This is a genomic window from Luteibacter sp. dw_328, from assembly GCF_018449605.1.
Classification (GTDB): domain Bacteria; phylum Pseudomonadota; class Gammaproteobacteria; order Xanthomonadales; family Rhodanobacteraceae; genus Luteibacter.
Window position 1 is genome coordinate 171,437 of the sequence record NZ_JAAVUW010000009.1, and the last position, 40,697, is coordinate 212,133.

39 protein-coding genes (1 of these 39 cut by a window edge) are annotated in these 40,697 nt (G+C 66.0%); 13 read left to right on the forward strand and 26 right to left on the reverse strand.

The features are described from left to right. Positions 1-125, reverse strand: partial view of a LysR family transcriptional regulator gene (locus tag HB634_RS20645; RefSeq protein ID WP_213949960.1) — the 5' portion only. 778 nt of this gene lie to the left of the window's left edge; 125 of the gene's 903 nt are visible here — the first part of the coding sequence; its start codon is at positions 123-125; its stop codon lies beyond the left edge, outside the window. Positions 126-235: 110 nt separating this feature from the next. Between HB634_RS20645 and HB634_RS20650 the strand changes: the two genes are divergently transcribed. Continuing rightward, positions 236-1,012 (forward strand): SDR family oxidoreductase, encoded by a 777-nt coding sequence (locus HB634_RS20650; protein WP_063570585.1) that lies wholly within the window; start codon positions 236-238, stop codon positions 1,010-1,012. 42 nt (positions 1,013-1,054) lie between these two features. Here the strand turns inward: HB634_RS20650 and HB634_RS20655 are convergent, their stop codons facing one another. Continuing rightward, a complete protein-coding gene (locus tag HB634_RS20655) occupies positions 1,055-1,831 on the reverse strand; it encodes a class III extradiol ring-cleavage dioxygenase (protein ID WP_063570586.1) in 777 nt (258 codons plus the stop codon). A gap of 134 nt (positions 1,832-1,965) precedes the next feature. After that, the gene (locus tag HB634_RS20660) at positions 1,966-4,554 is read right to left on the reverse strand and encodes an EAL domain-containing protein (RefSeq protein WP_213949961.1); all 2,589 of its coding nucleotides are present in this window, start codon (positions 4,552-4,554) and stop codon (positions 1,966-1,968) included. A 265-nt stretch (positions 4,555-4,819) separates the two neighbouring features. Here HB634_RS20660 and HB634_RS20665 point away from each other — a divergent pair, with 265 nt between their 5' ends. Next, complete coding sequence (locus HB634_RS20665) at positions 4,820-5,353, forward strand: acyloxyacyl hydrolase (RefSeq protein WP_063570588.1); 534 nt, start codon at positions 4,820-4,822, stop codon at positions 5,351-5,353. 77 nt (positions 5,354-5,430) lie between these two features. Here the strand turns inward: HB634_RS20665 and HB634_RS20670 are convergent, their stop codons facing one another. From HB634_RS20670 to HB634_RS20690, 5 genes are all read right to left on the reverse strand, one after another. Further along, positions 5,431-6,957 (reverse strand): DHA2 family efflux MFS transporter permease subunit, encoded by a 1,527-nt coding sequence (locus HB634_RS20670; RefSeq protein WP_213949962.1) that lies wholly within the window; start codon positions 6,955-6,957, stop codon positions 5,431-5,433. Between the two features lie 12 nt (positions 6,958-6,969). After that, the gene (locus tag HB634_RS20675; protein ID WP_063570590.1) at positions 6,970-8,181 is read right to left on the reverse strand and encodes an HlyD family efflux transporter periplasmic adaptor subunit; all 1,212 of its coding nucleotides are present in this window, start codon (positions 8,179-8,181) and stop codon (positions 6,970-6,972) included. Positions 8,182-8,204: 23 nt separating this feature from the next. Beyond that, a complete protein-coding gene (locus HB634_RS20680) occupies positions 8,205-9,665 on the reverse strand; it encodes an efflux transporter outer membrane subunit (RefSeq protein ID WP_213949963.1) in 1,461 nt (486 codons plus the stop codon). 23 nt (positions 9,666-9,688) lie between these two features. Further along, the gene (locus HB634_RS20685) at positions 9,689-10,147 is read right to left on the reverse strand and encodes a MarR family transcriptional regulator (RefSeq protein ID WP_063574111.1); all 459 of its coding nucleotides are present in this window, start codon (positions 10,145-10,147) and stop codon (positions 9,689-9,691) included. 78 nt (positions 10,148-10,225) lie between these two features. After that, positions 10,226-10,468, reverse strand: coding sequence for a hypothetical protein (locus HB634_RS20690; protein ID WP_213949964.1), 243 nt, complete (start codon positions 10,466-10,468; stop codon positions 10,226-10,228). A 142-nt stretch (positions 10,469-10,610) separates the two neighbouring features. On the opposite strand from HB634_RS20690, the gene HB634_RS20695 reads away from it, so the two are divergent. Beyond that, the gene (locus tag HB634_RS20695; protein WP_213949965.1) at positions 10,611-11,411 is read left to right on the forward strand and encodes a helix-turn-helix transcriptional regulator; all 801 of its coding nucleotides are present in this window, start codon (positions 10,611-10,613) and stop codon (positions 11,409-11,411) included. A 54-nt stretch (positions 11,412-11,465) separates the two neighbouring features. On the opposite strand, the gene HB634_RS20700 is transcribed toward HB634_RS20695, so the two are convergent. The 10 genes from HB634_RS20700 to HB634_RS20745 all read right to left on the reverse strand — a co-directional run bounded on the left by HB634_RS20700 (position 11,466) and on the right by HB634_RS20745 (position 24,467). After that, a complete protein-coding gene (locus tag HB634_RS20700; protein WP_213949966.1) occupies positions 11,466-11,858 on the reverse strand; it encodes a hypothetical protein in 393 nt (130 codons plus the stop codon). A gap of 244 nt (positions 11,859-12,102) precedes the next feature. Beyond that, the gene (locus HB634_RS20705; RefSeq protein WP_213949967.1) at positions 12,103-12,801 is read right to left on the reverse strand and encodes a response regulator transcription factor; all 699 of its coding nucleotides are present in this window, start codon (positions 12,799-12,801) and stop codon (positions 12,103-12,105) included. Beyond that, positions 12,798-15,458, reverse strand: a complete 2,661-nt coding sequence (locus HB634_RS20710; protein WP_213949968.1) for a sensor histidine kinase KdpD — start codon at positions 15,456-15,458, stop codon at positions 12,798-12,800. The genes HB634_RS20705 and HB634_RS20710 overlap by 4 nt, the downstream gene beginning before the upstream one ends. 136 nt (positions 15,459-15,594) lie before the next feature. Next, positions 15,595-16,170 carry a potassium-transporting ATPase subunit KdpC gene (gene kdpC, locus HB634_RS20715; protein ID WP_213949969.1) on the reverse strand — a complete coding sequence of 192 codons (576 nt, stop codon included), beginning with the start codon at positions 16,168-16,170 and terminating at the stop codon, positions 15,595-15,597. 9 nt (positions 16,171-16,179) lie between these two features. After that, positions 16,180-17,598 (reverse strand): outer membrane beta-barrel protein, encoded by a 1,419-nt coding sequence (locus tag HB634_RS20720; RefSeq protein WP_063571505.1) that lies wholly within the window; start codon positions 17,596-17,598, stop codon positions 16,180-16,182. 74 nt (positions 17,599-17,672) lie between these two features. Continuing rightward, entirely contained in the window at positions 17,673-17,861 is a 189-nt protein-coding gene (locus HB634_RS20725; protein WP_213949970.1) for a hypothetical protein, read from the reverse strand. Between the two features lie 13 nt (positions 17,862-17,874). Then, the gene (kdpB, locus tag HB634_RS20730; protein WP_213949971.1) at positions 17,875-19,953 is read right to left on the reverse strand and encodes a potassium-transporting ATPase subunit KdpB; all 2,079 of its coding nucleotides are present in this window, start codon (positions 19,951-19,953) and stop codon (positions 17,875-17,877) included. A 3-nt stretch (positions 19,954-19,956) separates the two neighbouring features. Then, a complete protein-coding gene (kdpA, locus tag HB634_RS20735; protein WP_063571508.1) occupies positions 19,957-21,678 on the reverse strand; it encodes a potassium-transporting ATPase subunit KdpA in 1,722 nt (573 codons plus the stop codon). Continuing rightward, the gene (gene kdpF, locus HB634_RS20740; RefSeq protein WP_063571509.1) at positions 21,675-21,767 is read right to left on the reverse strand and encodes a K(+)-transporting ATPase subunit F; all 93 of its coding nucleotides are present in this window, start codon (positions 21,765-21,767) and stop codon (positions 21,675-21,677) included. Before kdpF ends, kdpA begins: the two co-directional genes overlap by 4 nt. A gap of 297 nt (positions 21,768-22,064) precedes the next feature. Further along, positions 22,065-24,467: a prolyl oligopeptidase family serine peptidase gene (locus HB634_RS20745; protein ID WP_213949972.1), complete on the reverse strand. Its 2,403-nt coding sequence runs from the start codon at positions 24,465-24,467 to the stop codon at positions 22,065-22,067. Positions 24,468-24,550: 83 nt separating this feature from the next. Between HB634_RS20745 and HB634_RS20750 the strand changes: the two genes are divergently transcribed. The 4 genes from HB634_RS20750 (at position 24,551) to HB634_RS20765 (ending at position 28,760) form a co-directional block, all read left to right on the forward strand. Next, positions 24,551-26,653: a prolyl oligopeptidase family serine peptidase gene (locus HB634_RS20750; RefSeq protein WP_213949973.1), complete on the forward strand. Its 2,103-nt coding sequence runs from the start codon at positions 24,551-24,553 to the stop codon at positions 26,651-26,653. 109 nt (positions 26,654-26,762) lie between these two features. Then, complete coding sequence (locus HB634_RS20755) at positions 26,763-27,167, forward strand: DUF350 domain-containing protein (protein WP_213949974.1); 405 nt, start codon at positions 26,763-26,765, stop codon at positions 27,165-27,167. Positions 27,168-27,177: 10 nt separating this feature from the next. After that, a complete protein-coding gene (locus HB634_RS20760) occupies positions 27,178-27,660 on the forward strand; it encodes a hypothetical protein (protein ID WP_063572830.1) in 483 nt (160 codons plus the stop codon). Then, complete coding sequence (locus HB634_RS20765; RefSeq protein ID WP_213949975.1) at positions 27,660-28,760, forward strand: glutathionylspermidine synthase family protein; 1,101 nt, start codon at positions 27,660-27,662, stop codon at positions 28,758-28,760. The genes HB634_RS20760 and HB634_RS20765 overlap by 1 nt, the downstream gene beginning before the upstream one ends. A 6-nt stretch (positions 28,761-28,766) precedes the next feature. On the opposite strand, the gene HB634_RS20770 is transcribed toward HB634_RS20765, so the two are convergent. After that, complete coding sequence (locus HB634_RS20770) at positions 28,767-28,967, reverse strand: hypothetical protein (RefSeq protein WP_213949976.1); 201 nt, start codon at positions 28,965-28,967, stop codon at positions 28,767-28,769. A gap of 79 nt (positions 28,968-29,046) precedes the next feature. Between HB634_RS20770 and HB634_RS20775 the strand changes: the two genes are divergently transcribed. From HB634_RS20775 to hemC, 4 genes are all read left to right on the forward strand, one after another. Next, positions 29,047-29,715, forward strand: coding sequence for an alpha/beta hydrolase (locus tag HB634_RS20775; protein ID WP_213949977.1), 669 nt, complete (start codon positions 29,047-29,049; stop codon positions 29,713-29,715). A gap of 44 nt (positions 29,716-29,759) precedes the next feature. Next, the gene (locus HB634_RS20780) at positions 29,760-30,827 is read left to right on the forward strand and encodes a histidine kinase (RefSeq protein WP_213949978.1); all 1,068 of its coding nucleotides are present in this window, start codon (positions 29,760-29,762) and stop codon (positions 30,825-30,827) included. Then, positions 30,805-31,518, forward strand: a complete 714-nt coding sequence (locus HB634_RS20785) for a LytTR family DNA-binding domain-containing protein (protein ID WP_063574079.1) — start codon at positions 30,805-30,807, stop codon at positions 31,516-31,518. The genes HB634_RS20780 and HB634_RS20785 overlap by 23 nt, the downstream gene beginning before the upstream one ends. Positions 31,519-31,582: 64 nt before the next feature. Then, positions 31,583-32,503: a hydroxymethylbilane synthase gene (hemC, locus tag HB634_RS20790; RefSeq protein ID WP_213949979.1), complete on the forward strand. Its 921-nt coding sequence runs from the start codon at positions 31,583-31,585 to the stop codon at positions 32,501-32,503. A gap of 19 nt (positions 32,504-32,522) precedes the next feature. Here hemC and HB634_RS20795 read toward each other — a convergent pair whose 3' ends face one another. Both HB634_RS20795 and HB634_RS20800 read right to left on the reverse strand, forming a co-directional pair. Continuing rightward, positions 32,523-33,572, reverse strand: coding sequence for a DUF481 domain-containing protein (locus HB634_RS20795; protein WP_082879361.1), 1,050 nt, complete (start codon positions 33,570-33,572; stop codon positions 32,523-32,525). A gap of 33 nt (positions 33,573-33,605) precedes the next feature. Next, positions 33,606-34,502, reverse strand: a complete 897-nt coding sequence (locus tag HB634_RS20800) for a hypothetical protein (RefSeq protein ID WP_213949980.1) — start codon at positions 34,500-34,502, stop codon at positions 33,606-33,608. A 242-nt stretch (positions 34,503-34,744) separates the two neighbouring features. Between HB634_RS20800 and HB634_RS20805 the strand changes: the two genes are divergently transcribed. Continuing rightward, complete coding sequence (locus HB634_RS20805; protein WP_213949981.1) at positions 34,745-35,737, forward strand: YafY family protein; 993 nt, start codon at positions 34,745-34,747, stop codon at positions 35,735-35,737. Between the two features lie 13 nt (positions 35,738-35,750). Next, entirely contained in the window at positions 35,751-36,698 is a 948-nt protein-coding gene (locus HB634_RS20810) for a patatin-like phospholipase family protein (protein ID WP_063573756.1), read from the forward strand. Positions 36,699-36,780: 82 nt separating this feature from the next. On the opposite strand, the gene HB634_RS20815 is transcribed toward HB634_RS20810, so the two are convergent. The 5 genes from HB634_RS20815 to HB634_RS20835 all read right to left on the reverse strand — a co-directional run bounded on the left by HB634_RS20815 (position 36,781) and on the right by HB634_RS20835 (position 40,602). Then, a complete protein-coding gene (locus tag HB634_RS20815) occupies positions 36,781-37,500 on the reverse strand; it encodes a glycosyltransferase (RefSeq protein WP_213949993.1) in 720 nt (239 codons plus the stop codon). A 73-nt stretch (positions 37,501-37,573) separates the two neighbouring features. Beyond that, on the reverse strand, positions 37,574-38,311 hold the full coding sequence (locus HB634_RS20820) for a DUF3379 family protein (protein ID WP_213949982.1): 738 nt from the start codon (positions 38,309-38,311) through the stop codon (positions 37,574-37,576). Next, complete coding sequence (locus HB634_RS20825; protein ID WP_159890234.1) at positions 38,308-38,841, reverse strand: sigma-70 family RNA polymerase sigma factor; 534 nt, start codon at positions 38,839-38,841, stop codon at positions 38,308-38,310. Before HB634_RS20825 ends, HB634_RS20820 begins: the two co-directional genes overlap by 4 nt. A 24-nt stretch (positions 38,842-38,865) precedes the next feature. Beyond that, positions 38,866-39,738: a ParB/RepB/Spo0J family partition protein gene (locus tag HB634_RS20830; RefSeq protein WP_063573624.1), complete on the reverse strand. Its 873-nt coding sequence runs from the start codon at positions 39,736-39,738 to the stop codon at positions 38,866-38,868. A gap of 12 nt (positions 39,739-39,750) precedes the next feature. Further along, on the reverse strand, positions 39,751-40,602 hold the full coding sequence (locus HB634_RS20835; RefSeq protein WP_213949983.1) for a ParA family protein: 852 nt from the start codon (positions 40,600-40,602) through the stop codon (positions 39,751-39,753). Positions 40,603-40,697: the final 95 nt, after the last annotated feature.

Genomic DNA, 40,697 nt, shown 5'->3' on the forward strand with positions numbered 1-40,697 from the left:
CCCTCGAGGCCCTGGATCAGCTTGGTCACCGTGGACTTCGGCATGCGCAGGGCGTCGGCCGCGCGACCGAAACCACCGGTCTCCACCAGTCGGCCGAAGACCCGGATGGCAAGAAGATGATCCATGGCTGTTTCCCCGCAGGAATAATGAAATCGCGATTCCATTATTTATCCGCGAACGGGGAATAACCATCTTGGGTGAATCGACCGCGCCGCGGTTATCGGAGCCGAAGATCATGCATACCCTCGCCACCAGCAACGTCCACACCACTCGCCATGCCGGCAAGATCGTCCTCGTCACCGGCGGCAGCTCGGGCCTCGGCCTCGCCACGGCCGAGCGCTTCGTCCGCGAAGGCGCCACCGTCTATATCACCGGCCGTCGTCAGGCCGAGCTCGATACGGCCGCCGCGTCCCTCGGCGTCACCGCCATCCAGGGCGACATCGCCAAGGCAGCCGACCTCGATCGCATCTTCGCCACCATTCGCGACAAGAGCGGACGCCTCGACATCCTGTTCGCCAACGCAGGTGGCGGTGAATTCGCGCCTCTCGGCCAGATCAGCGAGGCGCAGTTCGACAAATACTTCGGCATCAACGTGAAGGGCACGCTGTTTACCGTGCAGAAAGCGCTGGAGCTGATGGGCCCGGGCTCGGCCATCGTCCTCAACGGTTCCATGGTGTCGATCAAGGGCGCCCCGGCGTTCGGCGTTTACGCGGCCACGAAGGCGGCGCTGCGCTCGTTCGCCCGCACCTGGGCCAGCGACCTGAAGGGTCGCGACATCCGCGTCAACGTCGTCGCGCCGGGCACCGTGGTCACCCCTGCGTACACGTCGGAACTCGGCATGAGCGAACAGCAGATCGCCGAGTACAGCGCCTACGTCGAGAGCATCACGCCGCTCGGCCGCACCGGCACCCCGGACGAAATCGCCAAGGCCGTCTCCTTCCTCGCGTCAGACGAAGCCAGCTACATCACCGGCATTGAGTTGTTCGTCGACGGGGGTCAGGCGCAGATCTGACGGGGGTCTTCATGGGGGCGGGCTCGCGATGACGACTAACCCTTAATTCAGGCCCCAGGCATATGAGTCCATGGAGAGGACGCCATACGTGATGCCTCCATCGATCGCCGTCGGAACATCGCTCCCGGCGGCACCGGCGGCGACGAGGAGTGGCAGGTAGTGCTCCTCGGTCGGATGCGCGCGAATGGCGCTGGGCGCAAGGCGGCGGTAGTCGCGCAGGGCGTCCGTGTTGCCCTCGAGAACGGCCTTGCGGCTCCAGGCGGCGAACTCGCTGGCGTACGCGGCGTTCTCCCCCGAGCGACGCACCTCGTACAGGTTGTGCGTAAGGCTGCCCGAGCCGACGATGACCACGCCCCGGTCACGCAAAGGCGCCAGCGCCTTGCCCAGGCGCAGTGCACCGGCCGCGTCCAGATTATGTGGCATCGACACCTGGATCACCGGCACGTCCGCATCCGGTCGCAAATAGCGCAGCGGCACCCATGCACCGTGGTCGTAACCGCGCTCCGGGTCGACGATCGCGACGAAACCCGCGTCGATCAACAACGACGCGGTCTCGCATGCCAGCCCGGGCGAGCCCGGCGAGGGATAGGTAAGCGTGTAGAGCGGCGGCGGAAAGCCTCCGAAGTCGTGGATCGTCCCCGGCATGGCCGCGCCGGTCACCCGTATACCGCCCGTCTGCCAGTGCGGTGAGACGACGACGATCGCCATCGCGTTAGCGAGACGCTCACCGATGTCGGTCAGGCGCGGACCGAGCAAACCCGGCTCGAGCGCGAAGGTCGGGGCACCGTGGGAGATGAACAGGGCGGGGGCGCGGAGCATGGCGGACACCTGATGACATGGAGGCGGATGCCTCCCCCTAGCAATGTAGGGGGTGTCACGCGGGGGATAAATCGCCGTGGGAAGAACACATTGGCGCACCCGGGGAACAACCTCCCCTTGCCGGCCGGCCAGCCTCAGGTCAAACGAACCTCGCGTGCGCCCTCGCCGAGCTCATCGATGGACACCGGGCGCGAGAAGAAAAAGCCCTGCATCGACGTGCACTCTTCGTCGAGCAGCCAGCGCCGCTGGCGGTCGGTCTCGACGCCTTCGGCGACGACCTCGAGGTTGAGGCTGCGCGCGAGGAAGACGATCGAACGACAGATCGATGCGTCGACGTCGTCCTGCAGCAGCGCGCTGGTGAAATGCCGGTCGATCTTGATCTTGTCCAGCGGAAGCCGCGACAGATAGGTCAGGTTCGAATAGCCCGTGCCGAAGTCGTCCAGCGCGATGCTGACGCCCATCGCACGCAGCTCGTGCAGCGTGCGAATAGCGCGTGCCGGCTCGTTCATGAAGGCGCTTTCGGTCAGCTCCAGCTCCAGCGACGAAGCGCTCGCCCCCGTTTCGGCCAGTGCCTGGCGCACTTCGGCCACGAGGTCGACGTGTACCAGTTGCTGCGCCGAGATGTTCACGGCGATCCGGCAGCCGGGACCCAGCAAGGCGGCGATGCGTCGTTGCTGCCGGCACGCCTCGCGCAACACCCACTGGCCGATCTGCACGATGGCGCCGGTCTCTTCCAGCAAGGGCACCAGCTTGTCGGGCGTACCCAGGTCTCCCGGCGCGGACGGCCAGCGCAATAGCGCTTCCACACCGATGACGCGGCCGTCGTCGCCCGCGTGCTGCGTCTGCCAGGCGAGCGCAAGCTCGTTGTCGAGGTTAGCGCCGGACAACCGCGAGAGCACGGTCAGACGCGCCATGGCGGTAGCGTGCATGTCGGCGGAATACCGCTTCCACGTGTGACGCCCCGAACGCTTTGCGTCGTACATCGCCGTATCGGCATTGCGAATGAGCGTGTCCGCGTCGGAACCGTCACGCGTGGCGAAGGCCACACCGATGCTGCACTTCAGTCGCTGCATCGTGCCGCCGACTTCCAATGGCTCTTCGATGGCGCACTGGATGCGCGGCAGCACGTCGAGCGCTCGCGCCGGTGAACACGTGAAAGGGATCATCGCGACGAACTCGTCGCCACCGAAGCGGCCGATGTGACCGAGTCCGTCGAGGACATCGCCCAGTTTGAGCGTCACGTCGCGCAACACCTGGTCGCCCAGTGCATGCCCGAGTGCGTCGTTGATGAACTTGAAATGGTCGAGGTCGATGAAGAGCACCATGACGCCGGAGCCATCACGTTGCGATTGCCGGACCAGATGCTCCAGCTTTTCGCGCAAGGCACGGCGATTGGGCAGGCCGGTGAGCTCGTCGTGCGTCGCCTGGTGATTGAGTCGTTCTTCGTAACGGCGCTGCTGCGTCACGTCGCGCACGATCGCCAGGGTGCCGCGCCCACGTGAGTCCCGGTAGTCCGAAAGCGCCAGTTCGGCCTCGAAGGGCATGCCATCCTCGGGGTTGAGCCAGGCATTGACGCTCGTTCCTTCCGGCGCGCCCCCGCGCATCGCCTCCAGTGCGTCGGCGTCCATGAATTCCGCGGCGTGACGGCCAACCAGTGTCGCGCCGTCCTGCCCGAGGCGTTCCTCCGCAAGCAGGTTGGCGTACTCGATACGATCGTTACGCACGATGATCACCGGCAGCGGCATACGCGTCATCAGCTGCCTGTAAGCCGCTTCGCTCGCCGCGAGATCGCGGTCGGTGTCGCGCTGGTGAAGGGTGCTGAGCGACAGGGCCTGGATGAGGTGACTCTGTCGGCGATAGGCGCGATCGAAGGCTGCCGCGAAGGCGTTGAGCAAGAGGACGAGCGCGAACGTCGCCAGCATCGATGAGCGCGCCTGCCGGAGCCATTCGTCGAAGATACCGGCGCGGTCGAGGCTGACCTGGACCGCGAACGGGTAGCGAGCCGACGCGGCCCAGGCGTAGATCCTCAGGTCGTCGGCATGCTGTCCGCTCGCCCCGGGCGTGGGCACGGGACCGCTCCAGGACATGCCGCGGTCCGTGCGATTACTCGCGAAGCGACGTCCATCCAACGAAAAGACCGCCATATCCGCACTGCCGCCCATCATCGAGCGGCTCATGCCATCGCGTACGCGTTCTTCGTCGATCAGCGTGCCGAAGGCCGCCGGCTCCCCGACCCGCGAATCGACCAGGACACGAATGGCCGAAGGTGCGCCGTTGTGTGTATCGGTGACGATGACGCGCACGCTGGCACCCAGCGCCTCGCGCCGCGGAGCGGCCAGGCTGTCGCGCCAGTCCATCAAGGACGCACCGCTACTGGCAAGCAGCATGCCCTGCGCATCCAGGGCCACTAACGTCGGCAACTCGGGATGGCGGGCCTGCACTTCGCCCAGGCTCATGTGCAGGGGACCGGGCGCGATGCCGTTGACCGCGTTCCGCAACGCGAGCAACGGCCCGAGGCTGGCGTCGATGTCCTGGTCAACCATGCGCACCGTGCCACCGACGGAGCCGGCAAGCTGCCGGCGCCCATTGGCAAGCATGCCGCGGTAGGCGTCGATCTGCAGGATGGCGACCAGCGTGACGAGGCCCACGGTGAGGCCGAGCGAGACGCCCCAGGTGGTCAGACGGATACGCCGGGCGCGCCGTTTCGCCGCGCCCTTGTCCATCGCGCCTTCCACCGTCACGCCCCCTTGCGCCCCAACGCCGTTCCTGTTCCCGCCGCTGGTCGGCGGCAGGGCCCTGTACGTCTGTAACGGCAGGGGTGCCGCCGCCTTGACCCCTGACAGGGCCTGATACCGCTACACACGAAAGGCGGGTGCAATATCGGCACGAATATTCTTAAGTAACCTCTTTTATTCACGTTCGATGGACACGATTTACCGAACGATCCAGTTCACTAACAAACGTCCCACCACAAGGACCAGTTCCCCCATGCGCTCGTCCCGCCCCACACTTGGCGTCATCGCCGCCGTACTCCTGTCCGCTGTCGCCCTCCCCGCCGCTGCCGATACCCACCTGGAACTCCAGGGGGGCCGCAGCTACATGGACACGCACGGCACCAACGTCTTCTTCCTCGAGTCCGTCTTCAACGCCTACCAGATCGGCCAGAGCCGCTTCACGTGGTCACCCGATGTCTCGGTCGGCTACATCAACGGTCGCCATATCGCGCATTACGACGATTACAGCCCCGGTGTGACGAACAATGTCTGGCTCGGCGCCGCCGGCGCCCGCTTCCACTACGGCACCGATAGCGACTGGTACCAGCCACTCTTCTTCAGCTTCCAGGTCGCTGGCACGGCAGGCGGCCACACGCAGGCGCTGTCCAGCAGCTACGAGTTCGTCAGCACACTCGGCTGGCAGATGAAGAACGTGAGTTTCCAGATCCGCCACATCTCGAACGGCAGCTTCAAGGAGCCGAACCGCGGCGAGACGATGGCCCTGGTGGGTATCGGCTTCGACCTCTGATTCCTGTCCCTCGGACAGAGAAAAGCCGGCGCTTCGCAGCGCCGGCTTTTTTTGTGCTTCGTGTTGCCCGCCTGGTCTTAGTGTCCCGCCGCGGCCGGGCCGGCCTTGGCCGCGAATGGTGGCTTCGCCAGCCAGACGATGAACACCAGGCCGATGAAGACGTAACCGAGCAACTGGAAGACCTCGTTGAACGAGATCTGGTAGCCCTGGTTGGTAATCATCGCGTTCAACGCCGATGTCGCATACTGCGGATCGCCGTGGCCGATCGTGGTCAGTGCCTGTTGTGCGGTCGGGTCGAACGGCGTGATCGTTTCGGTCAGCCGCTCGTGATGGACGATCGCCCGTCGATCCCACAGGAACGTGGTCAGCGACGCCGCGAAACTACCGCCCAGCGTACGCAGGAAGGTGGCGAGACCGGAGCCCGCCGCGATCTCGCGCGGCTGCAGATCGGACAGCAGGATGCTGAGGATCGGCATGAAGAACAAAGCCACGCCCAGGCCCTGGATGAGCTGCACCATCGCGACACTGTAGAAATCGATGTCGAGATAGAACTCCGAGCGCATGAAGCACGTCGCGCCCATCACCAGGAACGCACCCGAAGCCAGTACACGCAGGTCGAACTTGTGCGCGTATCGGCCGACGAAGGGCGTCAGGATCACCGGAATGATACCCAGCGGCGCCGCGGCGAGGCCCGCCCACGTCGAGGTGTATCCCACGTTGCGTTGCAACCACTGCGGCACCAGCAGGCCGATGGCGAAGAACGCTGCGTAAGCCAGCACGAGACATAGCGTGCCCATCGCGAAGTTTCGATGTCGGAACAGCTTCAGGTTCACGATCGGGTCCTTGTCCGTAAGCTCCCAGATCAGGAACACGGCCAGGCCGATCGCGGCGATGATCGCGGTGACGACGATAAACGGCGATGAGAACCAGTCTTCGTCGTTGCCCTTGTCGAGCACCACCTGCAGCGCACCCACGCCGATGATCAGCGTGATCAGGCCGACGTAATCCACCTTCGGCTTCTCGGTCACCTCCGGACGTCCCTTCATCTGGTTCGCCACCACGAAGCTGGCGAAGATGCCGATCGGCACGTTGATGAAGAAGATCCACGGCCACGTGTAGTTGTCCGTGATCCAGCCACCGAGGATCGGGCCCGCGATGGGCGCGACGACGGTGACCATCGCCAGCAGGGCGAGCGCCATGCCTCGTTTGGCGGGTGGATAAATCGAGATCAGCAGGCTCTGCGTGATCGGATACATCGGGCCGGCCACCGCACCCTGGATGGCGCGGAAGACGATGAGCATGGTCATGCTCTGCGCGATACCGCACAGGAACGAGGCCATCGAGAACAGCAGCGTGGCCATGACGAACAGCTTCGTTTCACCGAAGCGGCGCGTCAGGAAGCCGGTCAGCGGCAGCGCGATGGCGTTGCTGACCGCGAACGAGGTGATGACCCACGTGCTCTGGTTGGAGCTGACACCCAGGTTGCCCGCGATCGTCGGCAGCGACACGTTCGCGATCGTCGTGTCGAGCACCTGCATGAAGGTCGCAAGCGATAAGCCGATCGTGGACAGCGCCAGGTTGGGCGGTCGAAATTCGGTGCTCATTGGGCGGCCTCCTTACTTCGGAGCCTTCTGCTGTTCGCCTTCACCCGCCGATGCGTTCTCGTGGATCACGCGGGCGATGTCCTTGTCGGCGTCGGCAAGCTGCTTGTCGTAGATCGGCGTGGAGAACTCGGCCTTGGTCGGCGCCTGCGTGGAGAGCAGCGGGCCGCTCTGGTCGTGCAGCGACACCGAGACCTTGGTCGACAGGCCCAGGCGAAGCGGCTTCTCTTCGAGCTGCTTCGGGTCGGTGAAGACCACGCGTACCGGCACGCGCTGGACGATCTTGATCCAGTTGCCCGTGGCGTTCTGTGCCGGGAGGATCGAGAACGCGCTGCCGCTGCCGATGCCCAGGCTGCGAATCTTTGCCTTGTACACAGTCTTGCCGCCGTACAGGTCCGCGGTCACGTCGACCGGCTGGCCGATGCGCATCTGGTTGAGCTGGGTTTCTTTGAAGTTCGCATCGATCCACACCTCGTGGAGCGGCACGACGGCCATCAGGGCGGCACCCGGCTGAACGCGCTGGCCGACCTGCACGGTGCGCTTGGCGATGTAACCGTCCACCGGCGCGACGAGCGTGGCGCGGACATCGTCAAGGTACGCAGAACGCAGCTTGGCGGCCGCGGCGCGGACATCCGGGTGCGAGGCGACGACCGTATCGTCGACGAGCACCTTGTTGCTGCTGTAAGCCTGCTTCGCGGAAGCCAGGCTGCTCTCGGCGGAGGTCAGCGTATCGGAAGCGTGCGACAGTTCTTCGGCGGAGATCGCACCGGACTTGGCGAGATCGCGGCGACGGTTATAGTCCTGGCGAGCGCGATCCACGGCGGTCTGGCGCACGGCCACATCGGCCTGCGACGAGGTCACGTTGTTGTAGAGACCACGCACCTTGCGCACCGTGTTGGCGAGGTTGGCGCGGGCACTCTCCAGTGCGACTTCGGCGTCGCTCGGATCGAGCTTCACCAGCACGTCGCCCTGGTGTACCAGGTCGCCGTCATCGGCCCCGATCGAGGTGACCGTTCCGGCGATCTGCGGGGTGATCTGCACGACGTTGCCGTTGACGTAAGCGTCGTCGGTGTCCTCGTACCAGCGACCCTCCACGAAATACCAGACGGTCCAGCCGATCGCGGCCAGCACGATGACGGCAACCAGCAACTTGAGGAAGAAGCCGCGACGGCTCTTCGGGGGCGGCGCAACGACGGCGCCGGATGGGGCAATGGTTTCTTGTGACATCGGAAGCGGCCTCGGTACGATTTTTAGTGGGTTGCGGGCGTGGCGGCGACGACCGGCTGGTCGTCGGCCTCGGGGCGGAAACCGCCGCCGAGCGCCTGAATGAGTTGGACGGACGTGTCGACCTGCTGCGCCTTCAGGGAGGCCATGCGCTGCTGGGCTTCAAGCAGTTGCTGGCGCACCACGAGCGATTCCAGGTAACTGCCGACGCCGGCCTTGTAGCGGAGCTGCGAGAGGTCGTACGCCTGCTGCGCGGCGTCCTGCGCACGCTGCTGCGCCTGGATCTGCGTGCCCAGCGAATCGAGGCCGGAGAGGTCATCGGCCACTTCGTTGAGCGCGCCGACCAGCGTCTTGTTGTATTGCGCGACGGCAAGGTCGTACTCGGCATCCTTGCCCGACAGGTTCGCGCGGAGACGACCCCCGTCGAAGATCGGCAGGCTGACCGCCGGCAGCACCTGCCAGAAGCGCGCACGTGACGAGAACAGGTTGTCCGAACCACTCGCGGCCTGCGCGGCGAGAATGCCGAGCGACACGTTGGGCAGGAACTCGGTCTTCGCCGAGACGATGTCCTTCGATGCCGCCTCGACACGCCAGCGGGCGGCGACCAGGTCGGCACGATGGCCGAGCAGGTCCGCGGGCAGGTTGGCGGGAATCGCCACGGCCGACGGCGTCAGCGCGGCCGGGCGGGCGATGTCGATACCGCGATCCGGACCTTTGCCCAGCAACATGCTGAGCTGGATACGCGCGGTATCGATGGCGCGCTCCGACACGGCGATCTCGCGCTCGGCCGATGCCACTTCACTGTCGGCCTGCTTGACCTGCGTCTGGTTGTCGACGCCGGCGGCGACGCGCTGCACGGTCAGCTTCTGCGAGGCGTTGCTGCGGTCGAGTTCGGCCTTGGCCACGTCCAGCTGTGTGAACGCATAGCCGAGCTGCACATAGGCGCGAGCGACGTTGGTGGAAATCTCGATACGCGCCGCGCGGGCATCGATTTCGGTCGCGCGCTGGCTGCCGAGTGCGGCTTCCCACGCGGCACGTTTGCCACCCCACAGGTCGAGATCCCAGCTGAAGTTGCCGTAGCCGAACTTGGTCCACGAGAAGTGGTTGCCCGGGGGCGACGGCAGCAACGAACCCGGCAGATGCGCGCCGGCGGCGCCCGCACCGACGTTGAACGTCGGATCGCGCGCGGCATCGGCGCCGGCGCTCTGGGCCTGCGCCTGACGCACGCGTGCGTCGGCCGTGGCCAGATCCGGGTTGTCCTTCAGTGCTTCCTCGATCAGCGAGGTGAGCTGGCTGTCGCCCAGCCCGGTCCACCAGTCGGCCGACGGCCAGCCGGCCGGCGAGACGGCGACCTTGGACAGGGTACGGTCGGCGTGAAGGGTGGTCGGGTCGGTGAGCTGACCCTGCGGATCCAGTCCACGGCTGGTGACACAGCCGGAAAGAATCAACGCGGCCCCGACGGCCGCCACGAGAGTGTGCAGACGCATGCGTTTTGCCTCGGACGTTTAGTTCAGTCTTTGTCGCGGAGCGCGTTGAGCACGCGCTCCAGGTAATCGTGCAACTGCTCGCGCTCGGTGTGGGAGAGGTCCTTCTGGGCCCGATCCAGCGTCGCGATGTTGCTTTCGTATAGATGCTTCCAGAGCGCCTCACCGGCCTCGGTCAGCTCGATGCGCAAGGCCCGGCGGTCCTGCTCGTGCTGTTTGCGCCGCAGGTAACCCTTGGACTCGAGCTGGTCGAGCTGCCGCGTCATGGCGCCGCCGTCCAGGTCCACCGCCCGTGCCAGTTCCGTCGCCGTCATCGGGCCGTGGGTGGCCAGACGTTTCAATACATGAAACTGGGTGAACTTCAGGTCCGCACCCAACGCGGCGAGATCCGCTTCGATCGCGCGGACGATTTCGCTACGCACCATGCCGATGAGGGCACCCAGGGTGTCGCGACCGTCGTAGGAGAGGCACAGGTGGCTGTTCATGGACACGCATTCTATTGCCCAAAATATAGTTGTCAAGGCAAATATGTGCTGTCCTGATATTTCAGGTTTCTCGGATATTCATCCTTCTTCGGCCAGCAGCGCCGCCAGGGCGGGGTCGCGTACTTGGAAAAGGTCGAAGACACCGAGCGCCCTCAGGGTCGGTAACTGAGCCAGCAGACGGGGTTCCAGGCGGCGGACCTGGTCTTCGGACGTGGTCGGATCGAGCATGGCGTGGGCACAGGCGACGAAGGTCACCAAGGCGTCGCCCGCCTCCTGGCCTTCGCTCAATTCGCTTAAATCGGTAGTGACGAGACGGATCATAGGGATCTCCGCTTCAGGGTCACGGGCGCAGGTGTCGGCGGATGCCTCGCGCAGGGACAGTTGCTTGGGGTTGCAAATGTTAGCCATGGAAGGTATCGGCCTGATATCGTTAGTGGGCCAACTTATGTCGAGATTCGGCCAAATGCACGACGAAGTCTTACATCGACTCCTCGAGAGCGCCGACGGCCCGCCGCTCATCGCCTACGAGGCGCGCGGCGAAATACCGCTTCGTGAAACGGACTGGCACAGCCACGTGCGCGGGCAGTTTTTCTATGTGGAACAAGGGCTTTTCATCACGCGAACGGAGCACGGCTCCTACCTGCTGCCGCCGCACCGTGCCGGCTGGATGCCGCCGGGGATGATGCACACGGTGAGCATTGCGGGTCCCAGCCACGCCTGGGGCGTCTTCATCGCGCCGTGTGCCGCGTCCGTGCTTCCCGATCGGCCGTGCGTGGTCGGGGTAAACGATCTCTTCCGCGCCATCGTCAAGCGCGCCGCGACCTGGCCTGTCGACGTCGCTACCGCGGAGCCGGAGCCGGAGCGCGAGCGCCTGTTCGCCGTCCTGCTCGATGAACTCCGGCGCGCGCCCGTGGAGGCACTGCATCTGCCGATGCCGCTGGATCGCCGCCTCCGCCGTGTCGCGATGGCCATGTACGAGAACCCCCATGACACGCGCGGCATCGACGACTGGGCCAACTGGGCCGGCATGTCCTCGCGCACGCTCACGCGCCTGTTCCGCCAGGAAACCCAGTGCAGCGTGGCGCAATGGCGGCAGCAGGCGCGGCTGACGCGCGGGCTCGAACGCCTGGCGCACGGCGAGCCCGTCTCGGTGGTTTCCGATGCCCTCGGCTACGCCACGCCGAGCGCTTTCGTGGCCATGTTTCGCCGCGCCTTCGGCGATTCGCCGGGTCGCTATCTTGCGCGACAGGCCACCGGCACGTAATCGCCATTGCCCACATCATCGCCGTTGCTCATGCGCTCCTCCGTGGGAGCCGATTCATCGGCGATGGCTGCTCGCGGCAGCCTCAGCAACAGGCTTGCACATCCACATCCCCTCGAATGTGTAGCGATCCCCACTGCTGCGCTCAACCACGTCCACGCCAATGCGGCCATGCAACCACGGCCCATGGTTTCCCTTCGAGCCAATCTCGTGACATGAGCGCAACGGTGTGAAAGCGCCTGATTCCGGGTTCGTCATGGCGGTTTCCTGTGCAATGCATTCGGCCATGGCTTCGTCGTAGCTCGGCATCGTTCGCTTGCCGGTGGTGAAGCGTTCGCTCGAACACGCGAGTGACCGGGCGAACGCCGGCGTCGCGATGGCGAAAGCGGTAAGCAGGGCGGCGACAGCCGCGACGTGCTGGAGGCAAGCGCGGGTTGGGGAGGAATGCATGACGTGCTCCTTGGTGAGAGGAGGCGGAAGGTCATGGGTTCATTCGTCGATGGAAATCAGAATAGTCTGAAAAATGTACCGGGTGGTCGGGGGTGTGGAATGGGTCACAGTTGAAGCGACGCGGGACCGACGTCGATGCTGTTGCTGCGTATGCTGCTGCCGTTTTTGCGAGCACCCGTTCGCCGATGAATCGGCTCCTACATGCTTTAGGTGCCGATTTTGGGAGCACCGTTTTGCCACCGGCTCAGGTGGCGGGGAAGCGGTAGCCGACGCCGGGTTCGGTTTTGAGCCAGCGCGGTGTGGATGGATCGTCACCCAGTTTGAGGCGGAGCTTGCCCATGACGATGCGCAGGTAATGCGTGTCCTGCGTGTGCGTTGCACCCCAGACTTCGCGGAGGATCTGCTGCTGGCTGACGACGCGGCCCGGATGACGGACCAGGAGCGAGAGGACGGCGAATTCCTTGCGTGTAAGCGCGACCGGCGCGCCATCGAGCAGCACCTCGCGGCGCGCGAGGTCGATCACCAGGCTGCCGTCGTCATAGCGCACGGGCGCATCGGCCTGACCACCCTTGGCGCCCTGACGGAGCAACACGCGCAGGCGCGCCATCAGTTCCTGGATGCCGAAGGGCTTGGTCACGTAATCGTTGGCACCCTGGTCGAGCGCACGCACCTTCTCGCTTTCCGAGTCACGCACGGAGAGCATCAGCACGGGGACTTCGCTCCACGTTCGGATTTCACGCAACACATCATGGCCTTCCATGTCCGGCAGGCCGATGTCGAGCACGACGACATCCGGCGATTGCGTCACGGCCAGGCCCAGGCCTTCCTGCCCGGTGGCGGCGAGCAGCACCTGGTAGCCCTCGGCACGCAGGCCGATATCGAGGAAGCGGCGGATCTGCGCTTCGTCGTCGATCACCAGTACTCGTGGAGCGGTGGGGTTCATGCGTTCTCGGTGGGGGGCGGCGGCAGCGGCAGTGAGACCCGGATGGTCGTGCCTCCGCCCACGTGGGGCAAGGCCTCCACGCTGCCGCCATGCGCGCCGATCATGCCACGGCAGATCGCCAGGCCCAGCCCGGTCCCCTTGCCGCCGCGGTCGCCGCGCGTCACCGAATAGAACATGTCGAAGATCCGCGCCCGCTCGTCCTCCGGAATACCCGGACCGCGATCGGCCACGTCCACCAGCAGGCGACCCGCCTCCGAGCGGACCGTGACGCGAATCGGCTCCTCGGGCGGTGTGAAGCGGCCCGCATTCTCGAGGATATTGAACAACGCCTGCTCGATCAGCGCGGGGTGCACATGCAGGAGCACGGTGTCGGTCGGCAGGTGCATGTCGATCCGCACCTCGGGGAATAGCTTGTGCATGCGCGACACGGCGGCGGCGACGATCTCGCCAGCGTCCACCCAGTCACGATGGAGCTGCAGCGTGCCATGGCCAAGACGGGTCATGTCGAGCAGGTTCTGGATGTAACGATCGAGACGCTGGCCCTCGCCGAGAATGGCCTGGAGCAGTTCGTGCCGTTCGTTGGCGGGCAGCTGGGCGTCGTAGCTGAGCAGGGTGCCGGCGGAGCCGATCATCGAGGCCAGCGGGGAGCGCAGGTCGTGTGAGACCGACGAGAGCAGGGCACTGCGCAGGCGTTCGGTTTCGCCCTGCACGCGCGCGCTTTCCAGTTCGTGCGCGAGGCGCGCCCGATCGAGTGCCTGGCCGATGTCCTGCACCATGGCCAGGGCGAGGCTGCGCCGGTCGGCATCGGGCTCGCGTGCGCTCAGCGGAAAGCGCAACGCGACGACCCCGGCCCGCTGGTGTTCGGCGCCGAGCGGCAGCATCCAGCAGGAGGCGGCATGCAACGTATCGGTGTAGCGGCCTGCCGGCTCGGCATGGCCCTCGCACCAGTCGGCGGCCGCGAGGTCCTGCGTGGATAACGCGAAGGCATCGGGAACCGAGTTCACGACCTTGAAGTGGCCGCTCTCGTCGCGTGCAAGCATCGCGATCTCGATCGAAAGCGCGCGGGCCAATGCCCCCGCGCCGGCCTTGCGGATGCTGTCGGCGTCGGCGCTGGTCGCCAGTTGCTGGCCCAGTGCGACCAACGCGCGGGCACGCACCTGTGCAGCGCGCAGCGACGTCACCTGTCCGGCCAGCCGTGTCGCCAGCCGGCTGCAGACCAGCGCGACGACGAGGAACAGGACGACGGCGAGCACATCATCGGCGTTGGCGATGGCCAGCGTGTAGCGCGGCGGGGCGAAGAAGAAGTTGTAACCCAGGAAGCAGAGCAGCGCCGTGTACACAGCCACAGCCATGCGCGTACGCACCGCGACGACGAGCACGGCGGTGAGGAAGATCAATGAGAGGTTGGCCACCGACAGGAAGCGATCGGCAACGAACGACAACGCCATGGCGATGGCGGTCGCTCCCGTGGCGAACGCGTACTCGCGGCGGGACCCGCCGCCATCCTTGAAGCGCAGGCGTCGACGTGCGCGAGCGCGTTCGGCCGGCGTGGCGACGATGGTCAGCTCGAGGTGCGCGCCGCGGCGTAGCAGCTGCTGGGTGAGCGAGAACCCGAGGCGCCGGGCGATCGGCCGCTCGCGGGTACGACCGACGATGATCTGGCCGACGCCTTCGCGATCGGCCCAGGTGAGCAGTTCATCGGCCACGGCATGGCCGCGCAGGATCACGCCTTCACCACCGAGTCGGCGAGCAAGACGCATCGCGGAATCCACGCGCTCGCGCCGCTCGGCATCGAGGCCGCCGCGATCGACGAAGACCACGCTCCAGGGTGCGCCACGACGCTCGGCGATGCGTCGAGTAATACGCACGAGATATTCGCTCTGCCCGTGGCCGTCGATGGCGGCCATGCAACGGCGGCGCACCGGCATGGCATCGCCACGGGCGAGCATGTGTTCGCGCAGGTCGCTGTCGACATGTGCTGCCACGGTTTCAACAGCGAGCTCGCGCAGGGCGGCGAGGTTGGTCGGCGAGAAATAGGCATCCAGCGCGACGGCTGCCGTTTCCGGCACATAGACCTTGCCCTGCTTGAGCCGGCCGATCAGTTCGCGCGGCGGCAGGTCGACCAGCACGATATCGCGTGCCCGGTCGAGGAAGGCGTCGGGCACGGTCTCGCGCACGGCCACGCCGGTGATCCGGCGGATCTGGTCGTTGAGGCTCTCAAGATGCTGGACATTGAGTGCTGTGTAGACCTCGATGCCGGCATCCAGCAGTTCGGCGATATCCTGCCAGCGGCGCGTGTGGCGGCCACCGGGAAGATTGGTGTGAGCCAGTTCGTCGACCAGCAACACGGCGGGCCGACGCGCGAGCGCGGCCTCGAGATCGAACTCGCGAAAGTCGCGTCCGGCATAGCGCACGGGACGGGTCGGCAGCACTTCCAGGCCTTCGACCAGCGCCGCGGTGTCCGAACGCCCGTGGGTTTCGACGAGTCCGACGACCACGTCGATGCCCTGGCGTTTCAGATCGCGGGCCGCGGAAAGCATGGCGTAGGTCTTGCCGACACCGGGTGCCGCGCCGAGGAAGACCTTGAGGCGCTGGCCGTCCTCTTCCTTCGCGGCACTGAGCAGCGCGTTGGCGCGGGCGTCGCGGTCGTCAGTCATGAGGCGTGGCCGGGGGCGAAGGGTGCATGGGGGAAGGGTAGCCGATGGGCTGAGGCAAACTGGTATCGCCGATGAATCGGCTCCTACAAGAGCGCGGGCCCGTTCGTTGTAGGAGCCGATTCATCGGCGATGGGTGTTACCGAGACGCTTGATCAACAGCCAGGTTGAGCTTCAACACATTAACCCGAGGCTCGCCCAGCACACCCAACTGACGCCCTTCGGTATTGGCCGCCACCAACTCGCGCAACTTCGCGGGATCCAGGTGCCTTGCCCTGGCCACGCGAGCCAGCTGGTACTCGGCCGCGGCCGGGCTGATCTCCGGATCCAGGCCACTGCCCGACGCCGTCACCAGGTCCACCGGCACGGCGGCCTTGTTGAGGGGATCGGCGTCGCGCAGCGCGGCGATGCGATCGCTCGCCGCTTTGGCCAGGGCCGGGTTGGTCGGGCCCAGGTTCGACGGAGTGGACGCCGCGGCATTGTTCGGGCCCGGCGTGGTCGCCGACGGGCGACCCCAGAAGTAGCCGGGCGCCGTGAACGACTGACCGATCAGCGCGGAGCCGACCGGCTTGCCATCACGTTCGACCAGGCTGCCCGCCGCCTGGTGCGGGAACAGCAGGGCCGATAGCCCACCGACCACCGCCGGATAGGCCACGCCGGTGACCGCGGTCATGAGCAGGAGCAGGACGATGGCGTTACGCAGCAAGGTGGTCATGGGAGTTCCTTAGTAGTGCAGGATCGCGTCGACGACGGCGGTGGCCTGGTAGTCCTTGCGGCCACCGTTGTATGCATCGACGTCGTAAGACCGGTCGTAACGGATTTCGGGACGGATCTCGAGATCCGGAGTCACCCAATGGGTCATGCCGAGCGTGTGGCTGGTGTACTTGGTCGGGTACCCGGTGCGCTGACCCTTCTGGTCGTTATAGAACTCGTTGCGGAACGAGATCATGTTCTTCGGATCCAGTTCGACGTTGAAGTAGTTCACGATCCCGTACTCGCCGGCCTTGCCCGGGAACGGTGACGAGCCAGCGACTTTCGGATCGAAGTCCTCGCCATAGCCCGGAATGTTGCGGCCGTACATGTAGTACGCCTCGGTGAGCATGTGTACGTTGTCACTGAAGCGATGGCCCCAGGTGGTCACGTACATCTGCACGTTGTTGTAGTTGTAGTCGGAGTTGTTGAAGCTGTTCACGCAGGGATAGAGCATGTCGTTGTTGTCGGACGACACGTAGCGTACGCAGGCCTGCAACGTCGGGCGTGCCGAATGGTTCCACACCGCGGTGTCGTTGCCACCGTTGATGCCCACCTGCAATGTCCACTGCTGGTTGAGGCGCGTCGTGGTCATCACACCCATCTGGGTGTACGGATCCACGGTGTAGAGGATCGAGTGGGTGACCAGATAGTTGTTGGGCGAGAACTGCGCCTCGATGTCCGGCAACGACAACCAGCGACCGATGCGGATATCCATGCCTTCGGCAATGTGCGGCAGGTAGATGTCGCCGTAGAACAGCATCGGGTCATAGCCGTAAATCTTGCCGTTGAGCGGCTCGTTCGGCTTGGGATTGTTGAGAAGCTGGTTGCTGAAGACGCCCTTCGCCGTGGTGAAGTGGTAGTCGTAACCATAGAGGTTATCCAGGTGGAAGCCCCAGTCCACGTGATCGGTCTGCACGGTGTCGGCCAGGCGCTCGATGCGGAACAGGGCCTGGTTGAACTCGATGCGATTAGGACGCACCGCGTACGACACCGGATAGTTCGTGTGCGAGGACGTGCTCAGGTTGGCCGAGGCATTGAGCCAGCCATACACCTCGATGCGGTTGTCCTTCATCCACTTGCCGACGCTGTTGCAGGCAAGTGCCTTCTCGAGCGGGTACTGCGAGTTCTCGTTCGGCGCACCGATCGGATAGGGGACGCCACCTAGCTGCCATTCCGCCGAGGGGAACGGCGGTGACGAGAACGGCGCGGCCATGCCGCGGCGTGCCGGCGCCTCAGCGTTGGGATCGGCCGGCTGGGCATCTTCGCGGTAGGCGGCGGCAAGGCGGCTACCGAATCCCTGGGAGCAGTCGTCACTGCCCGAGGCCATGGCCTTGGTGACAGGTGCGAGTGCGAACATGGCGGCGAGGAAAGCATAACGAGTGGTACGCATGGCGTTTTGACCGATCCCTTTCGGGACCCCTTTATCGGTGGAGTGGGTGGGTTGGGCTTTACAGAAGACGGCGTTCAGATGCCGGCGTAGCCGCCGAGCGTGTATTCGTCGTCGTTGGGCGGTGTGACCGGAACCATGCGCGGCTTGATCACCGCGATCGGCGCGCCCGCAACGGCAGCGACGTGTTCCGGGGCGACGACGCGGACTTCCATGTCCAGATCGGCGTGGTCTTCGATGAAAACGGTGAGCTTCACGGAATGCATGGGGCGACCTCGGTCAGGCGAGTCCAAGAAGGACCAGCAGCATGTCGATCAACTTGATGCCAATGAAGGGCACGACGATGCCGCCAAGCCCGTAGACGAGCAGATTTCGACGCAGGAGCGCGCCAGCGCCGAGCGCGCGGTAGGCCACGCCCTTCAGTGCGAGCGGGATGAGACAGATGATGATCAGCGCATTGAAGATCACCGCGGACAGGATCGCGCTGCGTGGCGTGGCCAGGTTCATGACGTTGAGCGCATTGAGTGCGGGATACGTCGTGGCGAACGCCGCCGGAATGATCGCGAAGTACTTGGCGATATCGTTGGCGATGGAGAACGTGGTCAGCGAGCCGCGAGTGATCAGCATCTGCTTGCCGATGGCGACGATCTCGATCAGCTTGGTCGGATTGGAATCCAGGTCGACCATGTTGCCGGCTTCTTTCGCCGCCTGCGTGCCGCTGTTCATCGCCACCGCCACGTCGGCCTGGGCCAGCGCCGGTGCGTCGTTGGTGCCGTCGCCGCACATCGCCACCAGGCGGTTCTCGGCCTGCATGTCGCGGATGAGCTTGAGCTTGGCTTCCGGCGTCGCCTCGGCGAGGAAGTCGTCGACGCCGGCTTCGGCTGCGATCGCCGCCGCCGTGAGCGGGTTGTCGCCGGTGATCATGATGGTGCGGATGCCCATCTTGCGCATCTCGGCGAAGCGCTCCTTGATGCCGTCCTTGACGATGTCCTTGAGCTCGACCACACCCAGGGTCAGCGCGCCGTCGACCACGATCAGCGGCGTCGCGCCGCGACGGGCAACGTCTTCGGCCATGCGACGAACGAGCGGTGGCAGATGGCTGTCCTGAGTGTCGAGATAGCGCATGACGGCGTCCATCGCACCCTTGCGGATGTGGCGGGTGCCCACGTCCACACCGCTCATGCGGGTCTGCGCGGTGAACGGCACGAACTCGGCGCGGCGGTCGTCGTGGCGGCGCTCGCTGACGCTGACGCTGATGTACTTCGCGGCCAGGGTGACGATACTGCGGCCTTCCGGCGTCTCGTCGGCGCGCGAGGCCAGTTCGGCGGCCTCCGCGAGCTCGCGTTCTTCGATACCCGGGGCGGGGTAGAAGGCCACGGCCTGGCGATTGCCGAGCGTGATCGTGCCGGTCTTGTCGAGCAGCAGCACGTCCACGTCACCGGCGGCCTCGACCGCGCGGCCCGACGTGGCGATGACGTTGGCGCGGATCATGCGATCCATGCCGGCGATACCGATGGCCGAGAGCAGGGCGCCGATCGTCGTCGGAATCAGGCAGACCAGTAGCGCGATGAGTACGGTCAGGCTGATCGGCTCGCCCGCGCCAGCGGCCTGCACGCTGTAGATCGAGTACGGCAGCAGCGTCGCGCAGGCCAGCAGGAAGATCAGGGTGAACTTCGCCAGCAGGATCGTCAGCGCGATCTCGTTCGGGGTCTTGCGGCGAGAAGCGCCTTCGACCATCGAGATCATGCGGTCTAGGAAGCTCTCGCCAGGGTTGCTGGAGATGCGCACCACGATCCAGTCGGAGAGCACGCGGGTGCCACCGGTGACCGCGCTGCGGTCGCCGCCGGACTCACGGATCACCGGCGCGGATTCACCAGTGATCGCACTCTCGTCGACGCTGGCGGCGCCGACCACGATCTCGCCGTCGCCGGGGATGATCTCGCCGGCTTCGACAAGGACGTGATGGCCGAGGCGCAGCTCGCTGGACGGGGTGAAGACAATGGGCGCCTCGCGGTCCGCGGAAGCGAGCTTCTTCGCCATCACGTCACGACGGGAACCGCGTAGCGCGTCGGCCTGGGCCTTGCCGCGACCTTCCGCCAGCGCTTCGGCGAAGTTGGCGAACAGCAAGGTGAACCACAACCAGAGGCTGACCCAGAAGATGAACGCGGTCGGCGCTTCGGCGTGACCCGTAAGGGCCTGCACCCAGAGCAGCGTGGTGGCCACGCTGCACACGAAGACCACGAACATCACCGGGTTGCGGAACTGCATGCGCGGCGAGAGCTTGCGGAACGCGTCGACGAGGGCGCGAGTCACCAGCGCGCGATCGAAACCACGCGGGGTATGGGCTTGGGAAGTCATGGATCAGTGGCCCGTGGCGGACATCAGTTGTTCGGCGATCGGCCCAAGGGCGAGTGCCGGGAGGAAGGTCAGTGCGCCGACGACGATGACGACGCAGGCAAGCAGCGTGACGAAGAGCGGTGTATGCGTCGGCAGCGTGCCAGCGGTTTCCGGCACGTGGCGCTTGGCAGCCAGCGAGCCGGCCATGGCGAGCATCGCGATCGCCAGCGGGAAGCGGGCGAGGAACATGCAGATGGCCAGCAACACGTTCCAGAAGGGCGTATTGGCGGACAAACCACCGAACGCGCTGCCGTTGTTGTTCGCCGCCGAGCTCACCGCATAGAGGATCTCGCTGAAGCCGTGGGCACCCGGGTTAGCCACCGCCGCTGTGCCGGCCGGCGTCATCACCGCGATGGCCGTGCAGATCACCACCAGGGCACAGGGAATCAGTACGGCGAGGCTCGCCATCTTCATCTCGTGCGCTTCGATCTTCTTGCCGAGGTATTCCGGTGTACGACCCACCATCAGCCCGGCAATGAACACCGCGACCACAGCGAAGGCGAGCATGCCGTACAGACCCGAGCCGACACCGCCGAAGATCACTTCACCCAGCTGCATCAGCCACATGGGCACGAGGCCACCGAGCGGCGTGAGCGAGTCGTGGGCGGCGTTCACCGCGCCGCAGGACGCTGCCGTCGTGATGGCGGCGAACAACCCGGACGCGGCGATGCCGAAGCGCGTCTCCTTGCCTTCCATGTTGCCGCCGGCCTGCGTGGCCGAGGCCTGCGCGTCGATGGCCAACCCGTGCAGCGCCGGGTTACCGGCCTGTTCGGCGGCTACGAGTCCCAGCGTCAGCGGGACGAAAATAAGCAGCATGGTGGCGAGCAGCGCCCAGCCCTGGCGGCGATCGCCGACCATGCTGCCGAAGGTGTAGCAAAGTGACGCCGGAACAAGAAAGATCGCCAGCATCTCGACGAAGTTGGAGAACGGCGTCGGATTCTCGAACGGATGCGCGGAGTTGGCGTTGAAAAAGCCACCGCCATTGGTGCCGAGCATCTTGATCGCGATCTGCGACGCCGCCGGACCCATCGGCAAGGTCTGCTGGCCGTGCTGCAGGGTCGCGACGTCGACATAGGCCGACACGTTCTGCACCACACCCTGCGAAACCAGCAACAGGGCGATCACCAGGGAAAACGGAATGAGCACGTAGAGCGTGGCCCGGGTCATGTCGACCCAGAAGTTGCCCACCGCTGCGACGCCGCGACGGCTGAAGCCACGGATGACCGCGATCAGCACGGCGATGCCAGTCGCCGCCGACAGGAAGTTCTGCACCGCCAGGCCGATCGCCTGGGTGAAGTAGCTCATCGTCGACTCGCCGGCGTAACCCTGCCAGTTCGTGTTCGTCGCGAAACTCACCGCGGTGTTCATCGCCGAATCCGGCGTGATCGCACCGAAGTGCTGCGGGTTCAGCGGCAACCACTGCTGCGTGCGCTGGAGGATGTAGACGACGGCGAGGCCGGCTACGTTGAAGACCAGCATGGCGATGGCGTAGCGCTTCCAGCTCATGTCCTCGTCGGCGCGGATGCCCGACAGACGATAGAGCAGGTTTTCGGCGCGGGCGCCGAAGCGGTTCACGCGGTTGGGCGTCTCGGCGAACACCTGGGCCATGTAGTGGCCCATGGGTTTCACCAGCACGAGGAGGACGGCCAGGTACAGGCCGACCTGGAAGAAGTCGTTCGCGGTCATTCGAACCACTCCGGCTTCAACAGGGCGACGCAGAGGTAACCGGTCAGGGCCACCGCAACCACGGTGGCGATAAGCAGGACAAGGGACATGGCGGGCTCCTCAGCGACGACCGAGACGGTCGCAAATCATGAGGAAGCCGATCGTCAGCGCCGTAAGGGCGACAACGAGAAGGACGTACAGGAGTTCCACGGGTGCATTCCGTCGAAGAAGACGGCGCATTGTTCTCCCGGGGCGATATTTCCTGCGTATCGCGCCCCGCGGGGCGCGTAAATTTCCCGTAAATTTCCTACGCGGCGGGTTTTGTAGGAGCCGATTCATCGGCGAAAAGCCAACGAAGCGGCCTAGCCGGAACGCCAATCGCCGATAAATCGGCTCCTACAACAGCATCATTTTCCGAGGTTTTGCTGGAACAGCTCGTCGATGCGGCGGTATTCGTCGTACCAGGAATCGGCGTGGACGAAACCATGCCGCTCCAGCGGGTACAACGACATCCAGAAGTTCTTCTTGTGCAGCTCGATGAAACGCTGGTACAGGCGGACGGTGTCGCTGGCCAGCACGTTGTCGTCGATCAGGCCATGTTCCATCAGCAGCGGGTCGGACAGCTTGTCCGCATACATGATGGGCGAGCTGGTCGCGTAGGCCTCGGGATCGAGCTGGGGATCGTTGAGGATGTTGGCCGAGTATTCGTGGTTGTAGCTGGTCCAGTCGGTGACCGGGCGCAGGGCCGCGCCGGCCGCGAACTCACCCGGGGCGCGCAGCAGCGCCATCAGGGTCATGAAGCCGCCGTAGCTGCCGCCATAGATACCCACTCGCTTGGGATCCACGTGCTGGTTCTTCACCAGCCAGGCCTTGCCGTCGAGCAGGTCCTCGAGTTCGGGATGACCCATGTTGCGGTAGATCGCCGTGCGCCAGTCGCGGCCGTAACCCTTCGAGGCGCGGTAATCCATGTCGATCACGACATAACCGCGCTGCACCAGCAGGTTGTGGAACATCTGCTCGCGGAAGTACGCCGGGTAGGACAGGTGCACGTTCTGCAGGTAGCCGGCACCGTGGACGAAGATCACCGCCGGGCGCAATGCCGCGGCCGAGCTGTCGGCCGGACCGTAGAACTTCGCCCAGATGGTGCCCGCGCCATGGCTGGACGGCACCTGCACGATCTTCGGTGCCACCCACTCGCGCGCCTTGTAGGCGGCCTTGCGTGTGTCGGTCAACTCGCGAGCCGCCGAGCCGTCCACGCCGATCGTCGCCAGCTGGGACGGCACGTACGACGACGAGTGCAGCACGGCGAGCGAGCGGCCATCCGGCGACAGTGCGAAGTCGTCCAGGCCTTCGAACCTGGTGATGCGGGTCAGCGCGCCGCCGGTCGCCGGCACGCTGTAGATGTCATAGCTATACGGTGCGACCTGGTTGGTGCGCACGAAAAAGGTCGAACCATCCGGGCTGAGCACGGGGTGGTCGGTTTCAAAGCGGCCGCTGGTGATCGCCGTGGCCTTGCCGCCGAGCGGGCGCGTGTAGAGCTGGGCGAACCCGGATTCCTCGCTGAGGTACCAGAGGGTGCGGCCATCGCGCAGCCAGCCGAAGTCGTTGCCGTCCCAGTTGATCCAGGCCTTGTCGGTCAGGCGGTGCTGGCTGACCAGTGCATGCCTGTCGAAGTCGACGCTGGCGATCCAGCGGTCCTTGTTGTCGATCGCGCGCAACTGCACGGCCACGTTGTGACCGTCGTCGCTCCAGACGATGCCCGGGCTGTACTCGCCGTTGACGATGACGGGCCGGACCTTCGGTGCAGCCAGTGCGTCGGCACGGTCACCCTTGCCGTCCTTGCGCAGCGCGGCCACGGTCTTCGCACGGAGCTCGGCGAGCGGATCCTCGCCGATACCCGGGAGTTTCGCGGTGTCGAGCTCGAAGCTGGTGTGCGCACGGAGGTCGAGCAGCCGCAGGGACTGGGGTGCCGGATCGTTGCGGCCGACGTAGGCGCGCGTGGCCTCGGCTTCGGCATAGCCGGAGTCGGTGACGTAATGCGTGAGGTCGGCGATCTTGCCGCCATCGGCGTCCTTGGCCTGGGTAACCACCAGCATCCAGCGGCCGTCCGGCGACAACGAGGTATCGGTCACCGTGACGTTCTTGCCCAACCAGAACGGCTGCGGCGCCTGGCCCGGATCGGCGGCGGCCAGCGCCTCTGCGTCGGCCTTCATCGCATCGTCGTCCGCGCGCAGGCTGCGCAACGTCTTGAAGATGGCCTGCTGGTCGTCTTTCAGGTCATCGGACTTCGTCGCTTTCGGATCGTCCTTCTCTTCGAGCAGCGCGGCTGGCGTCACCGGGCCGCCGGCGACCGCGTAGGTGAACCAGGCGTTGCCACTTCGAAAGGAAAGCAGGCGGCCATCCAGGGAGAAGTGCGGGTCTCGCTCCTTCGCCGCCGACCGGGTCACCTGCACCGTGGCGCCCGTGCCGAGGTCACGCAGGAAGATGTCGCCGTGCCGGATAAAGGCCGCATGGCGGTGCTCGCGGTCGAACACCAGCTTGGTGCCATCGGCGCCCGCGGCGGCTTTCGGATCCAGTTGCACCGGCGTGCCACCGGTGGCTGCGACGCGGTAGAGATCGCGAACCGGCGTGCCGTCGTGCTTCAGCGAGTAGTACAGCTGTGTGCCGTCGACGCTCCAGTAAGCGTCTTCAACCGGTGCGCCGATCCAGTCCGGGTCGGCCATGATGGTTTCCATGTCCAGCGGCGGCGGCGCGGCGAAGGCCGGTGCGGTGGCTAGGATGGTAAGCAGGGCGGCGGCGAGTACGCGCATCGAACGTTTCCCGGGTCTGGCAAATCGGTCGAGGATAGCGCGCCTTTGATACGCTCGGGTCCCCTCCACCGGAGTCGTCCCCCATGCGCGTACTCGTTCCCCGCCTGCTCGCCGCGAGCCTGCTCGTTGCCTGCGGCGCCCACGCCGCTCCCACCAGCCCGCCGCCGACGCCGAAGCATGTGGTCGCCGAAACACTCGCCGGGCAGCCGGTGAACGATCCCTACCGCTGGCTGGAGAACCCGGACGCGGCGGACGTGACGGCGTGGATCGACGCGCAGAACGCCTATACCGAAGCGACCGTCGGCGCGATGCCGCTGGGCAAGGCGCTGAGCGCCCGCATCCGCGAACTGGCGATCACCTCGACCACCCGCTCGTCGCCCACGCTGGCCGGCGGCACCTTGTTCTATTTCGAGAACACGCCGCCGCAGCCGCAGCCCGTGCTGGTCGCCAAGGCCTGGCCGGATGGCCCCACCCGCACCCTTGTCGATCTCAACCAGGGTGATGGCAACACCGCCATCACTGAATACTGGCCGTCGCCGAGCGGCCGTTATCTTGCCTACGGCACGGCCGAAGGCGGCAGCGAGCTGACCACCATCCATATCCTCGACACCACCAGCGGCAAGCCGTTGGGCGATGTCCTGCCCCTGGCCGGCGGTGGCACGACACCCCAGGCGCTGGCCTGGGATGCCGACGAGAAGGGCGTGACCTACGCGCGCTTCGAAACGCCGAAGGCCGGTCAGGCCCTGCGCGAGTTCGATGCCGTGCTCGCGCACCACACGATCGGGGAGCCGGCCAGCAAGGACCGCACGGTGTTCGGCAAGGGTTACTCGCACGTCGCCGAGTACATCCTGCTCGAAGGCAGCGCGGGCAAGTCCGTCGCACTGCTCGCCAACGAAGGCGATGGCGGCCCGGCCGAGGTGTACCTGCGCGAAGGCAAGGGCTCCTTTGCCCGCGTACTCGGCCACGACGCGGACGCGCGCTCGGCCGCGTGGGTGGGTGACCGCCTTTTCGTGGTCAGCTTCGCCGGTGCGCCGCGGGGCAAGATCGTCGCGGTAGGGGCGGGCGGCAAGACCACGCCCGTGCTCGAACAAGGCGAGGGCGCGATCCAGCGCGTGACCCCGCTCGGTGACGGCTTCCTGGTCGTGCGCAGCGCGGGTCCCGACTGGTGGGCCGACCAGTACGACGCAAAGGCAGGCTTCGTTCGTCGCGTACCGCTACCCGCCACGGGTGTCACTATCAGCGGCATCGCCTCCGAGTCCGGCCAGAACAAGGCGCTGATTTCCTACGTCGGCTGGACCACGCCGACCCATTGGGCGGAGTACGACGGCGCCAGCGGTTCGCTGAAGACCATCTTCGAAGTGAAGCCCGCCGCCGACTATTCGAAGGTCCGCGTGACCCGCGTGGACGGCGTCTCGAAGGACGGCAGCAAGGTCCCGGTCACCGTGATCTCGATGGACGGCATCACGCCGAACGGCAAGCGCCCGACCATCCTCTATAGCTACGGTGGCTTCGGCATTCCGGTGACGCCGGGCTTTGTCGGCGCCAACCTCGCGTGGCTCGAGCGTGGCGGCGTCCTGGCTTACGCCAACATCCGCGGCGGCAACGAGTTCGGCGAAGCCTGGCACGAACAGGGCCAGAAGCTGCACAAGCAGAACGTGTTCGACGACTTCTACGCCGCGGCGCAGGCCATGGTTTCCTCGAAGTGGACCGACACGAAGCACCTCGGCATCCTCGGCGGCAGCAACGGCGGCCTGTTGATGGGCGCAGCACTCACCCAGCATCCGGAGCAGTATCGCGCCGTGGTCGGAGCCGTCGGTATTTACGACGTGCCGCGCCACGAAACCGCATTCGCGAATGGTCCGTACAACGTGAGCGAGTACGGCACCGTGAAGGACGATGCGCAAGCAAAAGCCACCCTGGCGTGGTCGCCATTGCACAACGTGAAGAAGGGGACGGCGTACCCGGCCGTGCTGCTGACCACCGGTGCCAACGACCCGCGTGTCGCTCCGTGGCAGTCACGCAAGTTCGCCGCGGCGTTGCAGGACGCAAGCACGTCCGGGCAGCCCGTGTTGCTGCTGACGCGCATGAATGCCGGGCATGGTATTGGTGCGCCTTTCAGCCAGCGTGTGGGTAATGCGGCGTTGTCGATGACGTTCTTCGCCACCGAGCTTGGGCTCGGCGAGTAAAAGCATCGCCGATGAATCGGCTCCTACCAAGCAAGGCGGACCCCGCACGGTAGGAGCCGATTCATCGGCGAAAGGGTGCTCGCGATAACACTCAAACAAGGAAGCCTTCGTGATCGTCTCGGACCTGTTCACCCTGCCCGCCTTCGTGGCGTATCTCGCTCTGGGCATCTTCTACTTCGTCGCCTTCGTGGTGACCTACATCTGGATCACGCCGCAACGCGAGATGGCGTTGATCCGTGATGGCAACCTCTCGGCGGCGATCAGCCTCGGCGGCGCGGCGCTGGGCTTCGTGCAGCCGCTGGCCAGTGCCATCGCGCACAGCGTGAATCTCACCGACCTTGCCCTGTGGGGGCTGGTCGCATGGGTCGTGCAGTTGCTGACCCACTTTGTCCTGCGACTGCTCGTCCGCAACCTGCGCCAGAAAATCGAAGAGGACGTGAGGTCGGTCGCTCTTTTCGTCGCGATCGTCGCGATATGCGTCGGCGCGCTGAATGCCGCCGCGATGTCCTACTGAGGCAACCGCCATGGAAAAGGACACGAAGTCGACGTCTATCGCCCCGCAGAAGGATGCGGCATTCAAACCCGCGACAGGGTACCGACATCCTTCCTTCTACCCACAGAAGGAACCACTGACGCGCAAGCGAACCGTCGCGATCACCCTGGGCGTGCTGGGCGCCGCCGCGGTGGGCTTCGCCACGCTCGGCGGCAAGGACGTGCAGCGCAACAGTTACAACTCGCAGGAAGACTGCGAGCACGACTACGCCACCGGTCAGTGCACGCGCGACCAGGCGGTCGGCGGCACAGGCTATGCGGGCGGTGGTGGGTACCACTATTACGGCCCGTGGTATCGCAGTGACTGGCGCAATGGTCCGATCAAGGGCGATCCTGGCCCGGGCCGGAGCTACGCCTCCGGGTCCGGCTTCACCGGCCATGGTCCGTCCGGATTCGACTTCGGCAGCCGTGGTGGCTTCGGCTCGAGCGGCCGTGTCTCCGCGCGGGGCGGCTGATGCGTCGCGACATCATTGCGCCACGCGAAGGTTGGCAGGACAAAGTCGAGGCGCTTGGTTTCGGCTTCCATACGATCGACGGCCAGGCCTACTGGCGTGAGGATGCGTGCTACGTATTCGACGAAGCCGCCGTGGATACGCTCGAAGCGGCGACAGCCGAGTTGCACGGCCTCTGCCTCGATGCCGTCGACCGCATCGTCCGCGCCGGTCGTTACGCCGACCTCGGCCTCGATGATCGCGCCGCGCAACTGATCGAGCGTAGCTGGTTCGATCGCGATCCGGCCTTGTATGGCCGTATGGACCTGTCTTTCGACGGACGCTCGCCGCCGAAGCTTCTCGAGTACAACGCCGACACCCCGACCTCGCTGTTCGAAGCCTCGGTGGTGCAGTGGTACTGGCTGGAAGAGGTCGCCCCTGACGCGGACCAGTTCAACTCGATCCACGAGAAGTTGATCGAACGATGGCGTGTTGTCGGGGGTGGCCCGCGCGTGCACTTCGCCGCGTGCTACGACAACCCCGAAGACGCGACGACGTGCGACTACCTGCTGGACACCTGCACGCAGGCAGGGCACGCGGTAGATGCCCTCGACATCGAATCGATCGGCTGGTCCGGCAAGGCGTTCATCGACCTGGCCGACCGTCCGATCGACCGCCTGTTCAAGCTGTATCCGTGGGAGTGGCTCATGAGCGAGGCCTTCGCCCAGCATATTCCCGCGAGCGGCACGCGGTGGATCGAGCCGCCGTGGAAAATGTTGCTCTCCAATAAGGCCATCCTGCCCATCCTCTGGGAATACTTTCCGCGGCATCCGAACCTGCTGCCTGCGAGCCGGCGTCGCGAGGATGTCGAGGGCGCGGTGGTCGGGAAGCCGTATTGGGGACGGGAGGGCGAGGGCATCGTGGTGCTTGCCGCTGGCGAGCGCGCTGACGCCAAACCCTTCCAGGTTTATCAGTCTCTCGCGCCGCTACCGGTATTCGATGGCCGTCATGCCCTGGTCGGCTCGTGGGTGATCGGCGACGAACCGGCAGGTATCGGGATACGCGAGGACGACGATCGTATTACCCGTAACACGAGCTGTTTCGTGCCTCATTTGTTTCGCTGACTTCGCTTAACGATGTGGCGGGTCGTACATTAAGGTGACGTAGTAAGTGACGCGGCCGGCCGGATTCTCGCGGCGAAAACTCGCGAAAACGAACGCGTCGGATGGCTGTTTGAACGGCGCCATCTGTGACTTGCCCGTCACCTGTACATTCCCTCCGGCGACACTGCCGACCAGATCGGGTGTGGTTCGGTTGATCGTCAAGAGCATCGCCGATGAATCGGCTCCCACATGGAGCTACCGCGAGTGCCGTGTAACATAATCGATTCTCGCACCCCGGAGTTCTCACATGCCCTTGCCCACCGTCGAAACCGAAACGAAGCCGTCGCCGACCTGGTCGGTCATCTGGCTGCATGGCCTCGGCGCCGACGGCAACGACTTCGCACCCATCGTGCCGGAGCTGGTCGACGCAAGCTGGCCCGGCGTGCGCTTCGTCTTCCCGCACGCGCCGGTGCGTGCGGTGACGGTCAACAACGGTGCACCCATGCGCGCGTGGTACGACATCAAGGGGCTTGCCATCGCGGACAAACAGGATGCCGAAGGCATCCGTGCCTCCATCGATGAAGTCGAAGCCTTGATTGCGCGCGAGGAAGAACGCGGTGTGCCTGCCTCGCGCATCATCCTCGCCGGTTTCTCGCAGGGCGGGGCCATGGCGCTCTCGGCGGGGCTTCGTCACCGCGAGACACTCGCTGGCCTTTTGATCCTCTCAGCCTATCTGCCCTTGCACGAGACCATCGAAGCCGAGCGCAGCGGGTCGAACCACGCCACGCCGATCTTCTGGGGCCATGGCAGCGCCGATCCCATCGTGCCGATGGCGTTGGGCGAGATGTCGCGGCAGGCGCTCGAGTCGCTCGGCCATCGCATCGACTGGCACAGCTACCCGATGGCGCACCAGGTCAGCCTGCCCGAGATCGCCGATGTGCGCGCCTGGCTGACGGAGCGCTTCGCCGCCGCGTGATCGCGTGTGCGGCGGGGTGAGCAGGCATCCGGCATACTCGCCGCATGCCCGCCACCCCCTCCGAAACGACCCGCGTTCCGCGCCCACCGTCGGCGCCGTTACCTGATTTCTGCAGCCTGCCGGTGTTGTTCGCCTTGCTCGTGGTGGGCGCGCTGACCGTGACCGTCATGTGGCTGGCCCCCGGCGGGACGGGCACGCTTCGCGATTACTGCATTGCCGTGCTCTTCACCAGCTGGCTCTCAGTGCTGCTGACCGTGGCGCTGTGCAAGCTGCGCGGCGGCATGCAACGACTGCCCGGCCTGCTGCCTTATGCGGCGGTCTGGCTCCTGCTGGTCGCTACCGTCGGGATCAGCGCGGCGGTGTTGGGGTGGATGGACCACGGTCTTGCGATCGGCATCACTCCCCGGCCAACGATCCACTTCGTCCGCGACAGCGTGGTCGCCACCGGGCTGCTCGGCGCGGGGCTGCTGCGCTACTTCTTCGTTGTCGCGCAGTGGCAGGTTCGCCTGGCCGCCGAGGCACAGGCACAGGTGGCCGCCCTGCAGGCGCGTATCCGTCCGCATTTCCTGTTCAACAGCATGAACGCCGTGGCCGCCCTGATCCGGGTCGATCCCGACGCGGCGGAGCGCACCGTCGAAAACCTTGCCGAGCTGTTTCGTGCGGCCCTGGGTAGCGACACGGAGTCCATCGGCACGCTCGGCGACGAGTGGATGCTCGTCGACCGTTACCTTGAGATCGAAGCGTTACGCCTCGGCCATCGACTGCGGGTGGAACGCGACATCGACGTACCGCCCGAGCTGCCCATGCCACGCATGCTCCTGCAGCCACTGGTGGAGAATGCCATCCGCCACGGCGTGCAACCGAGCCGCAGCGGTGGCACGATCCGCCTTGGCGGGAGCAGGGTACCCGGCGGCGTCGAGATCGTCGTCGACAATCCGATCGCCGATGGTGCACCCACACCCGGCACCGGGCACGGCTTGCGCAACGTACGCGAGCGCGTCCGCTTTCACTACGGCGAGCGCGCCAGCGTGAGGGTGGACACCGTGGCCGACCGTTTCATCGTGACCGTTTTCCTGCCGGAGTCCGCGAATGCGCGTGCTGATCGCCGATGACGAACCGCTCGCGCGGGCAAGGCTGGATTCGCTGCTCGCGCGGCGCGGCGACGTGCAGGTGGTCGGCAGCGTAGCCGACGGTGAGGCCGCACTCGAGGCCTGCGCGGCGCTGCAACCCGACCTGATCCTGCTCGATATCGAGATGCCCGGTCTCGGTGGCACGGCGGTGGCGCGTCGCCTTGCCGAGGCGGCGATACGGCCACAGGTGGTGTTCTGTACGGCCTACGAGCAGCATGCGTTGAGCGCGTTCGATCTTGGCGTCACGGACTACCTGCTGAAGCCCGTACGCGCCGAGCGCCTCGACGAGGCCCTCGATCGCGTGGCAACACGCTTGCGACCGACCCCCTCCACGCAGGCCACCTGGCTGCGCGCGCGCAACGGCGCCGACGAGGTCCGCGTGCGTCTGGACGATGTCCTCTATCTGCTGGCCGACGAGAAATACGTGGCCGTCCACCATGGCGGCGGCATGTGGCTGATCGACGACTCCCTGCGCCAGCTCGAAACGGCGCACGGCGACCGGCTGGTTCGCCTGCATCGCAATTGCCTGGTGCCGCGGGCCCGTCTCCTCGGCCTGCGAACGCTGAGCGATGGCCGCGTGCTCGCCCGGCTCTCCGGCACCGAGGTCACGCCCGAGGTGAGCCGGCGGAACCTGCCCGCGGTACGCCAGTTGCTACGTACCGACGCCGGCTGAGCGTGCAAGACCGGGGCGAAACGCGGGACAATCCCGCCTCGACCGATCGACCGCCTGGATAGAAATGACCGCACCACTTCGCATCGCCACCCGCAAGAGCGCCCTGGCCCTCTGGCAGGCCGAGCACGTTGCCTCCCTCCTGCGTCAGGCGCACCCGGGGTTGCAGGTGGAGCTGGTTCCCCTCTCGACTCGAGGCGACGAGATCCTCGATCGCTCGCTGGCAACTATCGGCGGCAAGGGCCTGTTCCTCAAGGAACTCGAAGTCGCCATCCTCGACGATCGCGCGGATATCGCCGTGCATTCCCTGAAAGACGTGCCGGCGGAGCTGGAGCCGGGCTTCGTGCTCTCGGCCATCCTCCCGCGCGCGGACGCCGCCGACGCCTTCATCAGCAACCAGTACGCGAATCTCGCCGACCTGCCGCACGCCGCGCGCGTGGGTACCTCGTCGCTGCGACGCCAGGCACAGCTACGCGCGGTGCGGCCCGACCTGCAACTGCTCGATCTGCGCGGCAACGTGAATACCCGGCTGGCCAAGCTGGATGAAGGCCACTACGACGCCATCATCCTGGCCTGTGCCGGCGTGGAGCGTCTGGGCCTCGGAAAACGCATCACCGCACGCCTCGCCAGCCCGGACTGGCTTCCGGCCCCGGGCCAGGGCGCGATCGCCGTGGAATCGCGCGCCAGCGACACCCGCGTTGCCGAATTGATGGCGGCCCTGGGCGACCCCGAGACACAGATTGCCGTGGACGCGGAGCGCGCCATGAACGAACGACTGGGCGGTAGCTGCGCCGTGGCGATCGGCGCGTGGTGCGTGGTGGCCGAATACGGCCTCACGCTGCACGGTATGGTCGGTAACGCCCATACCGGTGAGCTTTTGCGTGCGCAGGCCGACTCGAAGGCCGACACACCCGTGGAGCTGGGGCACGAAGTGGCGGCGATGTTGATCGGGCTCGGCGCCGAGGCGTTTTTAGCGCCTCAGCGTTGAGTGAATCCGGCGCGCGAACTCAGAAGTTATAGACGAGATTCGTCGTCATCAGCTTGTCGGTGCTCACCGTACCCGGCTGGATGTCGCTGTTGTAGCGGATCTGGTAACCCAGCTTCAGCGCCATCTTCTTGGTCATGCTGACCGACAGACCGATATCGTTCTGGTAGTACTGGTTCTTCGAGCCTGCTTCGATCAGCAGCGTGTCTTCCAGCGCGGTGTTCTCGGTAAGACGGTACTTGCCGTTGATCAGGCTACGTCCCACCACCTCACCTTCGTCCTTCGGGGTATATGGCTCCGACACAGCGGCGCCGGTGGCCGGATCCACCACCGGCGTGCCGTCGGCATTGAGCTCCGGGCGGGTGGACTTGGCCGGCTGGTAGCGCTTGTAACCGGGACCGACTTCGAAGGACAGCTCGGCGCGCTCGTTCTTCAGGGCGATGTAGCCGTAGCCGACCGAAACGATGCCCTGCCACAGGTTGGCGCCGAAGTCGTCGTGCTCGTAACGGGCGGCGGTCACGATGTAGCTGCGCGGATCGAACTTGTAGCCCACCGACGCGCCGGTGTCATACCGGTTGGCCGTGGTGCTGAATTTATCGATCGTGTTGCCGTCGGCATCGGTGACCGTCGTCTCGCCCTTCGAACGCAGGCCATTGAGATAGAGGTTGTTCTTCCACAGCTCGTTTTCCTGGCTCAGGCCGAGCTTGGCGTTGGCGTTTTCGGTGCGTGAGTTACCGCGCGACGAGGCGAAGCCGAATTCGCCCGAGCCGGTCCAGCCGCCGTTCTGGGCCGCATTGGGCGCGGCGTTGGGGGCCGGCGCGTTGGCGTCGAACGGAGCGGAGGCCGGAGTCGGAGCGGGCGTCGGTGCGGGCGCCGCGGCGACAACGGGTGTCGTCGTCGTGGTGGTCGTTGTGGCTGGCGTTGTGGTTGTCGTCGGCGTAGTCGTTGTCGTGGTAGTCGCCGTTGTGACAGGCGTAGCGGAGGTGGCGTTCTTGGTGGCGTTGGCGTCCTGCGCCGACGCGGTGAACGGCAGCGCGGCAAGGACGAGCGTGGCGATCAGGGATTGTTTCATCGTCTACCCGTATGTGAATGGAAGTGTAAATGGCTAGACTGCCATGAGCTGCGCATAGGCGCGCCCATAGAGCCTTTGCTCGAGACATTGACCGATAACGCAGCTTAACGCGGCCAAACCAGCGGCCGGCGCCAGCATCCGTCCGGCGGGGTGCGACACCAGTAAAAGACACGGCAGCCCGACTGAAAGCACCGCGACGCCGACACGCCCGACCAGCAGGCGCGCGGCCGCGCCACCGGTGGTGAAGCGCTCCGGCACGCCGCGCTCATCGGCCAGCTGGCGCAGCGCGCGCCAGCGCATGCCCTCGACGATACCCAACGCCAGCGCCACGGCAAGAAGCCCGAGTCGCCAGGGGGTGGGTGGATCGATCGCCGTCTCATTCTGCAGTGCGACGCAGACCCAGAGCCACAGACCGCCGGCGAACACGGCAGACACCGTGCGGCCCAACGGCTGCGTGTTGGCGAGCGCGGCCACGCCAGGAGGCAGCCGCCGCGACGCGCTCCGCGCGGTATACACAAGGGTGGCAAGTGTACACAGGACGAGGATGGCGCCGGCCAGACGGGTCGCCCAGAACGCGTTTTCGCCCCGCGCCAGGCCGGCCAGGGCCAGCATGGGCAGGTAATTCACCATGGCCACCAGTCCCTCGACCGTGGGCATCATGCGCTTTGCCGGGTTCCAGCCATGCCAGTCCGGCGCGAAACCCAGACGCAGGCAAGTGGCGATGAGACCCAGGCTGACGAACACGAGGCCGATGGCCAGGGGCGCGAGCACCTCGCCGCGGCCGTCGGGATAGACCCCGAGCGCCAGCGAGATGCCGAGCACCATCCACAGCCCATAGCCGGCCGCCGTGGCCGTCTGGATGACCACGAGAGGGGCGGTGAACAGGATGTCGGCGCGAGGAGCGTCGTCCGGCGGTTCGTGTGGACCCACCAGAGCCGGGCCTGCGTGCTTCGGTTCCGCCATGGTCGGGGGAGGCCTTCGGCGAATCGCAAAGCAGCATTTTTGCGCCTTATGGCCCCCGGCGCAAACTTGCGATCGGGCGACCCCCCGAATGGCCGAGTCTCATGTCCCTTGCGGACGGCCATCGCCACCGCCATGCTTGAGTCGCGTAGATACGGGCGTCACGCCCGCCCGGACACACTTCCCGAAGCACCATCCAGCCGGCGACACCCATGGACCGCTACGAGCGCATTCTCACCCTGCACCGCCTGCTGAAGTCAGCGCACTATCCCGTGCCGCTGTCCCGGCTGATGGACGAGCTCGAATGCTCGCGTGCCACGCTCTACCGCGATGTCGCCTTCCTGCGCGATGCGCTGGGCGCACCCGTGCAGAGCGTCGCCGGCGAGCAAGCATCGTTCCGCTACGACGCCTCCGAGGCCGACAGCTTCGAGTTGCCTGGCCTGTGGCTGACCAGTGACGAGCTGGCCGCGCTGATGGCGCTCAATGAGCTTATCGGTCGATCCGATCCCGGTGTGCTCGCAGGCGCGCTGGCGCCGTTCAAGGCGCGCATCGAACGCCTGCTTTCCGACCACGGCAGCGGCAAGGCCTTGCCCGTGGACCGCATCCGGGTGATTTCCTGGGGCGCGCGCAAGATGGACCAGCAGGTGTTTCGCTTCGTCGCAGGCGCGACGCTCGAGCGTCGCCAGCTGAGCTTCCGTTACCGCGCGCGCACCACCAATGCCGATTCCAAGCGCACGGTGTCACCGCAGCGGCTCACCCACTATCGCGACAACTGGTACCTCGACGTCTGGGACCACGACCGTGAAGCCCTGCGCAGCTTCGCGGTGGATCGCATCGCGGACCCGCAGTCGCTGGAGACGAAGGCCAGGGACGTGGACGACGCCGAGCTTAACGACCTGCTCGCCTCCAGCTATGGCATCTTCGCGGGCAAGCCCAAGGCCTGGGCAACTATCCGTTTTTCTTCGCATGCCGCGCGTTGGGTGGCAGACGAACACTGGCACTCGCAGCAGAAGGGCGAGTCCCTGCCGGATGGACGTTACGAACTGAAGGTGCCGTATTCGAACTCGCGCGAACTGTTGATGGACGTGCTCAAGTACGGGCCGGATGCCGAGATCGTCTCGCCACTGCCGCTTCGCGAAGAAATGAAGATCCTGCTCCAGTTGGCCCTGACCGGCTACCAGAACAGTTCGAACAACCACCACTGAGCGCCGCCGCTGCATGAGTGAGATCGATATCGCGGATCCGGGCGCCCTGCCCGCCGCCAGCGGTACGCCGCGTAAGCCGCGTGTGGCCCTTGCGCTCGGTGCAGGGGCGGCAAAAGGACTCGCCCATATCGGCGCGATCGAAGTCCTCGAGGAACGCGGTTTTGAAATCGTCGCCATTGCCGGCACGTCGATGGGTGCGCTCGTCGGCGGCATCTACGGCATGGGCAAGCTCGATGTGTATCGCGACTGGGTTTCCGCCCTGGCGCGGTTCGACGTGTTGCGCCTGGTCGACTGGAGCTTCTCGGGCGGTGGTTTCATCAAGGGCGACCGGATCATGGCGGCGCTGCGCGAGCTCATCGGTGAGGTCAACATCGAGGAGCTCAATGTTTCCTATACGGCCGTGGCGACCGACCTGGATCGCGAGCGCGAAGTGTGGCTCACCAAGGGCCCGCTGTTCGATGCGATCCGCGCCTCCATCGCCATCCCGACGCTCTTCCGTCCGTACGTTCACGACGGTCGCCGCCTGGTCGACGGCGCGCTGCTGAATCCGCTGCCCGTGCTGCCGCTGATGCGCGAAGACGCCGACTACGTGATCGCCGTGAGCGTGGATGGCGCGGCCGAACTGCAGAAGCCACCGGAAAAGGACGTGACCGTGCGCACCGACGAAGGGTATACCGCCAAGCTCGGGCGTCTGATCGGACGCGTACTGCCTTCGTCGGATGGCAAGCCGAAGCTCAGGGATCCCGGTGCGTTCGACCTGATGACCCAGGCGATGGACCTGATGCAGGCCAATCTCTCACGGCTGCGCCTGGCGGCCTACCAGCCGGACGTGCTGATCGAGATTCCGCGCAATGTGTCGACGGTTTACGAGTTCTACCGCGCGCGCGAGTTGATCGAGCTGGGAAGGGAGCGCACGGCGAAGGCGTTGGATGCGTGGCAGCCGCGGATGCTGGTGCGCTGAAAGCATCGCCGATGAATCGGCTCCTACAAGAGCGCCGCAGCCTGCTCTCGTAGGAGCCGATTCATCGGCGATGCTCTTGGCCTCAGACTTCTTCGGTACGCGTCACCTTAGCCCGCCGCATCAACCAGGCCACGCCGCGCAAATCGGCCAGCCCGACCCAAAGCCGGTCCAGCATCCCGTACTTCGACGTCCCCGCTGTGCGCGGACGATGGCCTACCGGCACGCTCTGGCTGGCAAAACCCGCACGCTTCACCAGCGCCGGCAGGTAGCGATGCATGTGGTCGAAGTAGGGCAGGCGCATGAACGTCTCGCGTTCGAACAGCTTCAGGCCGCAACCGGTATCCGGGGTACTGTCCTGGAGCATGCGCGAGCGCACCGCATTAGCGACCTTCGACGAGATGCGCTTGTTGAAACTGTCGCGCCGCGTGACACGCCAGCCAGCGAACAGCTTCAGCGCCGGCGAGGCGTCACGCGCGGCGAGCAGCTTGGGAATATCGGCGGGGTCGTTCTGGCCGTCGCCATCCAGCGTGGCGATCCACGGCGCACGCGCGTTGCGCACGCCATTCCAGACGGCCGTGCTCTGGCCGCTGCGGGTGAGGTGCCGGATGACCCGCAGCTCCGGATACTGCGCCTTGGCGGCGGTGAGCACGGCGACGCTGTCGTCGGTGCTGTCGTCGTCCACGTAGATGATCTCGAAGTCGATCCGGCCGCGCAGCGCCGAGGCGATCTCGGCGAGGAGGGGCGGGATGTTGTCGCGCTCGTTGAAGACGGGCACGACTACGGCGAGGTCGGTCATCGCGATTCCGGGGTGGCTCGATTCGGGGCGGCATTATCGCCCAACCGGCCCGGGATGGGGCCGCGCTCGCCGCGTTCGTTCAGATCCGGCCGATGACTTGCGGCGCCGGGCCTTCGATCGCGGCACGCCAGCCCCGCTCCACGGCGTCCATCGCGCTGCGGCTGGCGCCCTGCTGGGCCAGGACCACCAGGGTACCGCCGTGCAGCGGCATCTGGCGGCCTTCCCAGCCATCACGCACGAAGGTGCCGGGCGTGGTGTCCATCTTGCCCGGCATGTACAGGGCCACCACCGGCTCGTCGTTCATGCGGGTCACCAGGTGCACGGCCGGGTACGGGCCCACCGTGCAGTCGCGCACGTAGGTGACGCCGGCCGGCATCGGCCCCTTGAGCCGCGTCGCGCGGCCGACGAAACCGGCCTCGACCTGGGCGTCGGTCATGGGCTCGGTCAGGCTCAGCGCATCCATCTCGCCGGGCATGTGCGCCACGGCGAGGGCGGGTAGCGAGTTGAGATCATTCTGACGCCACATCAGGCCCACCCCGGCGAAGGCGATGACGACCGAGGCCGCCATGGCCAGCCAGGCACGACGCATGCCCACCTGGCGGCGACGCTCGCCCGTGGCCTGGGCGAGCAGGATCCGGTCGACGAGACTTTCGGGGAGGGGAATGGCCAGCGCGGCTTCGAGATCGTCGTCGAAACGCTGTGCGCGCTGCCAGAACGCGGCACAGCCGTCCTTGCAGCTGTCGCGATGGGCGATCAGTTCGGGAGCGCGCGAGCGCGGCTCGGCGCCGATGCGGCGGCGGAATTCGAGGCAGTTCATTTCCGGCCTCCTTCAGCCGCGGCGCGTCCGCCGAGCAGGTCCTTGAGACGCTGACGTGCGCGGAACAACTGGGTCATCACCGCGCCAGGCTGTTGATCGGTGGCGGCGGCGATCTCGTCGCAACTCATGCCACCGAGCACCTGCATGGCCAGGGGCTCGCGGTATTTGTCGGGCAACTTGAGCATGGCGTCGCGCACCTGGGCGGCATCGCCACTGCGCTCCGGGCTGGCAAAGGCGGCCTCTTCGGGCACGGTGTCGTCCAGTTCCACGGTGTCGAAGCGCTTTCGTTCGTAAAGGCGCGCGTGTTCGCGGCGCAAAATGGTGATCAGCCAGGGCTTCGCGGATTCGGCGTCGCGCAGCGAGTCGAGGTTTTTCCACGCGCGCAGGAAAGTCTCCTGGACCAGGTCCTGGGCCACGGACTCGTTGCGCGACAGCCAGAAGGCGAACCGGTAAAGGTCGGCCGACAGGGCGCGCACCATCGCTTCGTATTGGCGCTGCTTCGGGTTCACGTCCTTATGGACCGGAGGCATGGCCATTTCCTTTCAGATCCGCGCTCAGCGGACCTTGGTCAGGATGCCGTCGAGCTCGTCGAGGCTGTGGTAATGGATGACGAGCTTGCCCTTGCCGCCGCGACCGTGCGCCAGTTCGACGCGCGTGGCGAAACGCTCCGCCAACTCCCGCTCCAGATTGGCGATGTTCGGGTCGGCCGGGTTGGCCTTGGCCTTGCCCTTCGGCGCCAGCTGCGCCTTGCGTGCGGCCTCTTCCAGTTCGCGCACGGTCCAGCCGTGGCGCGCAGCTTCCAGCGCCAGCGGTTCGGCGATGCTGTGCGGAAGGGTGAGAAGCGCGCGCGCGTGGCCCATTTCCAGCTTGCTCTCGTCCAGCAGCGTCTTGATCGACGCCGGCAGGTCGATCAGGCGCAGTAGGTTCGACACGGCGGCGCGCGAACGGCCGACGGCATCGGCTGCCTGCTGGTGCGTGAGGTCGAATTCATCGATCAGGCGCTGCAGGGCCTGGGCTTCCTCGAGCGGCGTGAGCTCCTGGCGCTGGATGTTTTCGATCAGCGCCATGGCGAGCACGGACTGCTCGGGCACGTCCTTCACCAGCGCCGGGATCTCGCTCATGGAGGCGCGCTGCGCCGCGCGCCAGCGACGCTCGCCGGCAATCAGCTCGTAACTGTTCTTGCCGATGGCGCGAACCACCACCGGCTGGATGAGGCCCTGGGCCTTGATCGAGGCGGCGAGCTCGTCGAGCGCCTCGTCGTTCCAGTGGCGGCGCGGCTGGTACTTGCCGGCCTGGATCTGGTGGATAGGCAGCAGTCGCAGCTCGCCTTCCTGCTCGACGATCGACGGACCGGCATCAGGGCCGGCACCACCACCGAGCAGGGCATCCAGGCCACGGCCGAGTCCACGTTTCTTCGCTGCTGCCATTGAAGGAATTCCTTAAGGTGCCGTCGGAACCGTGTCGGTGGCGTCGGGCGCCGCGTCGTCGGTCTCGGGGGTGTCGCTTGCCGCGCCTTGTGCCGCCAGCATGGCGCGTTCGCGGCGAATGATTTCGCCGGCGAGGCCGATGTAGGCGATGGCGCCGCGCGACCCGCGATCGTAGAGATGAATGGGCTGGCCGTGGCTGGGCGCCTCGGCAAGACGCACGTTACGCGGAATGATCGAGCGCAGCACCTTGTCGCCAAAGTGCAGGGTGAGCTGGGCCGAGACCTCGTTGCCGAGGTTGTTGCGCACGTCGTACATGGTGCGCAGCAGGCCTTCGACCTCGAGTTCGGGGTTCAGGCGCATGCGCACGGCCTTGATCGTGTCGAGCAGGCTCGACAGGCCTTCCAGCGCGAAGTACTCGCACTGCACGGGAATCAGCACGCCGTCGGCCGCGGTGAGCGCGTTGAGCGTCAGCAGGTGCAGCGAGGGCGGGCAGTCGATCAGGATGGTGTGGTAGTTGTCCGCGACCTTGGCGAGCTGCTCTTTCAGGCGATGCTCGCGCGCCATGCCGTCCATCAGTTTCAGCTCGGCGGCGGTGAGGTCGCCGTTACCCGGGAGCAGGTCGTAACCGGCCTCGGTGCGCACCAGCACGCTGCCGATCTCCACTTCGCCCAGCAGCACTTCGCAGCCATTCGGCTTGGCCTCGTGCTTGTCCACGCCCGACGCCATGGTGGCGTTGCCCTGCGGATCGAGGTCGACGAGCAGCACCTTGCGCCGCGCGGCGGCCAGGGCCGCGGCGAGGTTGACGGAGGTGGTGGTCTTGCCGACGCCGCCTTTCTGGTTGGCGACTGCGAGGATGCGGGCCATGGAGGGTCGTTATCTACCGAGCGCGGAAGGGGCGCTAGCGTAGCATTGCCGGGAGGTCCAGCCCTAGACAGGGTGTAAGGGCTGAAGCAGCTCCT

Bases quoted from the DNA above. Each gene is read 5' to 3' on its own strand.
- HB634_RS20745 (WP_213949972.1), bottom strand. From the start codon at position 24,467: ATGCGCGTACTCGCCGCCGCCCTGCTTACCATCCTAGCCACCGCACCG.
- HB634_RS20700 (WP_213949966.1), bottom strand. From the start codon at position 11,858: ATGCATTCCTCCCCAACCCGCGCTTGCCTCCAGCACGTCGCGGCTGTC.
- HB634_RS20780 (WP_213949978.1), top strand. From the start codon at position 29,760: ATGCCCGCCACCCCCTCCGAAACGACCCGCGTTCCGCGCCCACCGTCG.
- HB634_RS20810 (WP_063573756.1), top strand. From the start codon at position 35,751: ATGAGTGAGATCGATATCGCGGATCCGGGCGCCCTGCCCGCCGCCAGC.
- HB634_RS20705 (WP_213949967.1), bottom strand. From the start codon at position 12,801: ATGAACCCCACCGCTCCACGAGTACTGGTGATCGACGACGAAGCGCAG.
- HB634_RS20795 (WP_082879361.1), bottom strand. From the start codon at position 33,572: ATGAAACAATCCCTGATCGCCACGCTCGTCCTTGCCGCGCTGCCGTTC.
- HB634_RS20680 (WP_213949963.1), bottom strand. From the start codon at position 9,665: ATGCGTCTGCACACTCTCGTGGCGGCCGTCGGGGCCGCGTTGATTCTT.
- HB634_RS20665 (WP_063570588.1), top strand. From the start codon at position 4,820: ATGCGCTCGTCCCGCCCCACACTTGGCGTCATCGCCGCCGTACTCCTG.
- HB634_RS20710 (WP_213949968.1), bottom strand. From the start codon at position 15,458: ATGACTGACGACCGCGACGCCCGCGCCAACGCGCTGCTCAGTGCCGCG.
- HB634_RS20825 (WP_159890234.1), bottom strand. From the start codon at position 38,841: ATGCCTCCGGTCCATAAGGACGTGAACCCGAAGCAGCGCCAATACGAA.
- hemC (WP_213949979.1), top strand. From the start codon at position 31,583: ATGACCGCACCACTTCGCATCGCCACCCGCAAGAGCGCCCTGGCCCTC.
- HB634_RS20835 (WP_213949983.1), bottom strand. From the start codon at position 40,602: ATGGCCCGCATCCTCGCAGTCGCCAACCAGAAAGGCGGCGTCGGCAAG.
- HB634_RS20695 (WP_213949965.1), top strand. From the start codon at position 10,611: ATGCACGACGAAGTCTTACATCGACTCCTCGAGAGCGCCGACGGCCCG.
- HB634_RS20670 (WP_213949962.1), bottom strand. From the start codon at position 6,957: ATGAGCACCGAATTTCGACCGCCCAACCTGGCGCTGTCCACGATCGGC.
- HB634_RS20690 (WP_213949964.1), bottom strand. From the start codon at position 10,468: ATGATCCGTCTCGTCACTACCGATTTAAGCGAATTGAGCGAAGGCCAG.
- HB634_RS20750 (WP_213949973.1), top strand. From the start codon at position 24,551: ATGCGCGTACTCGTTCCCCGCCTGCTCGCCGCGAGCCTGCTCGTTGCC.
- HB634_RS20655 (WP_063570586.1), bottom strand. From the start codon at position 1,831: ATGCTCCGCGCCCCCGCCCTGTTCATCTCCCACGGTGCCCCGACCTTC.
- kdpF (WP_063571509.1), bottom strand. From the start codon at position 21,767: ATGTCCCTTGTCCTGCTTATCGCCACCGTGGTTGCGGTGGCCCTGACC.
- HB634_RS20675 (WP_063570590.1), bottom strand. From the start codon at position 8,181: ATGTCACAAGAAACCATTGCCCCATCCGGCGCCGTCGTTGCGCCGCCC.
- kdpA (WP_063571508.1), bottom strand. From the start codon at position 21,678: ATGACCGCGAACGACTTCTTCCAGGTCGGCCTGTACCTGGCCGTCCTC.
- HB634_RS20685 (WP_063574111.1), bottom strand. From the start codon at position 10,147: ATGAACAGCCACCTGTGCCTCTCCTACGACGGTCGCGACACCCTGGGT.
- HB634_RS20785 (WP_063574079.1), top strand. From the start codon at position 30,805: ATGCGCGTGCTGATCGCCGATGACGAACCGCTCGCGCGGGCAAGGCTG.
- HB634_RS20765 (WP_213949975.1), top strand. From the start codon at position 27,660: ATGCGTCGCGACATCATTGCGCCACGCGAAGGTTGGCAGGACAAAGTC.
- kdpB (WP_213949971.1), bottom strand. From the start codon at position 19,953: ATGACTTCCCAAGCCCATACCCCGCGTGGTTTCGATCGCGCGCTGGTG.
- HB634_RS20775 (WP_213949977.1), top strand. From the start codon at position 29,047: ATGCCCTTGCCCACCGTCGAAACCGAAACGAAGCCGTCGCCGACCTGG.
- HB634_RS20650 (WP_063570585.1), top strand. From the start codon at position 236: ATGCATACCCTCGCCACCAGCAACGTCCACACCACTCGCCATGCCGGC.
- kdpC (WP_213949969.1), bottom strand. From the start codon at position 16,170: ATGACCACCTTGCTGCGTAACGCCATCGTCCTGCTCCTGCTCATGACC.
- HB634_RS20805 (WP_213949981.1), top strand. From the start codon at position 34,745: ATGGACCGCTACGAGCGCATTCTCACCCTGCACCGCCTGCTGAAGTCA.
- HB634_RS20725 (WP_213949970.1), bottom strand. From the start codon at position 17,861: ATGCATTCCGTGAAGCTCACCGTTTTCATCGAAGACCACGCCGATCTG.
- HB634_RS20770 (WP_213949976.1), bottom strand. From the start codon at position 28,967: ATGCTCTTGACGATCAACCGAACCACACCCGATCTGGTCGGCAGTGTC.
- HB634_RS20720 (WP_063571505.1), bottom strand. From the start codon at position 17,598: ATGCGTACCACTCGTTATGCTTTCCTCGCCGCCATGTTCGCACTCGCA.
- HB634_RS20830 (WP_063573624.1), bottom strand. From the start codon at position 39,738: ATGGCAGCAGCGAAGAAACGTGGACTCGGCCGTGGCCTGGATGCCCTG.
- HB634_RS20820 (WP_213949982.1), bottom strand. From the start codon at position 38,311: ATGAACTGCCTCGAATTCCGCCGCCGCATCGGCGCCGAGCCGCGCTCG.
- HB634_RS20760 (WP_063572830.1), top strand. From the start codon at position 27,178: ATGGAAAAGGACACGAAGTCGACGTCTATCGCCCCGCAGAAGGATGCG.
- HB634_RS20660 (WP_213949961.1), bottom strand. From the start codon at position 4,554: ATGGACAAGGGCGCGGCGAAACGGCGCGCCCGGCGTATCCGTCTGACC.